The sequence below is a fragment of the Streptomyces flaveus genome (assembly GCF_014647675.1).
GTDB classification, from domain to species: Bacteria; Actinomycetota; Actinomycetes; order Streptomycetales; family Streptomycetaceae; genus Streptomyces; species Streptomyces flaveus.
The window spans coordinates 18,974-65,222 of sequence record NZ_BMPQ01000042.1 but is presented as its reverse complement, the minus strand read 5'-3'; the positions used below and the strand labels follow the sequence as shown (position 1 = coordinate 65,222).

The following is a 46,249-nucleotide window of genomic DNA, read 5'->3' as shown; positions in this document are numbered from 1 at the left end:
CCGATGGTACTGCAGGGGGGACCCTGTGGGAGAGTAGGACACCGCCGAACTCCCTTTGGAGCTCCGGTCCTCGGACGATAAGTCTGAGGACCGGAGCTTTTTTGTTTCCAGGATGCTTCCCGAACCCCCTCCGCGCCGCAGGGAGATGCCTGCGGGTAAGGTCAGGTCGCAACGTCGGCACGTTCCCACAGGAGGCCCCGGGTGGAGGTCCAAGAGACCCGCGTCCAGACAGACCGGGTCCTCACCATCCCGAACATCCTCAGCATGGCGCGTCTTGTTGGAGTCCCCGTCTTCCTGTGGCTGATCCTTTGGCCTGAGTTCGGCGGGCCCAAGAGTGACGGCTGGGCGCTGCTGGTGCTCATGCTGAGCGGGATCAGCGACTATTTGGACGGCAAGCTCGCCCGGCGCTGGAACCAGATCAGCAGTCTCGGCCGGCTACTGGATCCCGCGGCCGACCGGCTCTACATTCTGTCGACTTTGGTCGGTCTCACCTGGCGCGAGATTCTGCCGTTGTGGCTGACGACCGTCCTGTTGGCGCGAGAGCTGGTTCTGCTGGTGATGGTGGGCATCCTCAGGCGTCACGGCTATCCGCCGCCGCAGGTGAACTTCCTCGGGAAGGCAGCTACGTTCAACTTGATGTATGCCTTCCCGTTGCTGTTGCTCAGTGACGGAAGTGGATGGATCGCGTCACTCGCTGCTATTTTCGGATGGGCGTTCGCAGGATGGGGTACAACGCTCTACTGGTGGGCAGGGATCCTCTACGTGGTTCAGGTCCGCCGCCTTGTCCGCGCGGACGCCATGGCCGATTGAGCTCGCCGAATGGGCAGTCGTAGTGGCCTCTGATGGCCCGCAGACGTAATGTGCGGGACAATCTGGATGGGCGAAGTCGGCTAGACCGTCATCTCTTCAAGGAGGACGCTTCCGACATGAAGGCCGTCGTGATGGCCGGAGGCGAAGGCACACGCCTTCGTCCTATGACCTCAAGCATGCCCAAGCCGCTCCTGCCCGTGGCCAATCGCCCAATTATGGAGCATGTGCTGCGGCTGCTCAAGCGGCATGGGCTCAACGAGACCGTCGTAACTGTCCAGTTCTTGGCCTCGCTCGTCAAGAACTACTTCGGCGACGGTGAAGAGCTCGGAATGGAGCTCACCTATGCCAATGAGGAGAAGCCACTCGGTACTGCCGGCAGCGTCAAGAACGCCGAAGAGGCGTTGAAGGACGACGCTTTCCTTGTGATCTCCGGTGATGCTCTGACCGATTTCGATCTCACCGAGTTGATCAACTTCCATAAGGAAAAGGGAGCGCTTGTCACTGTCTGTTTGACGCGGGTCCCCAATCCGCTGGAATTCGGCATCACCATCGTCGACGAAGAAGGCAAGGTCGAGCGCTTCCTCGAGAAGCCGACCTGGGGTCAGGTTTTTTCGGACACCGTGAATACAGGCATCTATGTCATGGAGCCCGAAGTCTTCGACTATGTCGAGGCTGATGTTCCCGTCGACTGGTCCGGTGATGTCTTCCCACAGCTGATGAAGGAGGGCAAGCCGGTCTACGGCTATATCGCCGAGGGGTACTGGGAGGACGTCGGTACACACGAGAGTTATGTGAAGGCGCAGGCCGATGTCCTGGAGGGCAAGGTCGATGTCGAGCTCGACGGCTTCGAGATCTCGCCCGGTGTGTGGGTGGCCGAGGGCGCTGAGGTACATCCCGATGCAGTGCTGCGGGGGCCGCTGTACATCGGGGACTACGCCAAGGTCGAGGCCGACGTCGAAATACGTGAGCACACCGTTGTCGGCTCGAACGTCGTGGTGAAGAGCGGGGCCTTTCTGCACAAGGCCGTTCTTCACGACAACGTGTACATCGGCCAGCACAGCAATCTGCGCGGCTGTGTTGTCGGAAAGAACACCGACATCATGCGTGCCGCGCGTATCGAGGACGGCGCCGTCATCGGTGATGAGTGCCTCGTCGGCGAAGAATCGATCGTGCAGGGGAACGTGCGCGTCTACCCGTTCAAGACCATCGAGGCCGGCGCTTTCGTCAATACTTCGGTCATCTGGGAGTCCCGCGGTCAGGCACATCTCTTCGGAGCTCGCGGGGTGTCCGGAATCCTGAATGTGGAGATCACGCCGGAGCTAGCAGTGCGCCTCGCCGGGGCTTACGCGACGACGCTCAAGAAGGGCTCCACGGTCACGACCGCCCGCGATCACTCCAGGGGTGCTCGTGCGCTGAAGCGGGCGGTCATTTCGGCGCTGCAGGCCAGCGCCATCGACGTACGGGACCTGGAGAACGTACCGCTGCCGGTGGCGCGGCAGCAGACCGCTCGGGGCAGTGCCGGCGGGATCATGATCCGGACGACGCCGGGGGTTCCGGACTCGGTCGACATCATGTTCTTCGACGGGCGCGGAGCGGATCTGTCGCAGGCGAGTCAGCGCAAGCTGGACCGGGTTTTCGCGCGGCAGGAGTACCGGCGTGCGTTCCCGGGCGAGATCGGGGACCTGCACTTTCCGGCCAGCGTCTTCGACTCGTACACCGGCTCCCTGCTCAGGAACGTCGACACGACCGGGATCGCCGAATCCGGGTTGAAGGTGGTCGTGGATGCCTCGAACGGGAGCGCCGGACTGGTACTGCCCAGCCTGTTGGGCAAGCTCGGTGTCGACTCGTTGACCATCAATCCCGGTCTAGACGAGCGTAGGCCTACCGAGACGGCGGATGCGCGCAGGTCGGGGCTTGTGCGGCTCGGGGAGATCGTGGCCTCGGCGCGGGCCGCGTTCGGGGTGCGGTTCGACCCGGTTGGTGAGCGGCTCTCGCTCGTCGATGAGAAGGGGCGGATCGTCGAGGACGACCGGGCGCTGCTCGTGATGCTCGACCTGGTGGCTGCCGAGCGGCGCAGCGGGCGGGTGGCACTGCCGGTCACCACCACTAGGATCGCCGAGCAGGTGGCGGCGTACCACGGGACTCAGGTCGACTGGACGACCACCTCGCCGGACGATCTGACGCGGGTCGGGCGCGACGACTCGACGATCTTCGGAGGCGATGGGCGCGGTGGGTTCATCGTGCCGGAGTTCAGCAGTGTCTTCGACGGCACGGCGGCCTTCGTACGACTCATCGGTCTGGTGGCGCGCACGCAGCTCACCCTCAGCCAGATCGACGCGCGGATTCCGCGGGCGCATGTCCTCAAGCGCGATCTTGCGACTCCCTGGGCTGTCAAGGGCCTGGTGATGCGGCGTGTGGTGGAGGCGGCCGGTGATCGGTTCGTGGACACGACCGACGGCGTACGGGTCGTGGAGACCGACGGGCGCTGGGTGATGGTGCTGCCGGATCCGGCGGAGGCGGTCACGCATCTGTGGGCCGAGGGGCCCGACGATGCGTCCGCCCAGGCGTTGCTCGACGAATGGTCGTCCGTGGTGGACAGCGCCGGGCGCTGAGCACGCGCGCGTGCCGAACGGTGCCCCCAATGGGGTCCGTTCGGCACGTCGGTGGGGCCGTTCGGAGGTAGCGGTCGCGACGTGCGACGATGTGCGGCATGCCGCAGTACCCCCCCGTTCGGAGCACCCCCACGCGCCCTCCGCGTCCGGACGCCTCCATGTCGCTGCTCACCAACGTCATGGACCACAGCCTGGATGAGGGGTACGCGGAGGCGGCCGCCCGTAAGAAGGCCGAGAACGCAGGCGGCATGCCGAAGACGCTGCGGGCGAAGCTCGGTCTCGCGGCCGGCCTGGTACTCGCGGCCCTGGTGGTCACTGTGGGGGCGGCACAGGCGCGGATAGCGGCTCCCGTCGTCGCCAAGGAGCGCGAGGAACTCATCGACCGCATCGACCGTGAGACCGCGGTGGCCGACAAGATCGAGGACAGTGTCGACGAGTTGCGCGACGACGTGAGTGCTCGACAGCGCGAGGCGCTGAAGAAACACGGCGGCGACCGGGGCGAACTGGTCGGCATCCTGTCCGGAGCGGTCGAAGTGCACGGTCCCGGCGTGAAGCTGGTCGTGGACGACGCGAAGGAAGCCGATCAGAGCGGTGACTCAGACGCGCGCGAGACGTCGGGCTTCTCCGACACGGGGCGCGTACGGGATCGCGATCTGCAGCGGGTCGTCAACGGCTTGTGGGCATCGGGCGCCGAAGCCGTCTCGATCAACGGGCAGCGGCTGACGGCGCTGTCCGCGATCAGGGCGGCGGGTGACGCGATACTGGTCGACAACAAGCCGCTGGTGCCGCCGTACACGGTGCTCACGGTGGGGGACGGCAAGAGGCTGAGCAGCGAGTTCCAGAGCAGTGCTGACGGGTTGTACCTGCAGGCGCTGCACGAGAACTTCGGGATCCGGACTGCTCTTTCCGTCGAGGACGACGTCCAACTGCCCGCCGCGCCGAGCGTGATCGTACGAACAGCAGAGCCGAGCACAGAGAAGGGCACATCGTGATCGCCGTACTGGGCCTCGTCGTGGGAGTCCTGGCTGGATTGCTGGTTCGGCCGGAAGTTCCGGCGGTGGTCGAGCCGTACCTCCCGATCGCCGTGGTCGCGGCGCTCGACGCCGTGTTCGGCGGGCTGCGCGCGATGCTCGACGGCATCTTCGACGACAAGGTCTTCGTGGTGTCCTTCCTGTCCAACGTCGTGGTGGCCGCGCTGATCGTCTTCCTGGGCGACAAGCTCGGCGTCGGTGCTCAGTTGTCCACGGGCGTCGTGGTCGTCCTCGGTATCCGCATCTTCTCCAACGCCGCGGCGATCCGCCGGCACGTGTTCCGGGCGTGAGGCCGATGAGCAACCAGGACGAGACCCCTGAGAAGGCCCCCAAGCCGGCCCCTGAGAACCCGCTGCGCAAGAAGCTGCCCGAAGAGGTGCCGGCTGAGGCGCCGGAAGCGTCGAGAACCGAGGCTTCGGAGACACCGAAAACCGAAGCCTCGGAAGAACCGGAGACCGAGCCGGAGCAGGCCGGGCCGACCCTGTCCGGTCGTCAGCGGCTGGTGAACGGTCTATGGCCGCCACGTCTTTCACGTGCGCAGTTCATCGTCGCCCTCCTGCTGTTCGGCCTCGGCTTCGGCCTGGCTGTTCAGGTGGCGTCCAACAGCGACGGCGACGGCGCCCTGCGCGGGGCGCGTCAGGAAGATCTCGTACGCATCCTCGATGAACTGGACGACCGTACTCAGCGTCTGGAAGAGGAGAAACGGGGTCTCGAAGATCAGCGCACCGAGCTGGAGAACAGTTCGGACCAGGCCGAGGAGGCCCGCAAGCAGACAGTCGAGAAGGAGAAGCAGCTCGGCATACTTGCGGGCACGGTGGCGGCGCAGGGACCCGGCATCACGCTGACCATCGACGACACGAAGGGGGCGGTCGAGGCCGACATGCTGCTCGACGCGATCCAGGAGCTGCGCGCAGCCGGAGCGGAGGCGATCCAGGTCAATGGCGTACGGGTGGTCGCCAGCACCTATCTGACGGACGCGAACGGAGGCGGAGTGAGCGTCGACGGGAACAAGATCAGCCCGCCCTATCGTTTCAAGGTCATCGGAAGACCGCAGGACCTCGAACCGGCGCTCAACATCCCTGGCGGGGTGGTGCAGACTCTGGAGAAGGAGCAGGCCACTGTCACGGTGGAGCGCTCCGACAAGATCGTCGTGGACGCCTTGCGACCGGCGAAGCAGCCTGACTACGCTCGGTCGTCCTCCTCATGAGGCGGGGGCGCATGCGGGCCGCTCGTCGAGGGCATGACGTTGCGGGGGGTCGACGCACCGAATGGGTGGTGCGTGGTGGAAACTGTCTGGTGGATGCGGACGTTGTGAGGATGTCTGGCTCGACCGCTGTGTGTAATCAGGGTTCGTCCTGCCCCACGGGCGGGTCTGTTTCGGTCAAGGGGAATCGCCCGTGAAGTTGTTTGCGAAGTGGTTTGGCAAGAGCGCGAAAGAGGGCAGCGACAGTGCCACTGCCCGGCATCGCGCGTCGCGCCATGAAGATGCCGAAGGGCAGGGGGAGCGCCCGCTGTTCCGAGATCAGCTCGGTGGCCCGGGTGGTGACATTTCCGGTGGTCAGGGCGCGCCGTCTGTTGACCCTGCCCAGTCCGGCCGCATAGGTTTCGGGGAACCGTCAACCTCAAGTGCGGGTGGAGGGTTCTCCCCCGATCCGTACGCGTCCAATGCCCAGGCAGGACAGCCGCGGCAGGAGGATCCGTCCATGTCGGCCCTGGTGTGCACGAGGTGCGGGAACCGCAACGCGGAGAACAGCCGGTTCTGCTCCAACTGCGGCGCGCCGCTGCGGGCCGGAGCGGTCGCCGAGCGTCCGTCGGAGACCACCTCGACGATCTCCATCTCGGGCCTCGAGGCCTATGACGCCGAGGCCACCGGCCAGACGCAGATGCCGATGCTCTCTCCCGAGGCGCAGGCAGCTGTGGACGCGCTGCCGCTCGGCTCGGCACTTCTGGTGGTGCGCCGCGGCCCCAACTCGGGTAGCCGCTTCCTGCTGGACAGTGACCTGACCACGGCGGGCCGTCATCCGCAGAGCGACATCTTCCTGGACGACGTGACCGTGTCGCGTCGTCATGTGGAGTTCCGTCGGCAGCCGGACGGCACGTTCACGGTGGCGGACGTCGGCAGCCTGAATGGCACGTACGTCAACAGGGAGCGGATCGACTCCGTCCCGCTGTCGAACGGTGACGAGGTGCAGATCGGCAAGTACAGGCTGGTCTTCTACGCGAGCCAGCGGGGAATCTGACCCTCCCCCAGAATCCGTCCGGGGGGACCCCAGGGAAGGGCCATGCTTCAAACACCGAGCGGCGGTGCCGGGAACGGCGCCGCCGCCAGTGGGCTGATGAGTATCGGCACGGTGCTGAACGTGCTGCGCGACGAGTTCCCCGAAGTCACCATCTCCAAGATCCGCTTCCTGGAGTCGGAGGGGCTCATCGAGCCGCAGCGGACGCCGTCGGGGTACCGGAAGTTCAGCCCGGAAGACGTCGAGCGCCTGGGCCACGTACTGAGGATGCAGCGGGACCACTATCTGCCCCTGAAGGTGATCCGCGAGCATCTGGACGCCGTGGAGCGCGGTGAGGCGGTGCAGTTGCCGTCGCTGGGGCGGCAGCGTGATGGCGAGGCCGTCGACGAACCGGAGGGACCCACCGCGGTGCGGATCGGGCGGGCCGAGCTGCTGGCCGCCGCCGAGATCGGTGAGCAGGAGCTCGACGAGTGGGAGTCGTACGGGCTCATCATGCCGTTGCCGGATGGGGGTTACGACGCCGAGGCGGTGACCGTGGCCGGCCTTGTCGTGGAACTCGGGCGTTCCGGAATCGAGCCGCGGCATCTGCGCGCCGTGAAGGCCGCCGCCGACCGTGAGGCCGGGCTCGTCGACCAGGTCGTCGCCCCGCTGCGCCTGCACCGCAATCCGCAGACCCGGGCACACGCGGAGGCGCGGACCAAGGAGCTGGCGGGGCTGGCGGTGAAGCTGCATGCCGCGCTGGTGCAGTCCGCTCTAGGAGTACGGCTGCCCTGAACTCGAGGCCGGATCGGCCGCGCGTTCCGTGCTCGACTACCCAAAGATGCCGAGCACGGCCTAGGGTTGCTGTGTGAACGAGCTCGACGTCGTAGGTGTCCGGGTCGAAATGCCCTCCAACCAACCGATCGTGCTCCTGCGTGAAGTGGGAGGCGACCGTTACCTCCCCATCTGGATCGGGCCGGGGGAGGCGACGGCGATCGCCTTCGCACAGCAGGGCATGGCTCCCGCGCGACCGCTGACCCACGACCTGTTCAAGGACGTGCTGGAGGCCGTCGGCCAGGAGCTGACCGAAGTGCGCATCACAGACCTGCGGGACGGTGTGTTCTACGCGGAGCTGGTGTTCGCCAGCGGAGTCGAGGTCAGCGCCCGGCCGTCCGACGCCATAGCGCTGGCGCTGCGCACCGGGACGCCGATCTACGGCAGTGACGGGGTGCTGGACGACGCGGGGATCGCGATTCCGGACGAGCAGGAGGACGAGGTGGAGAAGTTCCGCGAGTTCCTCGATCAGATCTCGCCCGAGGACTTCGGGACCAACAGCCAGTGACCCGGCCTGACCTCCACAACCAGTGCCCCGGCTTCGGGACGAATATCCAGTGACCCTCCGGGACCGCCGGACGACAGGGCGTGCGGCGGTCGCGCCGAGAGCATTCGGCTAGCCTTTCCCGGCGGTGGAGCGCGGGAAACCACTCCTAGGGTGATTATCACTCGGCGTGCCGAGTGCGGTGGTCGTTGACGCACCCCCGGTGACTGCCTACCGTCGAGAAGGCAGGTCAAGGACGGAGGTCGGCGTGAGAAACAGCGGCGACGGTACGGCTGGGGGCGCCCCCGGACGCAGTCCGGTGGAGAGCGGCCCGTACCCTCCCCCCAGCTCGCGGCTCCGCTCGAGCAAGGGGTACTCCCATCAGGGCAGCGCGGCCGATCACGCTCCGCAGCAGCGGCCGACGGCGGTGCCGGACGGTGGCGGGGTGGCGTCCGAGGAGATCGGCTATCGCGGTCCCACGGCCTGCGCGGCAGCGGGTATCACCTACCGGCAACTGGACTATTGGGCTCGGACAGGCCTCGTCGAGCCGAGTGTGCGGCCCGCCTACGGGTCGGGGACGCAGCGGCTGTACAGCTTCCGTGACGTTGTCGTCCTGAAGATCGTCAAGCGGTTTCTCGACACGGGTGTGGCGCTGCAGAACATCCGTACCGCGGTCCAGCACCTGCGGGAGCGCGGATTCCGGGACCTTGAGCGCATGACGCTGATGAGCGACGGGGCAACGGTGTACGAGTGCTCCTCGCCCGACGAGGTCCACGCGCTGCTCCAGGGCGGGCAGGGGATCTTCGGGATCGCCGTGGGTGTGGTCTGGCGGGACGTGGAGAGCGCGCTCTCGCAACTGCACGGGGAGCGCGTCGACACGGGCGAGACGCTCGTCGGACACCATCCCGCGGACGAGCTGGCGCGGCGTCGCAACCGCGCGGTCTGAGCGAGCGGTCGGAGGGGCGAGGGTCCTACGCACCGGGGCAGGCTCCTGCGTATGGGGGCATTGTCAGTGGCGTAGGGCAGCATCGGACATGTGAGAACCGCGCCCACGATCCTGCATCTCGACATGGATGCCTTCTTCGCCTCGGCGGAGCAGGCAGCCAAGCCGAGCCTGCGCGGGAAAGCGGTCATCGTGGGTGGACTCGGGCCGCGGGGTGTGGTCGCGACCTGCTCGTACGAGGCCCGGGTCTTCGGGGTCCATTCCGCGATGCCCATGGCGCAGGCGCGACGGCTGGCGCCGAACGCCGCGTATCTGGTGCCCCGTTTCGGGTTCTACCGCGAGATCAGCGAGCAGGTGATGGGGCTGCTGCGGGAGCTGTCGCCGCTGGTGGAGCCGCTGAGCCTGGACGAGGCGTTCGTCGATCTGGAGGCCGGGGGAGCGGCCTGGGACGAGGCTTCGGCGCGGCTGGCGGGGGCGAAGCTGCGTGCGGACATCCGGGTCGTCACCGGGCTGACCGGGTCGGTGGGGCTCGCCGCCTCCAAGATGCTCGCGAAGATCGCCTCCGAGCAGGCCAAGCCCGACGGTCTGGTGGTGATAGAGCCGGGGACGGAGCGGGAACTCCTCGCTCCCATGTCGGTGCGCATCTTGCCCGGGGTGGGGCCGGCCACCGGGGACCATCTGCGGCGGGGCGGGATCACGACAGTCGGGGAGATCGCCGAGGCGGGTGAGGACGAGGTCGTACGGCTCCTCGGGAAGGCCCACGGGATCGCGTTGTACGCCATGGCGCTGGCGCACGACGAGCGGCCCGTGGTGGCTGAGCGGGACACCAAGTCGGTGTCCGTCGAGGACACGTACGACGTGGACATCCACGACCGGGTGCGGGTGCGGATGGAGGTGCAGCGGCTCGCCGACCGGTGTGTGCGAAGGCTGCGCGGCGCGCATCTGTCGGGACGGACCATTGTGCTCAAGGTGCGGCGGTACGACTTCTCGACGCTGACCCGTTCCGAGACGCTGCGGGGCCCCACGGACGACCTCTCGGTGGTGCGGGAGGCGGCCGCGCGGCTGCTGGAGTCCGTGGACACCACCGGCGGCGTACGGCTGCTGGGGGTTGGGGTGTCGGGGCTCGCCGACTACACGCAGGAGGATCTCTTCGCGCAAGTTCAGGCGCAGGCCGAGGCCCGGGCTCACGCGGATGAGCCGGAGCATCGGACGCAGGACGAGGCGAAGGAGTCGGCCGAAGAGCAGGAGGCGCCCGCCGTGCGGCGGTGGTCCGCGGGGCATGACGTGTGGCATGCCGAGTTCGGGCACGGGTGGGTGCAGGGCAGTGGCATCGGGCGGGTCACGGTGCGGTTCGAGACACCTGACTCCGAACCCGGGCGCGTACGCACCTTCCGGGTCGACGATCCGGAACTGGAGCCGGCGGACCCGCTGCCGCTGCGCTCCGCTGGGTAACGCGGGCTGGAATCTGCGGGGCCGTTGTGGCTGGTCGCTCCCCCACTCTCGGCTTCGCTCGAGCGGGGGAACCCCCATCGCGGCGGAGCCGCAAATCGATACAGCCCCGCGCCCCTAAGAGGCCTGCGGCCTCCCTGGGGCGCGGGTACCGCGCCGGACTTGGGCAAGCCCCGCTCAGGACTCGTCCGAGCCTGCCAGGTGACCGAAGTCGCGGTCTGGTGGAGGGGGCTGCGGGGGTGTCACGTCGAGGCCGTAGTGGTGGTAGAGCTGGAGTTCCTGCTCCGGGGAGAGGTGGCGGCCGACGCCGAAGTCGGGGGCGTCCTTGACCAGGGCGCGGTCGAAGGGGATCCGCAAGCTGCCCTCGACCAGCTCGCTGGGCTCCAGGGGCACGAAGGCGTCCCTGCCGAACAGGCCGGTGCGTATGGCCGCCCACTCCGGCGTACCGGTCGCGTCGTCGAGATAGACCTCGTCGACGGTGCCGATCTTGTGGCCGTTGCGGTCGAACGCCTTGCGGCCGATCAGGTTGCGCGGATCGATGTCGGTCTGCACGGGCCCTCCAGCTGGTCGCAACTCATCCGTCAGCACTACGCAGCACTACGCATCCGTAAGCACTACGAAAGAGCACTTTGCGGTGGGCGGCCACTCGGGGGATGCCCGCTGGTACGCTGTCAACGGCTGCTGACCCCGTGCGGGAGAGTCCTCCAAGGCTTCATCGGAGGCGCCGAAGGAGCAAATCCTCCCCGGAATCTCTCAGGCCCACGTACCGCGCGGACGAGGCCACTCTGGAAAGCAGAGCGGGTGTCGACGGCTTCCGCTCTCACCGACGGTGAAAGCCGGGACGTCGTACAACCGGCGGGCCGGTGAAGCTCTCAGGTTGAGATGACAGAGGGGGAGGCCGTCCGGGCACCGCTCCGTGGTGCTCTCGAAGGTCGTGTCAGACCAGGAGGCCTCCGTAAATGACCGCCCATCGCATTCCGCTTTCCGAGCTCGAACGGGGAATCCCCTTCGAGCAGCGCCACATCGGGCCCGACACCGAGGCCCGGGCCAAGATGCTCGCGCAGGTGGGATATGGCTCGCTCGAGGAGCTGACGGCCGCCGCGGTGCCGGATGTGATCAAGGATGCCGAGGCGCTCGCGCTGCCGGCCGCGCGCTCCGAGGCCGAGGTCCTCGCCGAGCTGCGCTCCCTCGCAGACCGTAACGAGGTCCTCGACTCGATGATCGGGCTCGGTTACTACGGCACGTTCACGCCGCCGGTGATCCTGCGCAACGTCATGGAGAACCCGGCCTGGTACACCGCGTACACCCCGTACCAGCCGGAGATCTCGCAGGGCCGCCTGGAGGCGCTGCTGAACTTCCAGACCATGGTCGCCGACCTCACGGGTCTGCCGACGTCGGGTGCCTCGCTGCTCGACGAGGGCACCGCCGCCGCCGAGGCCATGGCGCTGTCGCGGCGCGTGGGCAAGGTCAAGAACGGCGTCTTCCTCGTAGACGCCGACGCGCTGCCGCAGACCATCGCCGTCATCGAGACGCGCGCCGAGCCGATCGGCGTCGAAGTGGTCGTCGCGGATCTCAGCGAGGGCATTCCGGCCGAGGTCGCCGAGCGCGGTGTGACCGGCGTGCTCATCCAGTACCCGGGCGCCTCCGGTGCCGTACGGGACATCAAGCCCGTCATCGAGCAGGCGCACGAGCTGGGCGCGATCGTCACCGTCGCCGCCGATCTGCTGGCATTGACGCTGCTTGCCTCGCCGGGCGAGCTCGGCGCCGACATCGCGGTCGGCACGACGCAGCGCTTCGGCGTACCGATGGGCTTCGGCGGGCCGCACGCCGGATACATGGCGGTGCGCGAAAAGTTCGCCCGCAACCTGCCGGGCCGTCTCGTCGGTGTCTCGCTGGACGTGGACGGCAACCAGGCGTACCGGCTCGCCCTGCAGACGCGGGAGCAGCACATCCGCAGGCAGAAGGCGACCAGCAACATCTGTACGGCTCAGGTGCTGCTCGCCGTGATGGCCGGGATGTACGCCGTCTACCACGGCCCGCAGGGCCTCAGGTCGATCGCGCAGCGCACCCACCGGTACGCCACGATCCTCGCCACCGGTCTGAAGGCGGGCGGAGTCGAGGTCGTGAACGAGGCGTACTTCGACACACTCACCGTCCGTGTGCCGGGCAGGGCCGCCGAGATCGTCGCGGCCGCGCGCGAGGGCGGGGTCAACCTGCGTCTCGTCGACGCCGACCAGCTGTCCATCGCCTGCGACGAGACCACCACACGGACCCAACTGGGCGCCGTCTGGACCGCGTTCGGCGTCGAGGGTGACGTCGAGGCGCTGGACGCCTCCGCCGCGGACACACTGCCCGCCGCGCTGCTGCGCACCGACGAGTACCTCACGCACCCGGTGTTCCACCAGCACCGCTCCGAGACCGCGATGCTGCGCTATCTGCGCCGCCTCGCCGACCGTGACTACGCGCTCGACCGCGGCATGATCCCGCTCGGCTCCTGCACCATGAAGCTCAACGGCACCACCGAGATGGAGCCGGTCACCTGGCCGGAGTTCGGGCAGCTGCACCCCTTCGCGCCCGCCGAACAGGCGCAGGGCTACCTCACTCTCATCCGTGAGCTGGAGGAGCAGCTCGCCGAAGTCACCGGCTACGACAAGGTGTCGCTGCAGCCCAACGCCGGTTCGCAGGGTGAGCTGGCGGGCCTGCTCGCCGTACGCGGCTACCACCGCGCGAACGGCGACGAGCAGCGCACCGTCTGCCTCATCCCGTCCTCCGCGCACGGCACGAACGCGGCGAGCGCCGTCATGGCCGGCATGAAGGTCGTCGTCGTGAACACCGCCGAGGACGGCGAGATCGACGTCGAGGACCTGCGCGCCAAGATCGAGCAGCACCGCGACGAGTTGGCGGTGCTGATGATCACGTATCCCTCGACGCACGGAGTCTTCGAGGAGCACGTCGCCGACATCTGCGCTCAGGTGCATGACGCGGGCGGTCAGGTGTACGTGGACGGCGCCAACCTGAACGCGCTGGTGGGCCTCGCCAAGCCGGGCCGCTTCGGCGGTGACGTCTCGCACCTCAACCTGCACAAGACGTTCTGCATCCCGCACGGCGGCGGCGGTCCGGGCGTCGGCCCGGTCGGTGTACGCGCGCATCTGGCGCCGTATCTGCCGAACCACCCGTTGCAGCCCGCCGCGGGCCCCGAGACGGGTGTCGGCCCGATCTCGGCCGCTCCCTGGGGCTCGGCCGGGATCCTGCCGATCTCCTGGGCGTACGTACGCCTCATGGGCGGCGAGGGGCTCAAGCAGGCCACGCAGGTCGCCGTACTGAGCGCGAACTACGTGGCCAAGCGGCTGGAGCCGCACTATCCCGTGCTCTACACCGGCCCCGGAGGGCTGGTGGCGCACGAGTGCATCATCGATCTGCGGCCGCTCACCAAGGCGACCGGCGTGAGCGTCGACGACATCGCCAAGCGACTGATCGACTATGGGTTCCACGCGCCGACGATGTCCTTCCCGGTGGCCGGGACACTGATGATCGAGCCGACCGAGAGCGAGGATCTGGCCGAACTCGACCGGTTCTGCGAGGCGATGATCGCCATTCGTGCGGAGATCGAGAAGGTCGGCTCCGGGGAGTGGCCTGCGGACGACAACCCGCTGCGGAACGCGCCGCACACGGCGGCCGTGCTCGGCGGTGCGTGGGAGCACGCGTACAGCCGTGAGGAGGCCGTCTTCCCGGCAGGGGTGTCGGCCGCGGACAAGTACTGGCCGCCGGTGCGGCGGATCGACCAGGCGTACGGCGACCGGAACCTGGTCTGCTCCTGCCCGCCGATGGACGTTTACGACGAGTAGCCGCGTCATCGCGTCCGGACATACGTCGGGGCCGGTTCCGGGATCTCCCGGGGCCGGCCCCTCATATGTCCGAGCAGCGTGCCTGGCGTCGCCGGTGATGCGCCGCGCGGCTCAGGCGGCGGTCACCACCTGCGCGCTGATCATCGGTCGGTGCGGGTCGATGATCCGGCCGTCCGGCAGGAGCTCACCGGTGTCCTCGAAGAGCAGGACGCCGTTGCACAGCAGGCTCCATCCCTGCTCCGGGTGGTGCGCCACGAGGTGCGCTGCTTCCCGGTCGGCGGAGTCGGCTGTCGGACACGGTGGCTGGTGCTGGCACATTGGTGGGATCTTTCGCTGGGTAGTCTGGGTGGTGAGATCGGTGATCGTCTTGTTGTCTGTGCTGCGGCTCGATGTGGTGTTCATGGCCGCCCCCCGTTTGTCAGTCGGTACGGAACCCAGTGTTGCCCTATAAACGTCAATCCGCAGGGATTTCGCGGTGACGCTCCTCACAGGTTGAAGACGCACCACTCGTGCGGATGGTTCATTCCAACTGGGCTGCCTGTTCGGGTGGTTCGGAGTAGTCGGATCGGTCTAGTCCGAACGGGCCGGGCGTGCGCTGTGTCCGCGCCGCGTCACTGTGTGCAGCACTGTGCCCCGCGGCCGGAGTGGGGCCGCGGGGCACGGAAGCCGAGGTGTGCTCAGGCGGGTGAGCCGAGCAGCGGGGGAGTGGCGGCGGGGGTGAGCCGGTTGGTCAGGACGGGCAGCAGTTCGGCCACGCGGTGCGGGCGGTGCGAGGCGATGCCGGGCGGCGCCGGCGCCAGGGGCACCAGGAGATCGGTGGCGGCGGGATGGCCTTCGGCGCCGTCGGCCGTGCAGTCGCCGTGCAGCCAGAGCGTGAGCATGTAGAGCTCGGGTACGGAGAGCAGGCGGGCCTGGTACGGCTGCGTCATGGCCTCCGCCTGGCGCAGCGCGCGCTCGGTGGCGGAGACGTACGGACCCTCGAAGAAGTGGGAGAAGGCCCAGCCGTCGGGGGTCAGCCTGGTCTCGGCAGCCGCTACGGCAGACCCACCGCAGCGGATGAGGAAGCGCCACCCTGCGAGACGGGTGGCCGAGGCGCCCGCCGGGGTGATCCGGTCGAGCACGTGGACGGGCAGCGGGAGATCGGGTGTCGCGGGCCCCTGGGCGTTGCGCAGGGACGGGGTAGGTGCCTCGCGGACGGCGGTGGGAGAACCGAGGGCCGTGAGGACGGTACGTACAGCGGGCGCGGGAGCCGGAGGGACATGCAGCGGCATGGTGGGTCGCCTCTCATTCGACAGGCACAGGTGGCGCGAGGACGGGGGCGGACGACGCTGTCAGCACTCGGGGCAGAGGGGCGGGGGTCCCGGCCTGTGGGTCACCGTGCTGCCTGTCGCGCGGCGTCTGGCGCGTACGCTCGCATCGAGGATCTGCTGTCGCTTTGCGATCGCACGCATCAGACGCTGCGCGGCTCACCTTCCGGTGAATGACGTCACTGTGACGACAGGGCCAACGACCGCGAGCGCCGACTCTCTGCCTCGTTCGCGAAGTTTATACGACCCGTGTTCGGACAGTGTTTCGTCTAGCCGTTGCGCGGATTAAGGGCAAGGCGCCATTCGGCCGTCGATAAGTGTCTTTGATCCCGATTCTCCAGAGGCGCCCGGCGACGACCTCGGCATTCGTCACCGAAACGGTCGGCCGAAAGTCGTCGGCGTTTTTCACGAGACCGCAACTCGGTAGAGACGAAGTCACTGCTCGGCGAAAAACCGTGCATTGCCTCATGCCGCGTGAATGTGCCCGGACGGCCTGCGTTCAGAGTAGCGTGCGGCAGGCCTGTCCAGGACGTTATCGATCGCATTGCCTGGGCATCATCCCCCGTGACCCGGGACGTCAGCGGCCGGTTCGTCGGGCTGCCCAGTCGAGGAAGGACGCTTCCATGGGGGAGAAGGTCGAGGCAGCGTCGTTCGGCCTGTCCGATCGCCAGCGCTACCGCGGCAAGCTCCGGCAGTGTCTGGCGGGGCTTGCGCGGCTGTTGGCGGAGGAGCGGTTCGATCGCCCGAAGAATCTCATGGGCCTGGAGATCGAGCTCAATCTCGCGGGCCCGGACGGCATGCCGCGCATGATGAACGCTCAAGTACTTGAACGTATCGCCAGCCGTGATTTCCAAACAGAACTCGCCATGTTCAATCTGGAAGTCAACATTGCCCCACATCGCTTGGGAGGCCGGGTATTCGACCGCCTCGCCGAGGAGCTGCGGACCTCACTCGCATATGCCCATCGCAAAGCGAACGAGGTCGACGCGGGCATCGTGATGATCGGCATTCTGCCCACGCTCGCACGCGACGACCTGGTCTCCGCGAACCTCTCCGACGTGGACCGCTACACCCTGCTCAACGACCAGATCGTGGCGGCCCGCGGCGAGGACTTCACACTCGACATCGACGGCGTCGAGCGGCTCAGCTGCACTTCCGCGTCCATCGCGCCCGAAGCCGCCTGCACCTCCGTACAGCTGCACCTCCAGGTGACGCCGGGCCGCTTCGCCGACGTGTGGAACGCTGCGCAGGCTATCGCCGCCGTACAGGTCGCGGTCGGCGCCAACTCCCCGTTCCTGTTCGGCCGTGAGCTGTGGCGCGAGTCCCGGCCGCCGCTGTTCCTGCAGTCCACCGACACCCGTCCGCCCGAGTTGCAGGCCCAGGGGGTGCGTCCGCGCACCTGGTTCGGGGAGCGGTGGATCTCGTCGGCGTACGACCTCTTCGAGGAGAATCTGCGCTACTTCCCGGCTCTGCTGCCGATCTGTGACGAAGAGGATCCGCAGCGCGTCCTGGACGACGGCGGCATACCCCGGCTCGGCGAACTCGTGCTGCACAACGGCACCATCTACCGCTGGAACCGCCCGGTGTACGGCATCGATGACGGCGTCCCGCATCTGCGCGTCGAGAACCGCGTACTGCCCGCCGGTCCCACCGTCACCGACGTCATCGCCAACACGGCCTTCTACTACGGGCTCATACGCGCCCTCGCCGAGGACGCCCGGCCCGTGTGGACGCGGCTGCCCTTCGAGGCCGCCGCCGCCAACTTCGACCACGCGTGCCGGTACGGCATCGACGCACACCTTCAGTGGCCGCGGCGCGGCCGGTACGGCGGGACGACGCGGGTGCCCGCGGTGCAGCTGGTGCGGGACGAGTTGCTGCCGCTCGCGGCGGCGGGCCTGGACGCGTGGGGCGTCGAGCCGGCCGACCGGGACTTCTACCTCGGTGTGATCGAGGAGCGGTGCAGGCGGCGGATGAATGGGGCGGCCTGGCAGTCCAGTACGTTCCACCGGGCGCTGGAGACCGGCATGGGCCGGGAGGCGGCGCTGGCCGCCACGACGAAACGTTATTGCGAGCTGATGCACCTCGGTGAGCCGGTGCACACCTGGCCGGTGGGGCTGCCGGAGCCGGCGATCCCGCTGGGGTGAGCTCGCGACCCCGCTGCCTTCGCGATCTGGTCGACCTCGATTCTCGATGATCCTCGATCGCCGCCACGGTGCCCCCGACGACGGCGAGAACAAGCGCCGCCGTGCGCGCGGAAGGGGGTCGGCTGTCTTGCTCCCGTGCTGGTCGGGCAAGCTGTGACGTCCCATGCGGTGGTGCCCTCCCCCTGCTTGATCCGTGAGCCGTACGGCGCGGGGCTGGGATGGGAACGAGACGGGATGACACAACTGGAGGCACGTGTGCAGTCGGAGGCGGGGCCGGTGGCCGATTCTTATCCGGTGGAGCAGCCGGCGCGGCGAGTTTTTCGCGATGAGATGCTGCTTGTGCTGGGGGTGTCGCTCGGTGCGAGCGGAGTTTCCGCGCTGATCAGCTTTGTCGGATCGGTGACGAAACCCGGGGGACTGAAGGATCAGGCGGCCAACCTGAACGCCTCGGCAGCGCCCGGGCGGCCATGGCTCGATCTGACCTGGCAGTTGTTCGGGATCACCTCGGCGTTGGTGCCGGTCCTGCTCGTCGCGCACCTTCTGCTCCGCGAGGGGGCGGGGATGCGCACCATCGGCTTCGACCGGAGCCGTCCGTGGCCGGATCTGGGCCGTGGTGCGGCGATCGCGGCGGTGATCGGCAGTACCGGGATCGCCTTCTACTTGGCGACCCGCAGCCTCGGCTTCAACCTCACCGTCGTCCCGGAATCGCTGCCCGATGTGTGGTGGAAGTATCCGGTGCTGATCCTCTCCGCGGTGCAGAACTCCGTCCTGGAAGAGGTGATCGTCGTCGGGTATCTGCTGCGCCGGCTCGACCAGTTGGGGTGGACGCCGGGCACCGCGCTGATGGCCAGCTCCGTGCTGCGCGGCTCGTATCACCTCTACCAGGGCATCGGCGGGTTCATCGGGAACATGGTCATGGGCATCGTCTTCGTCTACCTGTACCGCCGCTGGGGCCGCGTCGGACCGCTGGTGGTCGCCCACTCCCTGCTCGACATCGGGGCGTTCGTGGGATACGCGCTGTTGGCGGGCAAGGTGGGGTGGCTGCCCACCGCGTGAACGCTACGGATCTGGAAGGGGCGTACGGGATGTCGTACGCCCCTTCCGTGCTGTTCACGCGTGGAGTTCGCCCTCGATGACGGTGACCGCGTGGCCCGTGAGCAGGGTGCGGTCGTCGCGGAGTTCGGTGCGGACGAGGCCTGAGCGGGCGGATGCCTGCAGGCCGGTGAGGTCGGGGCGGCCGAGGCGTTCGGACCAGTAGGGGGCGAGCGCGGTGTGGGCGCTGCCGGTGACCGGGTCCTCGTCGATGCCCATCTTTGGGAAGAAGCAGCGCGAGACGAAGTCATAGCCCTGCGAGGAGTCTTCGGCGCGGGCCGTGGCGATGATGCCGCGCTCGGAGTACCGGGAGAGGGCCTTGTGGTCGGGGGTGAGGCCCCGGACGGTCCTCTCGTCGGTGAGTTCGATGAGCAGATCGCCGACGCTCGGGCCGGTGCCGTGGGTGGTCAGCGGCTCGGCGCCCAGAGCCTCGGCCACACCCGCCGGGACCTCGACCTGGGTGAGCCGGGCGGTCGGGAAGTCCAGAGTGATGGAGCCGTCGTCGTTCGTGGTGGCGGTCAGTACGCCGCTCCTGGTCGCGAACCGTACGGGCCCCCGGGCGGCGTCCGTGGTGGCCAGCACGTGCGCGGTGGCAAGCGTCGCGTGGCCGCACATGGCGACCTCGGTGACGGGCGTGAACCAGCGCAGCGCCCAGTCGGCCTCGCCGCCCTCGGGGAGGGGGTGGGCGAACGCCGTCTCCGCGTGATTGACCTCCAGGGCCACGTTCTGGAGCCAGGCGTCCTCGGGGAAGACGTCGAGGAGGAGGACCCCGGCCGGGTTGCCGGCGAAGGGGCGGTCGGTGAAGGCGTCGACGATTCGAATCCGCATGGAGCTGACGCTAGGGCTGGATCGAAGCCGCAGGCCAAGGCCAATTCGGAGTGGGTGGACCGGGAGCGGGCTGTTTCGGGACGGGGTGCGCGCGTGGGAGGGGCTTGCCAGGCGAGCTATTCCGATATATCGTTGACGCATCGCGACCGATCAATGATGGAATGGAGTGATTGCGATGCGTTCCCATGGAGAGGAATTCGGACCGGGCTTTGGACCTGGTCCTGGACATGGACACGGTGGACCCGGCCCGCATGGCCGGGGAGGCTTCGAAGGGCGCCGCGCCGCCTTCGGTCCCTTCGGGCCGGGCTTCGGTCCGGGACCCTGGGGTGGCCGCGGCGGACGGGGCGGTCCGCGGGGCAGGGCGCGGCGCGGCGACGTACGCGCGTCGATCCTGGCCCTGCTGAAGGACCGGCCCATGCACGGCTACGAGATGATCCAGGAGATCGCCGAGCGCAGCGGCGGGGCATGGAAGCCCAGCCCCGGCTCGGTGTACCCCACCCTCCAACTGCTGGAGGACGAAGGTCTGATCACCAGCGCGACCGAGGGCGGCAAGAAGCTGTTCTCGCTCACCGAGTCGGGCCGCACCGCGGCCGACGAGGGTCCCGAAGCGCCCTGGGAAGAAGCCGGGCGTGGGGTCGACTGGGAGGCGCTGAGCGACATCCGGCAGGCCGGTTTCGGTCTGATGGAGGCGTTCGGCCAGGTCTGGAAGACCGGCAGCAAGGAGCAGCGCGAGAAGGCGCTGTCCGTCATCAACGACGCCCGGAAGAAGCTGTATCTGATCCTCGCTGACGAGGACTGACGGGATGAGGGCCGATGATCACGGCCCGACGGCCCGCACAGGGGGTACTTCGACAGCGAAGTACCCCCTTCGGCGTGGGGGATCAGGTCTGTGGCGACGTGGCTACAGCTCTCCAACCCTGCGCTCTAGGCCACCAGCCCACCCAGCTTGCGCAGCGATTCGTTGAGGGCCGCCGTTGCCGAGTCCTTGAGCTTGCCCGCCATCAGTGAGACGGCGGAGCCCGTGAACTCTCCGTCGATACGGACCTTGGTGGCGGCCTCGCCCTCGGGGGTGAGTGTGTAGCGCGTGGCGACGGTTACGGACATCGGTCCCTTGCCGCGGATCGCCAGCGTACGGGCGGGCTCCAACTGCTCGATGGTCCAGTCGACTTCAGCGGGGAAACCCATCAGCTTCATGTGCTCCTCGAAGGTGCCGCCGACTTCGAGGGTCTCGGGGCCGCCCTTGGGGAAGCTGGTGTGCGTGGAGTTCCACTCCCCGTAGGAGGAGAAGTCCGTGAGCTGCGCCCAGACCTTCTCGGCCGGCGCCTCGATCCGTGCTTCCGCGCTGACTTCGGCCATGCGACCACCCCTTCGTGTCAGGCGCTGCGCCGAGCGCAGCTACGGTGTCGCGGAACGTAGCCGCAGGGCCCGCAACATTCAATACTGATGAACCGTCAGGAAGTTAGGGCCCGTGGACGTGCGCCGGAGCGGGGGGTCGCGCGTAGGGCGCGAAGCAAGGCGGCGCGCGCTTCGTCAGGGACAAGGGCGTGATGTCATCCGTAAGGAGGAGAATCCGCCTACGCCTGCCCAACTTGTGTCGGACGCGAAAATGCTTCCCGCCGAGGATGACTCGGCTCGAAGGGGCTGATGGGGTAAGGATGTGCAACCCCGTATTCCCCGGCAGCAGGCCGCCGATCATGGCCTGAAGCGTATGGACATCGAGGCCGGGCTCAGTGAGGAGCTGGCGGCGGTGGTCGCCGGTGCGCGCAGAAGGGCGCTGCGGGACGGGGACCGGCAGATCGACACGGCTCATCTGCTGCATACGCTCCTGGAGTCCGACTCCGAGGTGCGCGCCGTCTTCGACGGTGGCCCTCAGATCCCGCGCCTGCTCGGCTATCTCGTACAGCGCAGCATCGGCTACGGCCTGCGCTGGCAGAGCGGCGTGGAGGACTCCGGTGCCGTGCCGACCGTACGGGAGGACGGCTGGTCCCCGGTGGCGGCCGGTGCCATGGAGCACGCGTGCGCGCTCGCCGCGCGGCGAGGCGGCGAACCGGCGGACGGCATCGATCTGCTCGCGGCCATCGTCGCCGATCCCGAGTCCCGGGCCGTGGAGGTGCTGGAGCGGGCGGGAGTCGACGTGACGACGCTACGGGCCCGTCTCGACGCCGCGGTGGAGCCCGGCATCGAAGCCTGAGGGGTCACGAACGCTCCAGGGCTGTGCCGCGGGCGGTTTCCAGGGATACGTCCGCAGTCGTGCGCGTCCAGCCGTCGAGACAGGTGTCATTGAGGGTGACGCTCCTGTCGTCGCCTGTCATCATGTGCCGGTGCGTACGTCTGAGAGCAGTCAGAGGAACCAGGGAAGAGGCGTCGGGCTGGGCCTCGCGCTCGTGTCGGCGGTCGCCTTCGGGGGATCCGGTGTCGCGGCCAAGCCCTTGATCGACGCGGGCCTCGACCCGCTCCACGTGGTGTGGCTGCGCGTCGCGGGCGCCGCCGTGGTGATGCTGCCGCTCGCCGTCCGCCACCGGGGGCTGCTGCGCACGCGCCCCGCGCTGCTCGCCGGGTTCGGGCTGCTCGCCGTGGCCGGAGTCCAGGCCTGCTACTTCGCCGCGATCTCCCGGATCCCCGTCGGCGTCGCGCTGCTCGTCGAGTACCTCGCGCCGGCGCTGGTCCTCGGCTGGGTGCGGTTCGTGCAGCGGCGGCCGGTGACGCGCGCCGCCGCGCTCGGCGTCGTACTCGCCGTCGGCGGGCTCGCCTGCGTCGTCGAGGTGTGGTCGGGGCTGAGCTTCGACCTTCTCGGACTGCTGCTCGCGCTCGGCGCGGCCTGCTGCCAGGTCGGCTACTTCGTTCTGTCCGACCAGGGCGGCGACGCGGGCGACCAGGCCCCTGACCCGCTCGGCGTCATAGCGTACGGCCTGCTCGTCGGCGCGATCGTGCTGACGCTCGTCGCGCGTCCCTGGGGCATGGACTGGTCGGTCCTCGGCGGCGGCGCGAACATGAACGGCACGACGGTCGCCGCCGGATACCTGCTGGTCTGGATCGTGCTCGTCGCCACCGTCCTCGCGTACGTCACCGGCGTGCTGGCCGTGCGCCGGCTCTCCCCGCAGGTCGCGGGCGTCGTGGCCTGCCTCGAGGCGGTCATCGCGACCGTCCTCGCATGGATCCTGCTCGGGGAACACCTGTCGGCGCCGCAGCTCGTGGGCGGCGCGGTGGTGCTGTTCGGCGCGTTCATCGCTCAGTCGTCGACGCCGGCCAAGGGCTCGGACGGGCCGGTGACCAGTGGCGGGGGCGACGCCGAAAAGGAGTTGTCGGCGCGGGGCAGCGCCGCCTAGGCTGCCGATCATGCATTCGGACGCACTCGTTCTTCCTCCTCCCGCCGCCTGAGGCGGGCCCTCCGGAATCCACGCCCGACCGCCGGTCGGGCGGAACGGTGCTGCCCGCAGACGAAGTCCGAGGACCTTCCACGCGCCGCTGTGCTGTGCGCTGTGTTCCGCGCGTGACGTGGTCCTTTCCGAACTGCGTATCTGCGGAGAGAACACGTGTCGAATGCTGCTTCCGGCCTGCCCATCGGGCGAGGCCTCCTCTATCTGACCGTCGCCGGTGCCGCCTGGGGCACTGCGGGCGCGGCCGCCTCGCTCGTCTACCGGGCGAGCGACATGGGTCCCATCGCCCTGTCGTTCTGGCGCTGTGCGGGCGGGCTCCTTCTGCTCCTCGCCGCCCGGCTGCTGCGGCCCCGGCCGCGTCACACCGCACGGCCGCGCCTTCGTGCTCGTACGACCCTGCTGCGGATCGGGATCACAGGGCTCGGTCTCGCCGTTTTCCAGACCGCGTACTTCGCCGCCGTCGAGGCGACCGGACTCGCCGTGGCCACCGTCGTCACCCTCGGCGCCGGGCCCGTGCTCATCGCGCTCGGGGCGCGGCTGACCATGGGGGAGCGGCTCGGGCGGGGCGGGAGTGCCGCCGTCGTCGGGGCGCTCGCCGGGCTCGCGGTGCTGGTGCTGGGCGGTGAGGGTGCGACGGTGCGGCCCTGGGGTGTGGCGCTCGCGCTCGTGTCCGCCGCCGGGTACTCCGTGATGACGTTGCTGACCCGGTGGTGGGGACGTGACGGCGGGGCCGACGCGTCCTCCACCACCGTGGGCGCGTTCGCCGTCACGACGCTGTGCCTGCTGCCCTTCGGCCTGACCGAGGGACTGGTGCCGCGCACCGACGAACTAGCCCTGGTTCTGGCCCTGTTGGCGTATGTCGCCGCCATCCCGACCGCCCTCGCATACGCCCTGTACTTCGCGGGGGCCGCCGTCGTCCGCTCGGCCACCGTCTCCGTGATCATGCTCCTGGAGCCGGTGAGCGCGGCGGTACTGGCCGTGGGGCTGCTCGGCGAGCGGCTCACCGCGGCGACGCTCGTGGGCACGTTGCTGATGCTCGGCTCGGTCGCGGGGCTCGCGGTCGCGGAGGCGCGAGACGGCGCGGAGCGCACGCGGGAGGCGCCCGAGACGCCTGAGGATGAGCCTCAGAGCGTCGTCAGGTAGTCGGGCAGTTCGACGTCCGGGGCCAGGTCGTCGGCCGGTATGGGGGTGCCGTATCCCTTGTGGAGCGGCACCACTCCGGTCCAGTGCGGCAGGTCCAGGTCCTCGGGCTCGTCATTGGGGCCGCCCGTACGGAGCTTGGCGGAGACCTCGCCCAGGTCGAGTCGGAGTACGGCGGTGGCGGCCAGCTCCTTGTCGTTGGCGGGCCGGGAGTCCTGCGAGCGGCCCGGGACCACCTGGTCCACGAGGGCGTCGAGGGCTTCGCGCTTCTCGTCGGGGTCCGTCACCTGGTGGGCGATGCCGTGCACCACCACGGAGCGGTAGTTGAGCGAGTGGTGGAAGGCCGAACGGGCCAGCACCAGACCGTCGACGTGCGTGACGGTGAGGCAGACCGGGAGTCCCGGCTCGGCCTGTCCGGCCATCCGCAGCGGACGCGAACCCGTCGAGCCGTGCACATAGAGGCGCTCACCGATCCGGCCGTACAGCGTGGGCAGCACGACCGGTGCTCCCTCGCGGACGAAGCCCAGATGGCAGACGTACCCCTCGTCGAGTATCGAGTGCACCGTCTCTTGGTCGTACGCGGCACGCTTGCGGGAGCGGGTGGGGATGGTGCGGTCGCTCGGGGTGTAGGCGGCGGGCCGCGGGGCCGTCTGCGTCATGGTGCTCTCCAGCTCTCCGTGTCGTTCATGTGCTCGGTCGCTCGCGTGCTCGGCGTGCACGCTTGCCTGAATGTATTGCACTAGTGCATACTGTGCTTTGTGCTAGGAGAGTACCGGATCGAAGGAAGGCGCGCAGCCGAGATTGCGGCCAGCGTCGAGCGTGCGGTGGGTGCGGGAGGCCTTGAGCCCGGTCAACTGCTGCCTCCCATGCGGGAGTTGGCAGCCGATCTTGGTGTGAATCCCAATACCGTCGCGGCCGCGTACCGCACGCTGCGGGAGCGTGGGGTCATCGAGACCGCGGGCCGGCGCGGCAGCCGCGTACGCCCCAAGCCGGTCACGACGGCGCGAGAGCTCTCGCGCCTGGATGTGCCGCCAGGGGTACGGAACCTGTCCGACGGGAACTCGGATCCGGCCTTGCTACCCGCCCTCGCCGAAGCGTTCGCGGCGGCAGCGGCTCACTCGGACCGCGAGCCGATGCTCTACGGAGAGGCCGCCGTGGAACCGGAGTTGGCGCGGCTCGCCCGTGCGGACCTGGACGCGGACGGAGTGCCGGACGGGCCCGTCACCGTCACCTCCGGAGCGCTCGACGCCATCGAGCGCGTGCTGGCCGCCCACCTCAGGCCCGGGGACGCGGTCGCCGTCGAGGACCCCGGCTGGCGCAGTGTCCTCGACCTGGCCCCGGCGCTCGGGCTGCGCACGCTCCCGGTCGGTGTCGACGACGAAGGGCCGCTGCCCGACGACGTACGGGGCGCGCTGCGCTCGGGTGCCCGAGCGCTGATCGTCACCGACCGCGCGCAGAACCCGACCGGCGCCGCCGTGAGCGCCACGCGCGCGCGTGCCCTGCGTTCCGTGATCGAGGAGCACCCTCAGACCCTGCTCATCGAGGACGACCACGGCCATCGCATCGTCGACCTGCCCCTGCACCCGCTGGCCGGAGTCACCCACCACTGGGCCTTCGTGCGCTCGGCCGCCAAGGCGTACGGCCCCGACCTGCGGCTCGCCGTGTTCACCGGCGACCGGGTCACCACCGACCGCGTCCAGGGGCGGCAGCGGCTGGGTCCGGGGTGGGTGAGTCATCTGCTGCAGCGGGCCGTCGTGCAGCTGTGGGCGAGCGGTGCGGTGGATGTACGGGCGGTGGCGGCGTCGTACGGGCGCCGGCGGGACGCGCTGATCGCCGCGCTCGCGGAGCGCGGCATCGAGGCGTACGGGCGCAGCGGGATGAACGTATGGGTGCCCGTGCCGGACGAGACCGGCGCCGTCGCACGGCTGCTGCACTCCGGCTGGGCCGTCGCGCCGGGCGCCAGCTTCCGGGTGAGCTCGCCGCCCGGCCTGCGGATCACCGTCTCGACGCTCGCCGCGCACGACATCGGGCCGCTGGCGGACGCGGTCGCCTTCGCCATCGGCCCGGCGCCCGCGCGCCGTTACGCCTGAACTCGCCTCCTAGGCCCCCGACTTGGGCCTGGACTGCGTGAGTGCCGCGCCCGCGAGCACGATGGCCGCGCCCACCGGTGTCGACCAGGTCAGCGACTCGCCGAGGATCGCGACGCCCGCCGCGGTGGCGATGACCGGGATGAAGTACGTGACCATCTGGGCCGTCGTCGGGCCTACCTCGGCGACCAAGCCGTACTGGACCAGCATGGCGACGCCCGTGCCCAGCGCGCCGAGTGCCACGATCGCGAGCAGGGGCAGGACCGCCAACCGGTTCGGCAAGGTGGTGAACAGCGGCGTGACCACGGCCAACTGGGCGGTCGCCAGCAGTAATTGGGCGCCGGCCAGCGAGAGGTTGGAGTAGCTGGAGCCAGCCAGTGTGCGTCGGAGGTAGATCCAGCCGATCGGGTAGCTGAGCGAGGCCAGCAGGGCCAGCGCCGTGCCCGTGGCGTCGAGACCGTGGAAGCCCTGCCAGGCACCGAGCACCGTGAGCACGCCGAGGAAGCCGATGCCGAGACCGGCGACCCGGCGGCGGGTGGGCCGGTCCTCGGAGAGGGCGACCAGCGACAGGGCCATGCCCCACAGGGGCGAGGTCGCGTTGCATATCCCCGCGAGCGTGGACGGGATCGTCAGCTCGGCGTACGCGAACAGGGAGAAAGGGAGTGCGTTGAGGAAGAACGCCACGACTGCCAGATGCGTCCAGGTACGTGTCCCGCGCGGCAGCCGCTCCCGCTTCCAGGCCAGCGCGGTCGCGAGCACCAGGGTGCCGAACACCAGTCGTCCCAGCGTCACCTGGAAGGGTGCGTACCCTTCCGTGCCGACCTTGATCAGCAGGAAGCTGAAGCCCCAGATGAGGGAGAGGACGCCGAAGCGGATGCGCCAGTCGAGGGCTCGGCGGGGCTTCGGCGCGGCGGTGTCGGGTTGAGTCGTGGGGGTGCGGATGCGGGTGCTGGTGGGAGTGCGGGTTCGGGGGTGGTGGCGGCTTGGGGTGGCGGCGCTCATGTCGACCACGATGGCCTGGGCAATCTCGTAGTACAAGCGAGATTTATTGCTCGGTATCTCGTAGCATTGCTTATGTGTTGAACCTGGAGCGCCTGCGTACCCTCGATGCCCTTGCCCGGCACGGCTCGGTCAGTCGTGCGGCCGAAGGGCTGCATGTCACGACCTCGGCCGTGTCCCAGCAGATGTCCAAGCTGGAGCGGGAGGTGGGGCAGCGGCTCGTCGCCAAGAACGGGCGGGGGGTGCGGCTCACCGACGCCGGGCGGTTGCTCGCCGATCATGCCGCGCGGATTCTGTCCCAGGTCGAGCTGGCGCAGTCCGATCTGGAGGCGCAGCGGGGGCAGGTGGTGGGGGAGTTGCGGCTTTGCGCGTTCCCGACGGCCGCGCGCGGGCTGTTTCCCGCGGCGCTCGCCGCGTTGCGGGCCGAGCATCCTGGACTGCGGGTTCGGTCGCGGGAGTTGGAGCCTGAAGAAGGCGTTTTCGCGGTGGTTCGCGGCGATGTCGACATGGCGGTCGTGCTCGACTGGTACAACAAGCCGTTGCCTGTGCCGGAGGGGCTGGTCAAGGCCTCGCTTCTTGACGATGCCGCCGATGTGGCGATGCCCGCCGGGCATCCGCTTGCCGGGCGGGACGAGGTGGATCTCGAGGAGTTCGCCGACGACGAGTGGATCGCCTGGCCCGAGGGGGAGTTCTGCCACGAGTGGCTGTTCTTCACGCTTCGCGCCAAGGGGATCGAGCCGGTTGTCGCGCATCGGGCGGAGGAGCACCATACGCAGCTTGCGCTGGTCGCTGCGGGGCTTGGCGTGTGTGTCGCGCCTCGCCTCGGGCGTGGGGCGGTGCCGGACGGTGTGCGTACGGTGCCGGTTCGTCAGCGTGTCACCCGGCATGTGTACGCGGTGTGGCGTGCCGATGGGGATCGGCGGCCGTCTGTTCGGGCGGCGGTCGAGGCGTTGCGCTCCGCTGGGGGGTCGTAGGGGTTTTCTTCCCCGAGCCCGCCCCTTCCCGGAACTGGGGGCTGTGCCCCCAGGCCCCCCGCCCCGGGGTGGTGGGTGACACTGCGTGTCGCGGCTGCAGGTTCGTTGTGGCTGGTCGCGCCCACGCGGCGGAGCCGCAAATCGATACAGCCCCGCGCCCCTGAAGGGGCGCTACCGGAACCCCCTGTCGTCAAAGTGCAGCCAGTTTGCGGAAGTCCCATGACTTGATCGACTCCGGGGTCAGGCGGAGCCATGCGTGTCTGCCGTCGTGGGGCATCTCGTTCAGGCCGAAGTTCTTCTGCGCGAACAGGCGCTCCACGGCGTCGAGTTCGGGATACGGCTCGCCCGTGCGCGGGGCCTCGCCCACGAACTCGACAGTGCCCGACAGCTCCACGCCCTGTAGCTCCCCGTACTCCTCGCCTGCGTCTACGACCACGGCCACACGGGGGTCCCTCCGCAGGTCGGACCACCGCTTGCTGCGCGTTATCGAGTACAGCCAGAGGGACGTGCCGTCCCAGGCGAACCAGAGGGCGCTGAGGTGAGGGGCGCCGTCTGCCGAGACGGTGGCTACTCGGCAGGTGCGTTGGGCGGTGAGGAACTCGTCCAGTTCTTCGGGGGTCATCATGATCTTTCGGCCCCGGCGTTGCGTGGTGGTCATGTGGGTCCCTCTTTTCTGACTTTTCTGACTGAGCGTCAGGAAATCATGCGGCGTCTTCCGCCCTCACGCAATGGTCGCTACGCTCGCCCGCCACCGCAGCGCCACTCGTCCGCCCCAGGGGGAGCCATGCCGTCGCACGAAGAGCTCAGTGAACTCCTCGACCCCGCGACCACGGTCCTGCTGACCGTCGAGTGCCAGCAGGGCGTCGTCGGCCAGGACAGCGCGCTGCCCGAACTCGCCAAGGAGGCACGCGCGTCGGGTGTCCTGGCCCGTATCGCCCAGCTGGTCGCCGGGGCGCACGAGAGCGGAGTACAGGTGATCCACGCGATCGCCGAGCGTCGCCCCGACGGGCGCGGCGCCAATCACAACGCCCGGCTGTTCCGGGCCGCCGAGCGGCTGCCGGTGCAGCAACTGTCGGGGACGACGGCGGTACGCGTCGCGCCGCCCATCGAGGTCGCCGACGAGGATCTCGTCGTACGCCGACTGCACGGGCTGTCGCCGATCGCGGGCACGGACGTCGACCCGCTGCTGCGCAACCTGGGCTGCCGCACGCTGATCGTGACCGGTGTCTCGGCCAACGTGGCCATACCCAACGCCGTGTTCGACGCCGTCAACCGCGGCTACACCGCCGTCGTGCCCAGGGACGCCATCGCGGGGGTGCCTTCCGACTACACCCCCGCAATGGTCCGCAACACGCTCGCCCTGGTGGCCACCATAACCACCACGGACGAGGTGCTGGCCTGTTTCAGGCGTCCGCGCAAGATCACGCGAGCGTGATCGAGTCTCCCTCGACGGTGATGTTCGCGGCGGCCAGCGCACTGGTCGCGGGCCCCTTCTCGACACTGCCGTCCGTGACACTGAACTGGCTGCCGTGAGCGGGGCAGGTGATCAGGCCGTTGTCCACGGCATTGACCTGCTGTTTCTGGTGCGGGCATGTCGTCGAGAAGGCCTTGAACTCGCCGGCCGTCGGCTGAGTGACGACCACCTTCTGGTCGGCGAAAACCTTGCCGCCGCCCTCCGGGATCTCGCTGGTCTTGGCCAGCGCCTCACCGCCGCCGGAGCCCGTGGAGCCGGATGGTTCGGAGGAGCCGGAGGAGCCCGACGAGCTGTCGTCGGAGCCTCCGCAGGCGGTGAGCGCGGCGGTGGCGCCGGCCGCGCCGAGTGCCGCGAGGATGGTGCGGCGACAGATTGCCGGCGCGGGCTGAGCACGCTGAAGCGATTCGCTGGACATGTGGCGGTCCCTTCCACAGATGTGCAGATGTGCTTGGGGTCAACGCGGAACGCGCTGATCCACATCAAGGTGTACGCGGACGTCACCAAGGTCGTTCACAAAGTACTTGAGTTCTTGATGAAATCGAGATCAAGCCGGAGCAGGGTGTCTATCACGCCCTCCTGTGTGACCAAGTGGGTCGAACCGGGCAGCGGCAGCACGCTGTGCGGACGGCCCGCCGCGAGCAGCGCCGCCGAGAAGCGCAGCATGTGCGCGGGCGCCACGTTGTCGTCGGCCATTCCGTGGACGAGCATCAGGGGACGCGTGAGCTTGTGCGCGTGCGCCACCAGGGAGCAGCGCTCGTAGTTCTCCGGCTGGATGTCCGGATGCCCAAGGAAGCGCTCCTTCCAGTGCGTGTCGTACAGGCGCAGATCGGTCGGGGCCGCGCCCGCGACGGCCGCGTGGAAGACATCGGGCCGGTGCAGTACGGCACCCGCCGCGAGGTAGCCGCCGAAGGACCAGCCGCGGATCGACACGCGGCTCGTGTCCAGCTCCGGGAAGAGTTCCGCCGCCGCGCGCACGGCGTCCGCCTGGTCGTCGACCACGGGCGTCAACTGGTCACCGTGGATGGCCGCTTCCCACGCCCGGTCACGCCCCGGCGTGCCCCGCCCGTCGACGGACAGCACGGCGAAGCCCTGCTCGGCGAACCACTGGTTCACCGCGTGCCACCAGGCCGCCGCCTTCACGACGGTCTGCAGGCCGGGCCCCGAGTACGAGTGCACGATCACGGGCAGCCGACGCGTCCCCGGCTCGTACGACTCCGGCAAGTAGAGCGCCGCTCGCAGCTCCCGCTCGCCGAGCGTCAGGAAACGGGGCCGCGGCTCGGTCACGGGCCGCTCGGCCAGCACCCGGATCCGCCCGGCCGGCCTGCCGTCCCGCAGCACCGTCACCGTCTGCCCGTCGAGCGTCCTGCTGTCCAGGACGACCGTGCCGCCCCCGACGGCGGCGCTGTGCACGCCCGGCTCGTCGGTCAGCCGCACCAAGCCGCCGACCGGGTCGTACGACCAGACGTGGGACTCGGTCGGCTCCTCGCTCGCGACGAAGAAGATCCGCTCACCGACCGCACCGACCAGATCATGGACGTACATGTCCTCGGGCGTACGCACTCCGGTCGCGGGCATCCACAGTCCGCGGATCACGTCCTGTGTGGTGAGGACGGGGCCGGCGGCGGTATGGACCGGCGTTCCGGGCACGAACTCCAGCCAGGCGGCGTCGCGTTGGTGGTGCAGCCTCCTGGTCGCACCGGTCGACGCGTCGATGCGGAGCAGATACGCCGAGCGCTGGTCCCTGGTCTGTACGACGGCGAAGGGGCCCGCATCGTCCCAGCCCGCCTCCACGACGTACTCGAAGGCCGCGTCGGTCCACTCGCCCGCCGGATGCGCCTCGGCGGCCTCCTTGGGGAGCCGTACCCCGATGCGGTCGCCGTCGAGTCCCACCACGTGCAGCGACAGCTCCGCGTTGGCGGTGCCCGCCGCCGGGTACCGGACCGCGCGCGGCGGGCGCGTGGGATCCGACGGATCGCTGATGTACCACCGCTGGACGGGCGAGTTGTCGACCCGCACCACCAGCAGCTCCTCCCCGTCCGGCGACCACCAGAAGGACCGCGTACGGTGCAGCGACTCGGCGGAGACGTGGTCGGCGAGTCCGTACGTCACCTCCGGGTGCTCCGGCCTGGCCAGCGCGCGGTCGGCCGTGCCGTCGATGCGTACGACGCGGAGGGCACCGTCACTCACGTACGCGATGCGGGAGCCGTCGGGGCTGGGGTGCGGGGCGACGACCGGGCCCGCCGTGGGGATCCGGCGCGGTACGCCCTCGTCCGTGCGCACGGTCCACAGGGCGCCCGACAGCGTGAACACGACCAGGCGGACGGCCTTGTCGGTGGCGTACGAGACGATTCCGCCGGTCGTCTCGCGTGCCCGCTCCCGGCGGATCCGCTCGGCCTCCGGGACCTCGCCGCCGTCGCCGAGCGTGAACGGGTCCGCGAGCAGGCGCTCCTCGCCGTCCTCGTACAGCCACAGGCAGCCGGTCGTGGAGCGGCCGCTCGTGGTGCGCAGAAAGAGCACGCGGTCGCCGTCGGGGGAGACGGTGAAGGCGCGGGGCACGCCGAGCGAGAAGCGTTTCGTGCGGGCGAGTTGGAGGGGGAGGTCTTCGGCGGTCACGGTGATCCTTTCGGGCGGGTGGGAAACAGCATCGCCCCAGTGGCCTGGGGCGATGCTCAAGGAAGTCGGTGCGACCCGTTACATCACGCCGTTGCGTGAGGGCGGCTCGCTGCCGGGTCACGGGTCGAGGCCGATGACCTCGGAACGTACGTCATGAAGTCCTCGATGATCCTGGCGATGCTCCGGAACGTACCGGGTCGGCCGAAAGAGGAGATGTTGCACCGTACTCTGCCGTGCCCGGCTCGTGGGAAGCGCCGACATGCAGCTTCGTGCGTCAGCGGAGCAGAAGCTGGACGATGGAGACGACACCGATCGTCACGATCAGGGCCCGCAGCACCGCGGGGCTGAAGCGGCGGCCCACCTTGGCTCCGAGTTGGCCGCCGAGCGCGGAACCGGCCGCGATGAGCGCGACGGCGGTCCAGTCGAAGTCCGCGACGAAGAGGAAGAACAGCGCGGCGACCGCGTTGACGACGGCGACCAGTACGTTCTTGACCGCGACGAGGCGCTGCATCGTCTCGTCGAGGAGTATGCCCATCAGGGACATGTAGATGATTCCCTGGGCGGCGGAGAAGTAGCCGCCATAGACGCTGGCCAGCGTCAGGCCGACGAACAGCAGCGGGCCACCGTCGCGACGGTGGGTGTCGCTCGGTGCGTTGCGGCGCATCCGCTTGCTGATCAGCGGCTGGACCGAGACCAGGACGAGGGCGAAGCCCACCAGGACCGGCACGATCAACTCGAACGCGGTGGCGGGCAGGGCCAGCAGGAGGATGGCGCCGGTGATGCCGCCCAGCAGGGCGCCGACGCTGAGTTTCAGGATGCGTCGGCCCTGCCCCTTGAGCTCTCTTCGATAGCCGAAGGCTCCGCTGATGTTGCCGGGGATGAGGCCCAGCGCATTGGAGACCGTGGCGGTGACAGGGGTGAGACCGGTGGCGAGCAGAACGGGAAAGGTGATCAGTGTTCCCGAGCCGACCACGGTATTGATGGCACCGGCGCTCACACCGGCGCCGAACACGGCAAGCATCTCCCCCGGCGTCACACCAAGGCCCCGCCGGCGGCGATGGCCGCTGCTGCCGCCGGTACGGGCCCGGTACGCCGACGTCCGGGACCGGAGGAGATCTTCATGAAGCCGACCCTAGACGGGTGACATTTCGGTGACCGCCGAATTGTTCGGGCTCCACTAGTGCGAGGCGTCCTCGCTGTGATTCGACGGGGCAGGGGTCCTCTCCGAGGAACGGCCGTGCTCGGAGACGTCGAACTCCACGTCCACGACGCCCTCGACGGCCCGGATCAGACGTGCCGCCACGGGCACCAGGGACGTGTCCTTGATGCGGCCGCTGAGCGTTACGACCCCGTCCCGCACCGCCACGCGTGCGGCCGACGTCGGCGCGGGGAAGAGGTAGGCCACCACCTCCCGGCGGACCTCCTCCGCGATGTCCTCGTCGTCGCGGAGGAACACCTTGAGCAGGTCGGCGCGGCTGACGATGCCCTGCAGCATGCCCACGTCGTCGACGACGGGCAGCCGTTTGACCTTGGCGTGTGCCATGGTCCGCGCGGCCTGGGCGAGCGTCGCGTCCGCGTGGACGGTGAGGGCCGGCGAGGTCATCAGCTCCCCGGCGGTCACCGCGCCGGCCTTCGCGAGGTCCGACAGGCGCTTCAGCTGGGTGGCCCGGTCGGGGTCGCTGTCGCGGAACTCCTCCTTGTGCAGCAGGTCCGCCTCGGAGACGACCCCGACGACCCGGCCCTCGCCCTCCAGGACTGGAAGGGCGCTGACCTTCCAGTCCTGCATCATCCGCACGATCTCCTTGAAGGGGGCGCCGCGGCCGATGGCGGCGACGGTGTGGGTCATCACGTCGCTGACGATGTGCGGGGTGCCGTGCATGATGCCTCCTTCGGAGCTGTCACTTCGACTGGTCGGCGTGGTCACCGGAGGCCGCCGCTGCCGTAGGGGGCGTACAGGTCCAGCAGCCGGGTGCGGGCCGAGCGCAGGCGGTGGGCGAGGACGTCGCCCACCCACTGGGCGACGCTCGCGCCGAGCGCGGGGTCGTCCTGGCACATCGAGCGGATCGCGGTGGCGTCGAACTCGTAGGCGCGCACCGGGCTGGTCGCCGTGGCGCCCAGGTGCCAGGCGTGCGGGGCGAACAGCCAGGACCAGCCGAGGAGTTCGTTGTGGCCGAGGGTCTCGATGAGGGCGGCCCGGCGGCCGGGCACGTGCATGTCGAGGGCGACGGTGCCGGTACGGATGATCCAGAACCGGTCGGCGCGGCCCCCCTCGTTGAAGAGGCGGGTGTCCTGGGGGAAGGACACCTCCCGGGCGAAGCGCATCAGCCGGTGGCGGTGCTCGGCGGGCAGCGCCTGCAGCATGCCGGCCGTGGCGGGAGCGTTCATGACGTGCCTCCGAATCAGGGCGTACGAACCTGCCACCTCCAGCGTGCTCCCGTGCCCCGTGCCGGGCGATGGGCCATCCGGCCCCATGGCCGGGCCGCCCGGTACCCCGTGAGAGCCCTTGGGCCCCCTGTGCCGGAACGGGTCCGGCGGTTCGATGTAGTCGGGAGACAACCCGCTGGAAGGGGGTGTTCATCGTGGGTACGTCACTGACCCCGGAGTTCTGGAGGCTGTTCGCCGTCCTCCTGGTGATCTCTATGGCGGTCACCTTTGTGCTCAGCGCCGCGCTCGACGTGCTGGCGCTACGCGCACAGCGGCGCCACATCCGGCGCCGGCCGACGGCCACGCGGACGACGGAGGCATCCCGTCGACCCGTTCGGACCCTGGTCCGGCACTGAGCCACAGAAGTGCGGAGCGCAGCTGTCGCGCCGGGAACCCATGGTGGCGTCGTGCCGGACATCCGAGCCCCCCTTGGCGAAGCGGCCGACCGGCCCGAGCGGTACCAGCACCTCTCCGGGAGGCCGCGCTCACTGCGGGATCGATCGGGGTGGGGACAACGGGTCGTTCTCCAGCAGGGCCGGGACCCATGGCCCCTCACGCCCGGACCTCGTCCGGCTCACGGTGAAAGGACAGCAGTACCTCTGTACCAAGCAAAGGACGGGCCGGCCGATGTACCCCAATGACGGTTTCCGCGAACTCGAGCGGCAGGAGTGCCTGCGGCTGATGGCCAAGGTGCCCGTCGGCCGCATCGTCTACACGCGCCGGGCCCTGCCCGCCGTGCTGCCGGTCAACTTCAGTCTGGACCACGACGGCGCGGTCCTGTTGTGCACCTCCGCGACCTCGGAACTGGTCCGCGCGATCGACGGCGCCGTGGTCGCCTTCGAGACCGACGACGTCGACGCGGACCGGCACTCCGGGTGGAGCGTCGTCGTCACGGGCACGGCCACGGTGGTGACCGATCCCGCCGAGTACGAACGCATGGCCCGTACCGGCCCGGTCTCCTGGGCGCCCGCGCCGCAGGAGGTCTTCGTCCGTATCGAGCCCGAACTGGTCACCGGGCGTGAACTCGTCGGCGGACGCACCCTGTACGGGGTGGACCTCACGGTCTGAAGGTCTTTCGTCCTTCTTCCCGTTCTTCCCGTTTCTTCTCGTCCGGCCGGGTCCGGGCCCAACGGCCCAGCAGACGAGGGACCGATGGCGCGCCCCGGGTACGCCGACAGGCCCTCCCCGCCGGCATCGCGAGCGGCGAGCATCGAAAGCGCAGAAGTTCACGTGCGGAGTGAGGGAGAGACCGGCGATGACGGTAACGGTGACAGCTGGAGCCCGGGTGGCGACCGAGGTATGGCGGGGCTTCGCCGGTACGCGCTGGCGGGACCAGGTCGACGTACGTGACTTCATCCAGGCCAACTACACGCCCTACGAAGGCGATTCCGCGTTCCTGACCGGTCCGACCGCGCGCACCCTCGCCGTCTGGGACAAGGTCGCCCGGCTGTTCCCCGAGGAGCGGCGCCGGGGCATCCTGGACGTCGATACGGGCCTCCCGTCGACGATCACCTCGCACCGGCCGGGCTTCATCGACCGCGACCGCGAACTGATCGTCGGCCTGCAGACCGACGCCCCGCTGCGGCGGGCGATCATGCCCAACGGCGGGCTGCGGATGGTCGAGAACGGCCTGAAGGCGTACGGCTACCAGGCCGACTCCTTCGTCAAGCGCGTCTTCAGCACCTACCGCAAGACCCACAACGACGGTGTCTTCGACGCCTACACCCCCGAGATGCGCGCCGCCCGCAAGGCCGGGATCATCACCGGCCTGCCGGACGCCTACGGCCGAGGCCGGATCATCGGCGACTACCGGCGGGTCGCGCTGTACGGCACGGCCCGGCTGGTCGAGGCGAAGCGGGCCGAGAAGGCCCGGCTGGACGCGCAGCCCTCCAGCCCGGACGTCATCCGGGACCGCGAGGAACTCGCCGAGCAGATCCGGGCGTTGGGAGAACTCGCGCAGATGGCGGCCTCGTACGGCTGCGACGTCACCCGCCCTGCCGCCACCGCGCACGAGGCCGTGCAGTGGCTCTACCTCGGCTTTCTCGCCGCGGTGAAGGAGCAGAACGGCGCCGCGATGTCCCTGGGGCGCACCTCCACCTTCCTGGACGTCTACCTCCAGCGCGACCTGGACGAGGGCACCCTCGACGAGAGCCGCGCCCAGGAACTGATCGACGACTTCGTCATCAAGCTGCGGATCGTCCGCTTCCTGCGCACCCCGGAGTACGACGCGCTGTTCTCCGGCGACCCGACCTGGGTGACCGAGTCCATCGGCGGCATCGGCACCGACGGCCGCCCGCTGGTCACCCGCACCTCCTTCCGCTTCCTGCAGACCCTGTACAACCTGGGCCCGGCCCCCGAGCCCAACCTGACCGTGCTGTGGTCGCCTCAACTGCCCTCTGGCTTCAAGGAGTTCTGCGCTCAGGTGTCCATCGACACCAGTGCCATCCAGTACGAGTCCGACGACCTCATGCGGCCGCGCACCGGCGACGACACCGCGATCGCCTGCTGCGTCTCCGCCATGGCGGTCGGCAAGCAGATGCAGTTCTTCGGCGCGCGCGTCAACCTCGCCAAGGCGCTGCTGTACGCGATCAACGGCGGCCGGGACGAGATGACCGGCGAGCAGATCGCCCCCGAGGCGCCCGCGCTGACCGGTGAGTACCTGGACTACGAGCAGCTGTCGAAGGCGTACGACCACATGCTGGACTGGCTGGCCGCCACCTACGTCAACACGCTCAACGTCATCCACTTCATGCACGACAAGTACGCCTACGAGCGCATCGAGATGGCCCTGCACGACCACCCCGTGCACCGCTTCATGGCGTGCGGCATCGCCGGCCTGTCGGTGGCGGCCGACAGCCTCTCGGCCGCCAAGCACGCGCGGGTGAAGGTCATCCGGGACGCGACCGGGCTGGCCGTGGACTATCAGATCGAGGGCGAGTACCCGGCGTACGGCAACAACGACGACCGCGCGGATGCGTTCGCCGTCGACCTGGTTCAGTCGTTCATGGCGAAGGTGCGCAAGCATCCCACCTACCGCAACGCCGAGCACACCCAGTCGGTGCTGACCATCACCTCGAACGTGGTGTACGGAAAGCACACCGGCAACACCCCCGACGGCCGCCGCGCGGGCGCCCCGTTCGCCCCGGGTGCCAACCCGATGAACGGCCGCGACCGGCACGGAGTGGCCGCCTCCGCCCTCTCGGTGGCCAAGCTGCCGTACGAGCAGGCCCGCGACGGCATCTCGCTGACCACGACGATCACCCCCGAGGGCCTCGGCCACGACCCGGCCGAGCGCGCCGCGCACCTGGCCGGCATCCTCGACGCGTACACGGCCTCCGGCGGTTTCCACATGAACGTCAACGTCCTGGACCGGGCGACGCTCGAGGACGCCATGGAACACCCGCAGAAGTACCCGGAGCTGACGGTCCGGGTCTCCGGATACGCCGTCAACTTCGTTCGCCTGACCCGCGAGCAGCAGCTCGACGTGATCAGCCGCACCTTCCACGGATCGCTGTGAGCACCACGGTCGAGCCGGTGACGGGCCGGATCCACTCCTGGGACCTGTCCACGGGAGTGGACGGTCCCGGGACCCGGTTCGTGCTGTTCCTCAGCGGCTGCCCACTGCGCTGCCTGTACTGCGCCAATCCGGACACCTGGCACATGCGCGACGGGAAACAGACCACCGTCGACGAAGTGATGGCCGAGATCGCAAAGTACCGGCCCTTCATCACGACTGCCGGCGGGGGAGTGACCCTCACCGGAGGCGAGGCCCTGCTGCAGCCGGCCTTCACGGCCTCGATCTTCCGCCGCTGCAAGGAACTCGGCCTGCACACCGCCCTGGACACCTCCGGCTTCCTCGGCGCCCGCGCCACCGACGAACTGCTCGCCGACACCGACTTGGTGCTGCTGGACATCAAATCCTTCGACGTCCGCACCTACCGCAAGCTGACCGGCGGCGACCTCTCCCCGACCCTCAACTTCGCCACCCGCCTGGACCGGCTCGGCATCCCGGTATGGATCCGCTACGTCCTCGTGCCCGGCTGGACCGACGACCCGGCGGCCGTCGACGGACTCGGCACGTTCCTGGCCGGGCTGGGCAACGTCGACCGGGTGGACGTCCTGCCGTTCCATAAACTGGGCGCCCACAAGTACGACGCGCTGGGCATCCCCTTCCCCCTGCGCGACACACCTGCGCCGGATCCGGACCTGACGGAGCGGGTGCGCGAGAAGTTCCGGGAGCACGGCCTGCGGGCGCTCTGACCCCTGGGCAGCCTCGGCGGGCACGCGGCTGTCCGGCTACGCGAATGCGTCCGCGCCCCCTTCCAGCCACACCCGTAGGTGGGAGGGGTGCTCCGCATTCATATGCATGGTGTTCACCGCTATGACGGTGCGGCGGGCGGCGGCCTCCGGTTCGCCGGTGTTGGTGTTGACGTCGAAGCGGGGGAAGTTGCTGGAGGAGACGTCGAGCCGGATGCGGTGGCCGGCGGCGAAGCGGTTTGCCGTGTCGGGGGCGATGACCTCGATCTCGTACACCTCGCCCGGAGTGAGCAACTCCGGCTTCTCGTAGGAGCGGTGGAAGCGGCAGCGGACGATGCCGTCGGTGAGGTTCATGGCGAAGCCGTGCGGATAGTCGGCGTTGGGCGGGTGGACGTCGATCAGCTTGATGGTGAAGTCGGTGTCCGGGGCCGTACTGGAGATGTGGAGCCTGGCCGACACCGGGCCGGCCAGCACCACGTCCCGCTCGAGAGGCGGAGTGGTCAGACTGATCACGTCCGGGCGGGAATCCAGCGGCAGATACGGCTCACGGGCCCCGTACACCCGGGCGTCCGGGGCGTTCTGGTCGTATGCCCCGCCCGTCATCACCGGCTCGCCCGAGGTCACTTGGCCACCCATGGTGGGTACCGGGCGGCGCGGGTCGAAGTCGTAGGTCACCGACGCGGCGGCCACGGCAGGCGGGGAGAGGGTGAGGGTGCCTGCGGCGGTGAGGTACAGGGCGACGGGGGCCGTCGACGCCGGCGGCCAGTGGGCGTCGGTGCGCCATGCGCCGCCGTGCCGCATCCGCCCGGCCGCATCCCTTCGGCCGTCGCCGCCGCCCATCAGGAAGTACTGCACGGCGGGGAGGTCTCCGCTCTGCGGATTCCCTTCGTCTTCCCGGCCCAGCGCCCGGTCGAACCAGCGGCGGCGGAACTCCAGGTACGACGGGGCGAGGTTGCCGTCCAGCGTCGCCCGCGGGCCGAAGTCCACGTCTCCGGCGTACGTGTCGCAGCGGCGCCCGTGCGTCCACGGGCCCATGACCAGGTACGAGGGGGCCGACTTCAGCTCCCGCAGGGCGGTGAAGTTCTCGATCGTGGAGCGGACGTAGGGGTCGTACCAGCTGCCCAGGTGCAGGCTCGGCGCGTCCGGGAAGCGCTCGTAGAAGCCTCGCCCGTAGATCGCCGGGTTGCGGTAGTAGTCCCCGAAGGTGTCCTGCCGCCACTGCTCCAGCAAGTAGTCCTCGTACGCCGAAAGGTGCCGTAGCGGCGTGCAGCCCGGCCGCCATGGCATCGCACCGAACCAGCCCGCCACGTCCACCCGCGACAGTGCCTCGGACAGCACCGGATCCGCCGCGGCCTCCGGGCTGTTCAGCGCCTGCCGCAGTGCCCAGGTCACCTGCTTCAGTTCGAAGGCGCCACCCATCCGCATCCCCGCGTCGTACGCGGAGGAGAAACCGCCCGAGTCCTGAACCATGGCGGCGAGCCCCGTCGCCCCCTCGGCGGCTGCGGCTGCCTGGACGTGGGCGGAGTAGGACACCCCCGTCATCACGACCCTGCCGTCACACCACGGCTGGTTCCTGAGCCAGGCGATCGTGTCCGCCCCGTCCGGGCCTTCGCCGAGGTACTTCACGAACGTTCCCTCGGAGTCGCCGCGGCCCCGGCAGTCCTGCCGTACGACGTGGTAGCGGGCGTCGGTGAAGTGCCGGGCGATGTCCTCGGGTTGGGGTATCGGCGCGTCGCCGCGGTCCTGGTCCGAACCGCGCTGCGCGCGCCGGCCGTACGGGGTGCGCTCGAGGAGCACGGGAAGCGCGGTCGTCTCCGGTTCGGGGGAGGCGGAGTACAGGTCGGCGGCGAGACGGATGCCGTCCCGCATGGGAACGCGCAGGGTACGCCGCCACAGGGCGCCGCCCTGGAGGGGTTCGGGGCGGCAGGTGTGGGAGGTGTCGTACGAGGTCATTCCCGTGACGCTAAGCAACGGCCTCGATCTTGGCGATCACTTGACGTCATCAGGTCAACTGTTCCGCCGAACGGTGACGGGGTCGGACACGGGACCTACTGTGCAGCGCAACCCGGCAACACGCCCCGTGCCTTGCGACGGATCGTGCGCGGTTCCGGGTCCCTGTTTTCCCACACAGCGCTCGCCACGCGGCCGCGTCGTGCCCTCGTTCACCGTCCTCACAGGAGGCCGCCATGACCACACCTGCCCACCGCCCCCAGGAGGTGCAGGCCCCGGAGCCCGACGAGGGGGGCCGTGGCTCCCGGCTCCTCGATCTGGTCGAGCGTGCGGGAAACGCATTGCCGCATCCGTTCTGGCTGTTCTGGATCCTGTGCGGGGTGGTCGCTCTCGTCAGCTGGGCGCTGAACGCCTCCGGCCTGCAGGTCGAGGACCCCTCCTCGGGTGACCTGGTCGGCGTACGCAGCGCCCTGTCGGCGGACGCCGTACGGGACTTGATCACCGGCGCCGAGGAGTCCTTCGTCACCTTCGGCCCACTCGGCACCGTGCTCATGGTGATGCTCGGCGTCGCGGTCGCCGAACGGTCGGGACTCTTCGAAGCACTGGCCCGCCGCATGCTGTCCGGCCTGTCCCCGCGCACGGTCGTCCTGGGCGTGGCCCTGGGCGGCGTACTGGGCAAGTTCCTGTCCGACTCCGCCTACGTGGTCCTCATCCCGCTCGGGGCGGTGGCCTTCCGTGCCGTGGGCCGCTCGCCGATGCTCGGCATGATCGTCGCGTTCGTCTCCATCAACGCCGCAGGCGACGCCAACCCGCTGATCGCCCCCGGGGACGCGCTGTTCGCCTCCGTGGCCACCGAGGCCGCGCAGCTCGTCGACAAGGACGTGGTGGTCCGCGCGACGGACAACATGTACTTCACCACCGTCTCGGCTTTCGTGCTGGCCGGCACCATCGCCCTGGTCGTGGACAAGATCCTCGCCAAGCGCGAGCACCATCTGACCCCCGACCCGGACCTGGAGGCCGCCGCGGCACAGCGGGTCGTCGCCGCGGAGGTCGACGACACAACCGAGCTGCGGGCCCTGAAGCTGACCGGCCTTGCCGTACTCGGCTACGCCGCGCTGATGGTGCTCGCGATGCTGCCCGCCTCGTCGCCGTTGCGCGGCGAGGGGGGCGCGATCGTGGAGTCCACCTTCATGAACGCCATCGCTGTCTTCCTCACTGTCTTCTTCCTGCTGATCGGCGCCGTGTACGGGAGGCTCACCGGGCGGATCAGGGGGAGCCGCGCGATTCCGGAGTTCATGGCGGAGGGAGTGCGCTCCATCGCACCGCTGCTGGTGCTCTTCTTCGCCGTCTCCCAGTTCCTCGCCCTGTTCAAGTGGACCAACATCGCCACGGTCGTCGCGGTCGAAGGTGCGGACTTCCTCAAGCAGTTGGGCGCGCCCACCCTGGTGCTGTTCTCCCTGCTGATCGTCGCGGTCGCCCTGATGAACCTCCTCATCACCTCCGGCTCCGCTCTGTGGACCCTGGTTGCCCCGGCACTGGTGCCGATGCTGATGCTGCTCGGCACCAGCCCGGCCACCACCATGGCGCTCTACCGCATCGCCGACTCCTGTACGAACTCCATCACCCCGATGAGCACCTCGTTCATGCTCTGCGTCGGCTACCTGCAGACCCTGCGCCGCAAGGCCGGCATCGGCACCCTGGTCTCCTTCACCCTGCCCGTCGCCATGATCATGCTGGTGGTCTGGGTACTGCTGTTCTTCGCCTGGTACCTGCTGGGCATCCCGCTCGGTCCGGGCGCGCCCGTACGGTGAACTCCGGCCGTACGCTGACGGCGTGAGCATCGTCCTCGACCTCGGAGGGCTCGGCCCCGCGGACCTCGCGGTCGGGCCCTCCGCGCTGTCGGAACTGATGGCGAGCCTGCACGTGCTCGCCGAACCCGAGCACCACCCGGAGGCCGCCGGCTGGGCGGCCCGCGCCGCCGCGGCGGGACCAGAGCTGCACGACGAGTTGACCGTGTTCGCTCCTCTGTGGGCCCGCTACCGCTGCCGCCTGTTCTTTCCCCGTGCGCTGCCGCTCGCGGCGAGCCTGGACGAAGAACTGGCGGCGATAGGGGAGTTGCCGAAGGATGACTTCCTCGAGCTGGTGGCGCCCGGGATCCTCGGCACCAACGCACAGCCCGTTCCGCCGGCCCGCGAGTTGCGCGCAGGCACCGCCGTCGCGGAGGACTACGCCCGCCGCTGCCTGCGCCGCTCCTACGCCCGCGGTGAACTGGCGCGGCAGCTGATGGCGGCACCGCTGGAGCTGCGGGACCGGTTGCTGGCGGTGCTGCGGAACGCCGACACCGCGTTCTTCGCCGAGGACTGGCGCACCCTGCGGCCGGCCCTGGAGGACCACGCGCGGGAGGTACGTCGCCGACTGGCCGCCCTCCCCCCGGGGGCACTCCCGGCCGGAAGCTGGGGGACTTCGGCCGGGAGTGCCCCCATCTCGCTTCTCCCCCAGCCTCCGGCCGGGGGGACCCCCATCTCGCTACGCTCGCCCGCGGATGTGCTCACCGAACTGCTGCCGACGGCGGCCCGGGTCGGACCGGGGGAGCGGGTACGGCTGGACAAACTGCAGATCGACGAGGTGAAGGTGGCCCCGCGCCCCCTCGTCCTCGTCCCGTCCGCCCGGGTGTGGCCGCATCTGACGGTCAAGAACGAGCACCCGTCGTGCGTGGTGGTGCAGTACGCGGCGCGCGGTACCTCCCTGGCCGGACAGCTGACCGTGCGGGATCTGCACCACCGGCTGATGGCGCTGACCTCGCCCGCCCGGATGGAGCTGTGCCGCCATCTGCTGGGCGAGCCCATCACCACGTCGGAGCTCGCCGCCCGACTCGGCTCCAGCGAGCCACAGGTCTCCCGCGCCCTGCGGACCCTGCGCGACGCGGGCCTGGTGCGCTCCACCCGAGACGGCAAGCTGGTACGGCACCGGCTCGCCACGGACGTCATCCAGCGACTGGGCCACGATGTCCTCGCAACCGTGGCACGGTGAGCCGACGAGGATGTGCTCGACACCGTGCTCGCACGTCTGGTGCACGGACTCACCGAAGACGACGTCACCCTGCTCGCCGCCCGCCTGCGGGCCGCATGACTCGGGTTTGCGGGCGGCGGGACAAGCTTCCGGAGCATGCCTTCGATTGGGAAGGCGGGAGTGCCGGAGCGAAAGAGGCCGGTTGGCCCTGGCCGTTCGGCCCGGAATCGCGGAGGATCTTCGACAGGGAAGGACCGGTTCCGCCCATCCGGCGGTTTCCGGTGTTGGAGACAGACGACACAGGACAGGAGCCGTCGATGGCGGACAGCGAGCGACCCGGACCCGACAACCCGATCCGGGTCTTCCTGCTGGACGACCACGAGGTGGTACGACGCGGGGTGCACGACCTGCTGAACGACGAACCGGACATCACCGTGATCGGCGAGGCCGCAAATGTGGAGCAGGCACTGGTCCGCGTCCCCGCGCTGCGCCCGCAAGTGGCCGTGCTCGACGTGCGTCTGCCCGACGGCGACGGTGTGACCGTGTGCCGGGAGCTGCGCTCGCAGATGCCGGAACTGGCCTGCCTGATGCTCACCTCCTTCGACGACGAGGAGGCCCTGCTCGACTCGATCATGGCGGGCGCCTCCGGGTACGTGCTGAAGCAGATCCAGGGCTCCGACCTGGTGTCGGCCGTACGCACCGTGGCCCGCGGGCAGTCGCTGCTCGACCCCAGCGCCACCGCCAAGCTGATGGCCCGCCTGCGCCAGGGCCAGGAGCCGGAGCCCGAACCTGACGCCCTGCCGGGCCTGACCGACCGGGAGCGGGAGATCCTCGCCCTGATCGGCGAAGGGCTCACCAACCGCCAGATCGGCCAGCGGCTCTACCTCGCGGAGAAGACGGTCAAGAACCACATCTCCCGCCTGCTGGCCAAGCTCGGCGTGGAGCGGCGCATCCAGGCCGCCGTCATCGCCACCCAGGCCCAGGACCGGCGCAAGCAAGAAGGACGCTGACGCCGCACGGCGAGCCGTGGGGCCGAACAGCCCCGGCTCGCCCCCGTAATCGGACGGAACTACCTGCGCTGCGGGCCGCCGGACTCTATGAGAGCGGATTGCCGGGGAAAATGCTGAATGAGGTCACCGCGACCCGCTACATCACACCGTTGCGTGAGGGCGGCTCGCTGCCGGGGCTCGTCGAGGCCGACGATCTCGGAACGTACGTCATGAAGTTCACCGGCGCCGGGCAAGGGCGCAAGACCCTCGTCGCGGAGGTCGTCTGCGGTGAACTCGCCCGTCGTCTGGGCCTGCGCGTGCCGGGACTGGTCACGATCGGGCTCGATCCTGTCATTGGGCTCGGTGAACCTGACGAAGAAGTACAGGAGTTGCTCAAGTCGAGCGGTGGGCTGAACCTCGGGATGGACTTTCTCTCCCGGGCGATCGGCTTCGACGCTCTCGCGCACCGGGTGAGCCCGGAGGAAGCCGGGAAGATCGTCTGGTTCGACGCGCTGGTCAACAACGTGGACCGGTCATGGCGAAACCCCAACTTGCTTGTGTGGCAAGGCGATCTGTGGCTGATCGACCACGGCGCCACCATGATCTGGCACCACAACTGGCCCGGTGCACCCGCCTCCGCGGCCCGGCCGTACGACGCCTCCGACCACGCGCTCGCGCCCTTCGGCCCCGATATCGCCTCCGCCGCCGCTCAGTTGGCGCCGCTGATCACCGGGGAACTGCTCGCCGAGGTGACCGCCGAGATCCCCGAGGTCTGGCTGACGGACGAGCCGGGGTTCGACTCGGCCGACGCGCTCAGGCGCGCCTACGCGGAGCCGCTGCTGGCGCGCGCCGCCACCATTCACGAGCGCATCGAGATCGGCGAGGTGGGGGCGAAGTGAGCGGGCGCGACGGCCGTGACGTCTACGAGTACGCCCTGCTGCGCGTCGTACCGCGCGTCGAGCGGGGGGAGTGCTTCAACGCGGGCGTGCTGGTGTACTGCCGCGCGAAGTCCTTCGTGGCCGCGCGCACGCATCTTGACGAGGGCAAGCTGCGGGCGCTGGACCCGGCGGCGGACGCGGCCGGCGTGCGCGCCGCGCTGCGCGCCGTCGAGGGTGTCTGCGCCGGGGGCGCGGCGGCGGGGCAGGCGGCGAGCGACGACGCAGGGCGGCGCTTCCGCTGGCTGATCGCGCCCCGTTCGACCGTCGTCCAGCCGGGTCCCGTGCACACCGGTCTCACCGCGGATCCCGAGGCCGAGGTCGAGCGGCTTCTAGACCTGCTGGTGAGGTGATGGATCACATGTACGTGGTGTTTCGTTGACACCGAGTGCCAGGGCTTCTAGCGTCACATCCGCGGAAGGGTAC

At 69.4% G+C, this 46,249-nt stretch carries 43 protein-coding genes, 1 pseudogene and 1 riboswitch; of the genes and pseudogenes, 30 read left to right on the top strand and 14 right to left on the bottom strand.

Annotation, left to right across the window (positions count from 1 at the left end):
• The first annotated feature begins 201 nt into the window (after positions 1–201).
• The 10 genes from clsA to IEZ21_RS42370 all read left to right on the top strand — a co-directional run bounded on the left by clsA (position 202) and on the right by IEZ21_RS42370 (position 10,382).
• Positions 202–810, top strand: a complete 609-nt coding sequence (gene clsA, locus IEZ21_RS42415; RefSeq protein WP_033327119.1) for a cardiolipin synthase ClsA — start codon at positions 202–204, stop codon at positions 808–810.
• Between the two features lie 116 nt (positions 811–926).
• Positions 927–3,422, top strand: a complete 2,496-nt coding sequence (locus tag IEZ21_RS42410) for a mannose-1-phosphate guanyltransferase (protein WP_189327154.1) — start codon at positions 927–929, stop codon at positions 3,420–3,422.
• 89 nt (positions 3,423–3,511) lie between these two features.
• Positions 3,512–4,414: a DUF881 domain-containing protein gene (locus IEZ21_RS42405; protein WP_189327153.1), complete on the top strand. Its 903-nt coding sequence runs from the start codon at positions 3,512–3,514 to the stop codon at positions 4,412–4,414.
• Entirely contained in the window at positions 4,411–4,743 is a 333-nt protein-coding gene (locus tag IEZ21_RS42400; protein ID WP_033327114.1) for a small basic family protein, read from the top strand. The genes IEZ21_RS42405 and IEZ21_RS42400 overlap by 4 nt, the downstream gene beginning before the upstream one ends.
• A 5-nt stretch (positions 4,744–4,748) precedes the next feature.
• A complete protein-coding gene (locus IEZ21_RS42395) occupies positions 4,749–5,660 on the top strand; it encodes a DUF881 domain-containing protein (RefSeq protein WP_189327152.1) in 912 nt (303 codons plus the stop codon).
• A gap of 148 nt (positions 5,661–5,808) precedes the next feature.
• A complete protein-coding gene (locus IEZ21_RS42390; RefSeq protein WP_246568764.1) occupies positions 5,809–6,693 on the top strand; it encodes a zinc-ribbon and FHA domain-containing protein in 885 nt (294 codons plus the stop codon).
• A gap of 42 nt (positions 6,694–6,735) precedes the next feature.
• Positions 6,736–7,464: a transcriptional regulator FtsR gene (gene ftsR / locus IEZ21_RS42385; protein WP_189327150.1), complete on the top strand. Its 729-nt coding sequence runs from the start codon at positions 6,736–6,738 to the stop codon at positions 7,462–7,464.
• A gap of 73 nt (positions 7,465–7,537) precedes the next feature.
• Positions 7,538–8,011: a bifunctional nuclease family protein gene (locus IEZ21_RS42380; protein ID WP_033327106.1), complete on the top strand. Its 474-nt coding sequence runs from the start codon at positions 7,538–7,540 to the stop codon at positions 8,009–8,011.
• 244 nt (positions 8,012–8,255) lie between these two features.
• Complete coding sequence (locus IEZ21_RS42375; RefSeq protein WP_189327149.1) at positions 8,256–8,933, top strand: MerR family transcriptional regulator; 678 nt, start codon at positions 8,256–8,258, stop codon at positions 8,931–8,933.
• A 90-nt stretch (positions 8,934–9,023) separates the two neighbouring features.
• Positions 9,024–10,382 carry a DNA polymerase IV gene (locus tag IEZ21_RS42370; protein WP_189327148.1) on the top strand — a complete coding sequence of 453 codons (1,359 nt, stop codon included), beginning with the start codon at positions 9,024–9,026 and terminating at the stop codon, positions 10,380–10,382.
• A 174-nt stretch (positions 10,383–10,556) separates the two neighbouring features.
• Here the strand turns inward: IEZ21_RS42370 and IEZ21_RS42365 are convergent, their stop codons facing one another.
• A complete protein-coding gene (locus IEZ21_RS42365) occupies positions 10,557–10,931 on the bottom strand; it encodes a PRC-barrel domain-containing protein (RefSeq protein ID WP_033327102.1) in 375 nt (124 codons plus the stop codon).
• A 130-nt stretch (positions 10,932–11,061) separates the two neighbouring features.
• Positions 11,062–11,158: riboswitch (glycine riboswitch) on the top strand.
• A 180-nt stretch (positions 11,159–11,338) separates the two neighbouring features.
• Here IEZ21_RS42365 and gcvP point away from each other — a divergent pair.
• The gene (gene gcvP, locus IEZ21_RS42360; protein ID WP_189327147.1) at positions 11,339–14,224 is read left to right on the top strand and encodes an aminomethyl-transferring glycine dehydrogenase; all 2,886 of its coding nucleotides are present in this window, start codon (positions 11,339–11,341) and stop codon (positions 14,222–14,224) included.
• Between the two features lie 111 nt (positions 14,225–14,335).
• On the opposite strand, the gene IEZ21_RS42355 is transcribed toward gcvP, so the two are convergent.
• Together IEZ21_RS42355 and IEZ21_RS42350 are read right to left on the bottom strand one after the other, a co-directional pair.
• Complete coding sequence (locus IEZ21_RS42355; protein WP_033327099.1) at positions 14,336–14,542, bottom strand: DUF5999 family protein; 207 nt, start codon at positions 14,540–14,542, stop codon at positions 14,336–14,338.
• Between the two features lie 359 nt (positions 14,543–14,901).
• Complete coding sequence (locus IEZ21_RS42350; protein WP_189327146.1) at positions 14,902–15,495, bottom strand: hypothetical protein; 594 nt, start codon at positions 15,493–15,495, stop codon at positions 14,902–14,904.
• Between the two features lie 659 nt (positions 15,496–16,154).
• Between IEZ21_RS42350 and IEZ21_RS42345 the strand changes: the two genes are divergently transcribed.
• Both IEZ21_RS42345 and IEZ21_RS42340 read left to right on the top strand, forming a co-directional pair.
• Positions 16,155–17,675, top strand: a complete 1,521-nt coding sequence (locus IEZ21_RS42345) for a glutamate-cysteine ligase family protein (protein ID WP_189327145.1) — start codon at positions 16,155–16,157, stop codon at positions 17,673–17,675.
• A 255-nt stretch (positions 17,676–17,930) separates the two neighbouring features.
• A complete protein-coding gene (locus IEZ21_RS42340; RefSeq protein WP_189327156.1) occupies positions 17,931–18,731 on the top strand; it encodes a CPBP family intramembrane glutamic endopeptidase in 801 nt (266 codons plus the stop codon).
• 54 nt (positions 18,732–18,785) lie between these two features.
• Here IEZ21_RS42340 and IEZ21_RS42335 read toward each other — a convergent pair whose 3' ends face one another.
• Positions 18,786–19,595 carry a PhzF family phenazine biosynthesis protein gene (locus IEZ21_RS42335; RefSeq protein ID WP_189327144.1) on the bottom strand — a complete coding sequence of 270 codons (810 nt, stop codon included), beginning with the start codon at positions 19,593–19,595 and terminating at the stop codon, positions 18,786–18,788.
• Between the two features lie 175 nt (positions 19,596–19,770).
• On the opposite strand from IEZ21_RS42335, the gene IEZ21_RS42330 reads away from it, so the two are divergent.
• On the top strand, positions 19,771–20,394 hold the full coding sequence (locus IEZ21_RS42330; protein ID WP_078492267.1) for a PadR family transcriptional regulator: 624 nt from the start codon (positions 19,771–19,773) through the stop codon (positions 20,392–20,394).
• 125 nt (positions 20,395–20,519) lie between these two features.
• On the opposite strand, the gene IEZ21_RS42325 is transcribed toward IEZ21_RS42330, so the two are convergent.
• Positions 20,520–20,951 carry a type II toxin-antitoxin system Rv0910 family toxin gene (locus IEZ21_RS42325; protein WP_189327143.1) on the bottom strand — a complete coding sequence of 144 codons (432 nt, stop codon included), beginning with the start codon at positions 20,949–20,951 and terminating at the stop codon, positions 20,520–20,522.
• A gap of 301 nt (positions 20,952–21,252) precedes the next feature.
• Here IEZ21_RS42325 and IEZ21_RS42320 point away from each other — a divergent pair, with 301 nt between their 5' ends.
• The 3 genes from IEZ21_RS42320 to IEZ21_RS42310 all read left to right on the top strand — a co-directional run bounded on the left by IEZ21_RS42320 (position 21,253) and on the right by IEZ21_RS42310 (position 24,115).
• Positions 21,253–21,786, top strand: coding sequence for a Clp protease N-terminal domain-containing protein (locus IEZ21_RS42320; protein WP_373302368.1), 534 nt, complete (start codon positions 21,253–21,255; stop codon positions 21,784–21,786).
• A 124-nt stretch (positions 21,787–21,910) separates the two neighbouring features.
• Complete coding sequence (locus IEZ21_RS42315) at positions 21,911–22,921, top strand: EamA family transporter (protein WP_189327141.1); 1,011 nt, start codon at positions 21,911–21,913, stop codon at positions 22,919–22,921.
• A 207-nt stretch (positions 22,922–23,128) separates the two neighbouring features.
• On the top strand, positions 23,129–24,115 hold the full coding sequence (locus tag IEZ21_RS42310; protein WP_189327140.1) for a DMT family transporter: 987 nt from the start codon (positions 23,129–23,131) through the stop codon (positions 24,113–24,115).
• On the opposite strand, the gene IEZ21_RS42305 is transcribed toward IEZ21_RS42310, so the two are convergent.
• Positions 24,097–24,771, bottom strand: coding sequence for a pyridoxamine 5'-phosphate oxidase family protein (locus IEZ21_RS42305; RefSeq protein WP_189327139.1), 675 nt, complete (start codon positions 24,769–24,771; stop codon positions 24,097–24,099). The two genes, IEZ21_RS42310 and IEZ21_RS42305, sit on opposite strands and share 19 nt — an antisense overlap.
• Positions 24,772–24,870: 99 nt before the next feature.
• Here IEZ21_RS42305 and IEZ21_RS42300 point away from each other — a divergent pair, with 99 nt between their 5' ends.
• The gene (locus IEZ21_RS42300; protein ID WP_189327138.1) at positions 24,871–26,202 is read left to right on the top strand and encodes an aminotransferase class I/II-fold pyridoxal phosphate-dependent enzyme; all 1,332 of its coding nucleotides are present in this window, start codon (positions 24,871–24,873) and stop codon (positions 26,200–26,202) included.
• 9 nt (positions 26,203–26,211) lie between these two features.
• Here the strand turns inward: IEZ21_RS42300 and IEZ21_RS42295 are convergent, their stop codons facing one another.
• A complete protein-coding gene (locus tag IEZ21_RS42295; RefSeq protein ID WP_246568762.1) occupies positions 26,212–27,237 on the bottom strand; it encodes a DMT family transporter in 1,026 nt (341 codons plus the stop codon).
• A 38-nt stretch (positions 27,238–27,275) separates the two neighbouring features.
• Between IEZ21_RS42295 and IEZ21_RS42290 the strand changes: the two genes are divergently transcribed.
• Complete coding sequence (locus IEZ21_RS42290) at positions 27,276–28,172, top strand: LysR family transcriptional regulator (protein WP_189327136.1); 897 nt, start codon at positions 27,276–27,278, stop codon at positions 28,170–28,172.
• Between the two features lie 190 nt (positions 28,173–28,362).
• Here IEZ21_RS42290 and IEZ21_RS42285 read toward each other — a convergent pair whose 3' ends face one another.
• On the bottom strand, positions 28,363–28,830 hold the full coding sequence (locus IEZ21_RS42285) for a pyridoxamine 5'-phosphate oxidase family protein (protein ID WP_189327135.1): 468 nt from the start codon (positions 28,828–28,830) through the stop codon (positions 28,363–28,365).
• Between the two features lie 126 nt (positions 28,831–28,956).
• Between IEZ21_RS42285 and IEZ21_RS42280 the strand changes: the two genes are divergently transcribed.
• Complete coding sequence (locus tag IEZ21_RS42280) at positions 28,957–29,607, top strand: cysteine hydrolase family protein (RefSeq protein ID WP_189327134.1); 651 nt, start codon at positions 28,957–28,959, stop codon at positions 29,605–29,607.
• Here the strand turns inward: IEZ21_RS42280 and IEZ21_RS42275 are convergent.
• Positions 29,594–30,061, bottom strand: coding sequence for a Rieske (2Fe-2S) protein (locus tag IEZ21_RS42275; RefSeq protein ID WP_189327133.1), 468 nt, complete (start codon positions 30,059–30,061; stop codon positions 29,594–29,596). The two genes, IEZ21_RS42280 and IEZ21_RS42275, sit on opposite strands and share 14 nt — an antisense overlap.
• Positions 30,062–30,156: 95 nt before the next feature.
• On the bottom strand, positions 30,157–32,259 hold the full coding sequence (locus tag IEZ21_RS42270; protein ID WP_189327132.1) for a prolyl oligopeptidase family serine peptidase: 2,103 nt from the start codon (positions 32,257–32,259) through the stop codon (positions 30,157–30,159).
• Positions 32,260–32,311: 52 nt separating this feature from the next.
• Here IEZ21_RS42270 and IEZ21_RS49180 point away from each other — a divergent pair.
• Positions 32,312–32,418, top strand: a pseudogene (locus tag IEZ21_RS49180) (HipA family kinase); the annotation flags it as partial.
• Positions 32,419–32,533: 115 nt separating this feature from the next.
• Here IEZ21_RS49180 and IEZ21_RS42265 read toward each other — a convergent pair.
• The 3 genes from IEZ21_RS42265 to IEZ21_RS42255 form a co-directional block, all read right to left on the bottom strand.
• Positions 32,534–33,295, bottom strand: coding sequence for a sulfite exporter TauE/SafE family protein (locus IEZ21_RS42265; RefSeq protein WP_189327131.1), 762 nt, complete (start codon positions 33,293–33,295; stop codon positions 32,534–32,536).
• A 141-nt stretch (positions 33,296–33,436) separates the two neighbouring features.
• A complete protein-coding gene (locus tag IEZ21_RS42260) occupies positions 33,437–34,138 on the bottom strand; it encodes a CBS domain-containing protein (protein WP_189327130.1) in 702 nt (233 codons plus the stop codon).
• Between the two features lie 41 nt (positions 34,139–34,179).
• Positions 34,180–34,644, bottom strand: a complete 465-nt coding sequence (locus tag IEZ21_RS42255; protein WP_189327129.1) for a Crp/Fnr family transcriptional regulator — start codon at positions 34,642–34,644, stop codon at positions 34,180–34,182.
• A gap of 194 nt (positions 34,645–34,838) precedes the next feature.
• Here IEZ21_RS42255 and IEZ21_RS42250 point away from each other — a divergent pair, with 194 nt between their 5' ends.
• The 4 genes from IEZ21_RS42250 to pflA all read left to right on the top strand — a co-directional run bounded on the left by IEZ21_RS42250 (position 34,839) and on the right by pflA (position 38,943).
• A complete protein-coding gene (locus IEZ21_RS42250; RefSeq protein ID WP_189327128.1) occupies positions 34,839–35,039 on the top strand; it encodes a hypothetical protein in 201 nt (66 codons plus the stop codon).
• Between the two features lie 271 nt (positions 35,040–35,310).
• The gene (locus IEZ21_RS42245; protein ID WP_189327127.1) at positions 35,311–35,751 is read left to right on the top strand and encodes a pyridoxamine 5'-phosphate oxidase family protein; all 441 of its coding nucleotides are present in this window, start codon (positions 35,311–35,313) and stop codon (positions 35,749–35,751) included.
• 187 nt (positions 35,752–35,938) lie between these two features.
• Entirely contained in the window at positions 35,939–38,200 is a 2,262-nt protein-coding gene (pflB, locus tag IEZ21_RS42240) for a formate C-acetyltransferase (protein WP_189327126.1), read from the top strand.
• The gene (gene pflA, locus IEZ21_RS42235) at positions 38,197–38,943 is read left to right on the top strand and encodes a pyruvate formate-lyase-activating protein (RefSeq protein WP_189327125.1); all 747 of its coding nucleotides are present in this window, start codon (positions 38,197–38,199) and stop codon (positions 38,941–38,943) included. Before pflB ends, pflA begins: the two co-directional genes overlap by 4 nt.
• 36 nt (positions 38,944–38,979) lie before the next feature.
• On the opposite strand, the gene IEZ21_RS42230 is transcribed toward pflA, so the two are convergent.
• On the bottom strand, positions 38,980–40,893 hold the full coding sequence (locus IEZ21_RS42230; protein ID WP_189327124.1) for a CocE/NonD family hydrolase: 1,914 nt from the start codon (positions 40,891–40,893) through the stop codon (positions 38,980–38,982).
• Between the two features lie 233 nt (positions 40,894–41,126).
• Between IEZ21_RS42230 and IEZ21_RS42225 the strand changes: the two genes are divergently transcribed.
• From IEZ21_RS42225 to IEZ21_RS42205, 5 genes are all read left to right on the top strand, one after another.
• Positions 41,127–42,701 (top strand): AbgT family transporter, encoded by a 1,575-nt coding sequence (locus IEZ21_RS42225; RefSeq protein WP_189327123.1) that lies wholly within the window; start codon positions 41,127–41,129, stop codon positions 42,699–42,701.
• Between the two features lie 22 nt (positions 42,702–42,723).
• A complete protein-coding gene (locus tag IEZ21_RS42220; protein WP_220450468.1) occupies positions 42,724–43,920 on the top strand; it encodes an ArsR/SmtB family transcription factor in 1,197 nt (398 codons plus the stop codon).
• Positions 43,921–44,216: 296 nt separating this feature from the next.
• On the top strand, positions 44,217–44,909 hold the full coding sequence (locus IEZ21_RS42215; protein WP_189327122.1) for a response regulator: 693 nt from the start codon (positions 44,217–44,219) through the stop codon (positions 44,907–44,909).
• A 110-nt stretch (positions 44,910–45,019) separates the two neighbouring features.
• Entirely contained in the window at positions 45,020–45,787 is a 768-nt protein-coding gene (locus IEZ21_RS42210; protein ID WP_189327121.1) for a HipA family kinase, read from the top strand.
• Positions 45,784–46,176: a DUF3037 domain-containing protein gene (locus tag IEZ21_RS42205; protein ID WP_033327045.1), complete on the top strand. Its 393-nt coding sequence runs from the start codon at positions 45,784–45,786 to the stop codon at positions 46,174–46,176. Before IEZ21_RS42210 ends, IEZ21_RS42205 begins: the two co-directional genes overlap by 4 nt.
• Positions 46,177–46,249: the final 73 nt, after the last annotated feature.

Coding starts and splice junctions, on each gene's coding strand:
- IEZ21_RS42330 (WP_078492267.1), top strand. CDS start 19,771: ATGCGTTCCCATGGAGAGGAATTCGGACCGGGCTTTGGACCTGGTCCT.
- IEZ21_RS42325 (WP_189327143.1), bottom strand. CDS start 20,951: ATGGCCGAAGTCAGCGCGGAAGCACGGATCGAGGCGCCGGCCGAGAAG.
- IEZ21_RS42345 (WP_189327145.1), top strand. CDS start 16,155: ATGGGGGAGAAGGTCGAGGCAGCGTCGTTCGGCCTGTCCGATCGCCAG.
- IEZ21_RS42280 (WP_189327134.1), top strand. CDS start 28,957: ATGCCGTCGCACGAAGAGCTCAGTGAACTCCTCGACCCCGCGACCACG.
- IEZ21_RS42350 (WP_189327146.1), bottom strand. CDS start 15,495: ATGCCGCTGCATGTCCCTCCGGCTCCCGCGCCCGCTGTACGTACCGTC.
- IEZ21_RS42275 (WP_189327133.1), bottom strand. CDS start 30,061: ATGTCCAGCGAATCGCTTCAGCGTGCTCAGCCCGCGCCGGCAATCTGT.
- IEZ21_RS42260 (WP_189327130.1), bottom strand. CDS start 34,138: ATGCACGGCACCCCGCACATCGTCAGCGACGTGATGACCCACACCGTC.
- IEZ21_RS42225 (WP_189327123.1), top strand. CDS start 41,127: ATGACCACACCTGCCCACCGCCCCCAGGAGGTGCAGGCCCCGGAGCCC.
- IEZ21_RS42230 (WP_189327124.1), bottom strand. CDS start 40,893: ATGACCTCGTACGACACCTCCCACACCTGCCGCCCCGAACCCCTCCAG.
- IEZ21_RS42215 (WP_189327122.1), top strand. CDS start 44,217: ATGGCGGACAGCGAGCGACCCGGACCCGACAACCCGATCCGGGTCTTC.
- IEZ21_RS42305 (WP_189327139.1), bottom strand. CDS start 24,771: ATGACGCAGACGGCCCCGCGGCCCGCCGCCTACACCCCGAGCGACCGC.
- IEZ21_RS42210 (WP_189327121.1), top strand. CDS start 45,020: ATGCTGAATGAGGTCACCGCGACCCGCTACATCACACCGTTGCGTGAG.
- IEZ21_RS42335 (WP_189327144.1), bottom strand. CDS start 19,595: ATGCGGATTCGAATCGTCGACGCCTTCACCGACCGCCCCTTCGCCGGC.
- IEZ21_RS42285 (WP_189327135.1), bottom strand. CDS start 28,830: ATGACCACCACGCAACGCCGGGGCCGAAAGATCATGATGACCCCCGAA.
- IEZ21_RS42355 (WP_033327099.1), bottom strand. CDS start 14,542: ATGTGCCAGCACCAGCCACCGTGTCCGACAGCCGACTCCGCCGACCGG.
- ftsR (WP_189327150.1), top strand. CDS start 6,736: ATGCTTCAAACACCGAGCGGCGGTGCCGGGAACGGCGCCGCCGCCAGT.
- IEZ21_RS42395 (WP_189327152.1), top strand. CDS start 4,749: ATGAGCAACCAGGACGAGACCCCTGAGAAGGCCCCCAAGCCGGCCCCT.
- gcvP (WP_189327147.1), top strand. CDS start 11,339: ATGACCGCCCATCGCATTCCGCTTTCCGAGCTCGAACGGGGAATCCCC.
- IEZ21_RS42405 (WP_189327153.1), top strand. CDS start 3,512: ATGTGCGGCATGCCGCAGTACCCCCCCGTTCGGAGCACCCCCACGCGC.
- pflB (WP_189327126.1), top strand. CDS start 35,939: ATGACGGTAACGGTGACAGCTGGAGCCCGGGTGGCGACCGAGGTATGG.
- IEZ21_RS42245 (WP_189327127.1), top strand. CDS start 35,311: ATGTACCCCAATGACGGTTTCCGCGAACTCGAGCGGCAGGAGTGCCTG.
- IEZ21_RS42255 (WP_189327129.1), bottom strand. CDS start 34,644: ATGAACGCTCCCGCCACGGCCGGCATGCTGCAGGCGCTGCCCGCCGAG.
- IEZ21_RS42410 (WP_189327154.1), top strand. CDS start 927: ATGAAGGCCGTCGTGATGGCCGGAGGCGAAGGCACACGCCTTCGTCCT.